Annotated in this window: 68 protein-coding genes (2 of these 68 cut by a window edge); 23 read left to right on the plus strand and 45 right to left on the minus strand. The window is 52.1% G+C overall.

The window, feature by feature from the left end; genetic code table 11:
• The 7 genes from LJN55_RS22510 to LJN55_RS22540 all read right to left on the minus strand — a co-directional run.
• A protein-coding gene (locus tag LJN55_RS22510; RefSeq protein ID WP_227535340.1) for a CDP-diacylglycerol diphosphatase crosses the window boundary here: on the minus strand, positions 1–160 show its beginning. 617 nt of this gene lie to the left of the window's left edge; only the first 160 of its 777 coding nucleotides appear in the window; the start codon lies at positions 158–160; its stop codon lies off the left edge, out of view.
• A 181-nt stretch (positions 161–341) separates the two neighbouring features.
• A complete protein-coding gene (locus LJN55_RS22515) occupies positions 342–1,331 on the minus strand; it encodes a sulfate ABC transporter substrate-binding protein (RefSeq protein ID WP_133846379.1) in 990 nt (329 codons plus the stop codon).
• A gap of 143 nt (positions 1,332–1,474) precedes the next feature.
• Positions 1,475–2,437 carry a 6-phosphofructokinase gene (gene pfkA / locus LJN55_RS22520; RefSeq protein WP_062746860.1) on the minus strand — a complete coding sequence of 321 codons (963 nt, stop codon included), beginning with the start codon at positions 2,435–2,437 and terminating at the stop codon, positions 1,475–1,477.
• 213 nt (positions 2,438–2,650) lie between these two features.
• Positions 2,651–3,553, minus strand: a complete 903-nt coding sequence (gene fieF / locus LJN55_RS22525) for a CDF family cation-efflux transporter FieF (protein ID WP_133846381.1) — start codon at positions 3,551–3,553, stop codon at positions 2,651–2,653.
• A gap of 214 nt (positions 3,554–3,767) precedes the next feature.
• Positions 3,768–4,073, minus strand: coding sequence for a TM2 domain-containing protein (locus LJN55_RS22530; protein ID WP_227535341.1), 306 nt, complete (start codon positions 4,071–4,073; stop codon positions 3,768–3,770).
• A 111-nt stretch (positions 4,074–4,184) separates the two neighbouring features.
• Positions 4,185–4,424, minus strand: coding sequence for an ogr/Delta-like zinc finger family protein (locus tag LJN55_RS22535; RefSeq protein ID WP_133624021.1), 240 nt, complete (start codon positions 4,422–4,424; stop codon positions 4,185–4,187).
• 60 nt (positions 4,425–4,484) lie between these two features.
• Positions 4,485–5,597, minus strand: coding sequence for a phage late control D family protein (locus tag LJN55_RS22540; protein WP_227536428.1), 1,113 nt, complete (start codon positions 5,595–5,597; stop codon positions 4,485–4,487).
• 146 nt (positions 5,598–5,743) lie between these two features.
• Here LJN55_RS22540 and LJN55_RS22545 point away from each other — a divergent pair, with 146 nt between their 5' ends.
• From LJN55_RS22545 to LJN55_RS22570, 6 genes are all read left to right on the plus strand, one after another.
• Complete coding sequence (locus tag LJN55_RS22545) at positions 5,744–6,931, plus strand: phage tail sheath subtilisin-like domain-containing protein (RefSeq protein WP_227535342.1); 1,188 nt, start codon at positions 5,744–5,746, stop codon at positions 6,929–6,931.
• Between the two features lie 11 nt (positions 6,932–6,942).
• Positions 6,943–7,455, plus strand: a complete 513-nt coding sequence (locus LJN55_RS22550; RefSeq protein WP_167864827.1) for a phage major tail tube protein — start codon at positions 6,943–6,945, stop codon at positions 7,453–7,455.
• 61 nt (positions 7,456–7,516) lie between these two features.
• Entirely contained in the window at positions 7,517–7,816 is a 300-nt protein-coding gene (locus LJN55_RS22555; RefSeq protein ID WP_227535343.1) for a phage tail assembly protein, read from the plus strand.
• Between the two features lie 83 nt (positions 7,817–7,899).
• Positions 7,900–7,965, plus strand: coding sequence for a hypothetical protein (locus LJN55_RS24000; RefSeq protein ID WP_320443530.1), 66 nt, complete (start codon positions 7,900–7,902; stop codon positions 7,963–7,965).
• Complete coding sequence (locus tag LJN55_RS22565) at positions 7,962–11,168, plus strand: phage tail tape measure protein (protein WP_227535345.1); 3,207 nt, start codon at positions 7,962–7,964, stop codon at positions 11,166–11,168. Before LJN55_RS24000 ends, LJN55_RS22565 begins: the two co-directional genes overlap by 4 nt.
• Positions 11,169–11,174: 6 nt before the next feature.
• Positions 11,175–11,606, plus strand: coding sequence for a phage tail protein (locus tag LJN55_RS22570; RefSeq protein ID WP_133846387.1), 432 nt, complete (start codon positions 11,175–11,177; stop codon positions 11,604–11,606).
• Positions 11,607–11,850: 244 nt separating this feature from the next.
• Here the strand turns inward: LJN55_RS22570 and LJN55_RS22575 are convergent, their stop codons facing one another.
• The 16 genes from LJN55_RS22575 to LJN55_RS22650 all read right to left on the minus strand — a co-directional run bounded on the left by LJN55_RS22575 (position 11,851) and on the right by LJN55_RS22650 (position 21,737).
• The gene (locus LJN55_RS22575) at positions 11,851–13,149 is read right to left on the minus strand and encodes a phage tail protein (RefSeq protein WP_227535347.1); all 1,299 of its coding nucleotides are present in this window, start codon (positions 13,147–13,149) and stop codon (positions 11,851–11,853) included.
• Entirely contained in the window at positions 13,146–13,751 is a 606-nt protein-coding gene (locus tag LJN55_RS22580; RefSeq protein ID WP_227535349.1) for a phage tail protein I, read from the minus strand. The genes LJN55_RS22575 and LJN55_RS22580 overlap by 4 nt, the downstream gene beginning before the upstream one ends.
• Positions 13,744–14,655: a baseplate assembly protein gene (locus LJN55_RS22585; RefSeq protein WP_227535351.1), complete on the minus strand. Its 912-nt coding sequence runs from the start codon at positions 14,653–14,655 to the stop codon at positions 13,744–13,746. The genes LJN55_RS22580 and LJN55_RS22585 overlap by 8 nt, the downstream gene beginning before the upstream one ends.
• Positions 14,652–14,993, minus strand: coding sequence for a GPW/gp25 family protein (locus LJN55_RS22590; RefSeq protein WP_227535353.1), 342 nt, complete (start codon positions 14,991–14,993; stop codon positions 14,652–14,654). Before LJN55_RS22590 ends, LJN55_RS22585 begins: the two co-directional genes overlap by 4 nt.
• Positions 14,990–15,541, minus strand: coding sequence for a phage baseplate assembly protein V (locus LJN55_RS22595; RefSeq protein ID WP_133846391.1), 552 nt, complete (start codon positions 15,539–15,541; stop codon positions 14,990–14,992). The genes LJN55_RS22590 and LJN55_RS22595 overlap by 4 nt, the downstream gene beginning before the upstream one ends.
• Complete coding sequence (locus LJN55_RS22600) at positions 15,538–16,182, minus strand: phage virion morphogenesis protein (RefSeq protein WP_227535355.1); 645 nt, start codon at positions 16,180–16,182, stop codon at positions 15,538–15,540. Before LJN55_RS22600 ends, LJN55_RS22595 begins: the two co-directional genes overlap by 4 nt.
• Entirely contained in the window at positions 16,182–16,667 is a 486-nt protein-coding gene (locus LJN55_RS22605; RefSeq protein ID WP_227535357.1) for a phage tail protein, read from the minus strand. The genes LJN55_RS22600 and LJN55_RS22605 overlap by 1 nt, the downstream gene beginning before the upstream one ends.
• Positions 16,654–16,878, minus strand: a complete 225-nt coding sequence (locus LJN55_RS22610) for a hypothetical protein (RefSeq protein WP_421505323.1) — start codon at positions 16,876–16,878, stop codon at positions 16,654–16,656. The genes LJN55_RS22605 and LJN55_RS22610 overlap by 14 nt, the downstream gene beginning before the upstream one ends.
• The gene (locus LJN55_RS22615; RefSeq protein ID WP_171149594.1) at positions 16,793–17,206 is read right to left on the minus strand and encodes a hypothetical protein; all 414 of its coding nucleotides are present in this window, start codon (positions 17,204–17,206) and stop codon (positions 16,793–16,795) included. Before LJN55_RS22615 ends, LJN55_RS22610 begins: the two co-directional genes overlap by 86 nt.
• The gene (locus LJN55_RS22620; RefSeq protein ID WP_171149630.1) at positions 17,206–17,751 is read right to left on the minus strand and encodes a lysozyme; all 546 of its coding nucleotides are present in this window, start codon (positions 17,749–17,751) and stop codon (positions 17,206–17,208) included. Before LJN55_RS22620 ends, LJN55_RS22615 begins: the two co-directional genes overlap by 1 nt.
• Positions 17,751–18,041 carry an HP1 family phage holin gene (locus LJN55_RS22625; RefSeq protein WP_133846394.1) on the minus strand — a complete coding sequence of 97 codons (291 nt, stop codon included), beginning with the start codon at positions 18,039–18,041 and terminating at the stop codon, positions 17,751–17,753. Before LJN55_RS22625 ends, LJN55_RS22620 begins: the two co-directional genes overlap by 1 nt.
• Complete coding sequence (locus tag LJN55_RS22630; protein ID WP_133846395.1) at positions 18,032–18,235, minus strand: tail protein X; 204 nt, start codon at positions 18,233–18,235, stop codon at positions 18,032–18,034. The genes LJN55_RS22625 and LJN55_RS22630 overlap by 10 nt, the downstream gene beginning before the upstream one ends.
• Positions 18,235–18,729 carry a head completion/stabilization protein gene (locus tag LJN55_RS22635; RefSeq protein WP_171149595.1) on the minus strand — a complete coding sequence of 165 codons (495 nt, stop codon included), beginning with the start codon at positions 18,727–18,729 and terminating at the stop codon, positions 18,235–18,237. Before LJN55_RS22635 ends, LJN55_RS22630 begins: the two co-directional genes overlap by 1 nt.
• A gap of 97 nt (positions 18,730–18,826) precedes the next feature.
• Positions 18,827–19,711, minus strand: a complete 885-nt coding sequence (gpM, locus tag LJN55_RS22640; protein ID WP_227535358.1) for a phage terminase small subunit — start codon at positions 19,709–19,711, stop codon at positions 18,827–18,829.
• Positions 19,712–19,817: 106 nt separating this feature from the next.
• Positions 19,818–20,861, minus strand: coding sequence for a phage major capsid protein, P2 family (locus tag LJN55_RS22645; RefSeq protein ID WP_227535359.1), 1,044 nt, complete (start codon positions 20,859–20,861; stop codon positions 19,818–19,820).
• Between the two features lie 36 nt (positions 20,862–20,897).
• Positions 20,898–21,737, minus strand: a complete 840-nt coding sequence (locus LJN55_RS22650) for a GPO family capsid scaffolding protein (protein WP_227535361.1) — start codon at positions 21,735–21,737, stop codon at positions 20,898–20,900.
• A gap of 143 nt (positions 21,738–21,880) precedes the next feature.
• Between LJN55_RS22650 and LJN55_RS22655 the strand changes: the two genes are divergently transcribed.
• On the plus strand, positions 21,881–23,596 hold the full coding sequence (locus tag LJN55_RS22655; protein ID WP_227535363.1) for a terminase large subunit domain-containing protein: 1,716 nt from the start codon (positions 21,881–21,883) through the stop codon (positions 23,594–23,596).
• A gap of 2 nt (positions 23,597–23,598) precedes the next feature.
• Positions 23,599–24,663, plus strand: a complete 1,065-nt coding sequence (locus LJN55_RS22660) for a phage portal protein (protein WP_227535365.1) — start codon at positions 23,599–23,601, stop codon at positions 24,661–24,663.
• A gap of 342 nt (positions 24,664–25,005) precedes the next feature.
• Here LJN55_RS22660 and LJN55_RS22665 read toward each other — a convergent pair whose 3' ends face one another.
• Complete coding sequence (locus LJN55_RS22665) at positions 25,006–25,743, minus strand: hypothetical protein (protein WP_227535366.1); 738 nt, start codon at positions 25,741–25,743, stop codon at positions 25,006–25,008.
• A 187-nt stretch (positions 25,744–25,930) separates the two neighbouring features.
• On the opposite strand from LJN55_RS22665, the gene LJN55_RS22670 reads away from it, so the two are divergent.
• Positions 25,931–26,170 carry a DNA polymerase V gene (locus LJN55_RS22670; protein WP_227535367.1) on the plus strand — a complete coding sequence of 80 codons (240 nt, stop codon included), beginning with the start codon at positions 25,931–25,933 and terminating at the stop codon, positions 26,168–26,170.
• A 33-nt stretch (positions 26,171–26,203) separates the two neighbouring features.
• Here LJN55_RS22670 and LJN55_RS22675 read toward each other — a convergent pair whose 3' ends face one another.
• The 8 genes from LJN55_RS22675 to LJN55_RS22710 form a co-directional block, all read right to left on the minus strand.
• Entirely contained in the window at positions 26,204–26,515 is a 312-nt protein-coding gene (locus LJN55_RS22675) for a hypothetical protein (protein WP_227535368.1), read from the minus strand.
• 104 nt (positions 26,516–26,619) lie between these two features.
• Positions 26,620–27,321: a DNA adenine methylase gene (locus tag LJN55_RS22680; protein ID WP_227535369.1), complete on the minus strand. Its 702-nt coding sequence runs from the start codon at positions 27,319–27,321 to the stop codon at positions 26,620–26,622.
• Positions 27,322–27,388: 67 nt separating this feature from the next.
• The gene (locus LJN55_RS22685; RefSeq protein ID WP_227535370.1) at positions 27,389–29,776 is read right to left on the minus strand and encodes a replication endonuclease; all 2,388 of its coding nucleotides are present in this window, start codon (positions 29,774–29,776) and stop codon (positions 27,389–27,391) included.
• Complete coding sequence (locus LJN55_RS22690; protein ID WP_227535371.1) at positions 29,769–30,728, minus strand: DNA cytosine methyltransferase; 960 nt, start codon at positions 30,726–30,728, stop codon at positions 29,769–29,771. The genes LJN55_RS22685 and LJN55_RS22690 overlap by 8 nt, the downstream gene beginning before the upstream one ends.
• Positions 30,725–31,534, minus strand: coding sequence for a Dam family site-specific DNA-(adenine-N6)-methyltransferase (locus LJN55_RS22695; RefSeq protein WP_227535372.1), 810 nt, complete (start codon positions 31,532–31,534; stop codon positions 30,725–30,727). Before LJN55_RS22695 ends, LJN55_RS22690 begins: the two co-directional genes overlap by 4 nt.
• Entirely contained in the window at positions 31,531–31,758 is a 228-nt protein-coding gene (locus LJN55_RS22700; protein ID WP_227535374.1) for a TraR/DksA family transcriptional regulator, read from the minus strand. Before LJN55_RS22700 ends, LJN55_RS22695 begins: the two co-directional genes overlap by 4 nt.
• The gene (locus LJN55_RS22705) at positions 31,758–31,988 is read right to left on the minus strand and encodes a DUF2732 family protein (RefSeq protein WP_227535375.1); all 231 of its coding nucleotides are present in this window, start codon (positions 31,986–31,988) and stop codon (positions 31,758–31,760) included. The genes LJN55_RS22700 and LJN55_RS22705 overlap by 1 nt, the downstream gene beginning before the upstream one ends.
• A 74-nt stretch (positions 31,989–32,062) precedes the next feature.
• Positions 32,063–32,509 carry a hypothetical protein gene (locus tag LJN55_RS22710; protein WP_227535376.1) on the minus strand — a complete coding sequence of 149 codons (447 nt, stop codon included), beginning with the start codon at positions 32,507–32,509 and terminating at the stop codon, positions 32,063–32,065.
• Between the two features lie 164 nt (positions 32,510–32,673).
• Here LJN55_RS22710 and LJN55_RS22715 point away from each other — a divergent pair, with 164 nt between their 5' ends.
• Entirely contained in the window at positions 32,674–33,129 is a 456-nt protein-coding gene (locus LJN55_RS22715) for an ECs1072 family phage-associated protein (RefSeq protein ID WP_227535377.1), read from the plus strand.
• On the opposite strand, the gene LJN55_RS22720 is transcribed toward LJN55_RS22715, so the two are convergent.
• The 4 genes from LJN55_RS22720 to LJN55_RS22735 form a co-directional block, all read right to left on the minus strand.
• Positions 33,077–33,346, minus strand: a complete 270-nt coding sequence (locus tag LJN55_RS22720; protein WP_227535378.1) for a hypothetical protein — start codon at positions 33,344–33,346, stop codon at positions 33,077–33,079. The genes LJN55_RS22715 and LJN55_RS22720 overlap by 53 nt on opposite strands.
• Positions 33,347–33,425: 79 nt before the next feature.
• On the minus strand, positions 33,426–33,686 hold the full coding sequence (locus LJN55_RS22725; protein WP_133846413.1) for a hypothetical protein: 261 nt from the start codon (positions 33,684–33,686) through the stop codon (positions 33,426–33,428).
• A 136-nt stretch (positions 33,687–33,822) separates the two neighbouring features.
• Entirely contained in the window at positions 33,823–34,089 is a 267-nt protein-coding gene (locus LJN55_RS22730; RefSeq protein WP_133846414.1) for a hypothetical protein, read from the minus strand.
• Positions 34,090–34,096: 7 nt separating this feature from the next.
• Positions 34,097–34,378 (minus strand): Cox family DNA-binding protein, encoded by a 282-nt coding sequence (locus LJN55_RS22735; RefSeq protein WP_227535379.1) that lies wholly within the window; start codon positions 34,376–34,378, stop codon positions 34,097–34,099.
• 134 nt (positions 34,379–34,512) lie between these two features.
• Between LJN55_RS22735 and LJN55_RS22740 the strand changes: the two genes are divergently transcribed.
• The 3 genes from LJN55_RS22740 (at position 34,513) to LJN55_RS22750 (ending at position 36,212) form a co-directional block, all read left to right on the plus strand.
• Positions 34,513–34,815 (plus strand): helix-turn-helix domain-containing protein, encoded by a 303-nt coding sequence (locus LJN55_RS22740; protein ID WP_227535380.1) that lies wholly within the window; start codon positions 34,513–34,515, stop codon positions 34,813–34,815.
• A 25-nt stretch (positions 34,816–34,840) separates the two neighbouring features.
• Positions 34,841–35,140, plus strand: coding sequence for a helix-turn-helix domain-containing protein (locus LJN55_RS22745; RefSeq protein WP_227535381.1), 300 nt, complete (start codon positions 34,841–34,843; stop codon positions 35,138–35,140).
• Positions 35,141–35,222: 82 nt separating this feature from the next.
• On the plus strand, positions 35,223–36,212 hold the full coding sequence (locus LJN55_RS22750; protein ID WP_200643434.1) for a phage integrase: 990 nt from the start codon (positions 35,223–35,225) through the stop codon (positions 36,210–36,212).
• Positions 36,213–36,445: 233 nt separating this feature from the next.
• On the opposite strand, the gene cpxP is transcribed toward LJN55_RS22750, so the two are convergent.
• A complete protein-coding gene (gene cpxP / locus LJN55_RS22755) occupies positions 36,446–36,955 on the minus strand; it encodes a cell-envelope stress modulator CpxP (protein ID WP_133846419.1) in 510 nt (169 codons plus the stop codon).
• A 152-nt stretch (positions 36,956–37,107) separates the two neighbouring features.
• On the opposite strand from cpxP, the gene cpxR reads away from it, so the two are divergent.
• Genes cpxR through trmL form a run of 3 tightly spaced genes read left to right on the plus strand, consistent with a single transcriptional unit; the run spans position 37,108 to position 39,694 of the window.
• Entirely contained in the window at positions 37,108–37,806 is a 699-nt protein-coding gene (gene cpxR / locus LJN55_RS22760) for an envelope stress response regulator transcription factor CpxR (protein WP_133846420.1), read from the plus strand.
• On the plus strand, positions 37,803–39,182 hold the full coding sequence (gene cpxA, locus LJN55_RS22765) for an envelope stress sensor histidine kinase CpxA (RefSeq protein ID WP_133846421.1): 1,380 nt from the start codon (positions 37,803–37,805) through the stop codon (positions 39,180–39,182). Before cpxR ends, cpxA begins: the two co-directional genes overlap by 4 nt.
• Before the next feature lie 38 nt (positions 39,183–39,220).
• The gene (trmL, locus tag LJN55_RS22770) at positions 39,221–39,694 is read left to right on the plus strand and encodes a tRNA (uridine(34)/cytosine(34)/5-carboxymethylaminomethyluridine(34)-2'-O)-methyltransferase TrmL (RefSeq protein WP_133846422.1); all 474 of its coding nucleotides are present in this window, start codon (positions 39,221–39,223) and stop codon (positions 39,692–39,694) included.
• Between the two features lie 62 nt (positions 39,695–39,756).
• On the opposite strand, the gene cysE is transcribed toward trmL, so the two are convergent.
• The 5 genes from cysE to LJN55_RS22795 form a co-directional block, all read right to left on the minus strand.
• Positions 39,757–40,578, minus strand: a complete 822-nt coding sequence (gene cysE / locus LJN55_RS22775) for a serine O-acetyltransferase (protein ID WP_133846423.1) — start codon at positions 40,576–40,578, stop codon at positions 39,757–39,759.
• A gap of 60 nt (positions 40,579–40,638) precedes the next feature.
• Positions 40,639–41,658 carry an NAD(P)H-dependent glycerol-3-phosphate dehydrogenase gene (gpsA, locus tag LJN55_RS22780; RefSeq protein ID WP_133846424.1) on the minus strand — a complete coding sequence of 340 codons (1,020 nt, stop codon included), beginning with the start codon at positions 41,656–41,658 and terminating at the stop codon, positions 40,639–40,641.
• The gene (gene secB / locus LJN55_RS22785; RefSeq protein WP_133846425.1) at positions 41,658–42,119 is read right to left on the minus strand and encodes a protein-export chaperone SecB; all 462 of its coding nucleotides are present in this window, start codon (positions 42,117–42,119) and stop codon (positions 41,658–41,660) included. The genes gpsA and secB overlap by 1 nt, the downstream gene beginning before the upstream one ends.
• An 83-nt stretch (positions 42,120–42,202) precedes the next feature.
• Positions 42,203–42,454 (minus strand): glutaredoxin 3, encoded by a 252-nt coding sequence (gene grxC, locus LJN55_RS22790; protein WP_133846426.1) that lies wholly within the window; start codon positions 42,452–42,454, stop codon positions 42,203–42,205.
• Positions 42,455–42,471: 17 nt separating this feature from the next.
• Positions 42,472–42,903 (minus strand): rhodanese-like domain-containing protein, encoded by a 432-nt coding sequence (locus LJN55_RS22795; protein WP_133846427.1) that lies wholly within the window; start codon positions 42,901–42,903, stop codon positions 42,472–42,474.
• A 352-nt stretch (positions 42,904–43,255) separates the two neighbouring features.
• Between LJN55_RS22795 and envC the strand changes: the two genes are divergently transcribed.
• Positions 43,256–44,563 (plus strand): murein hydrolase activator EnvC, encoded by a 1,308-nt coding sequence (gene envC / locus LJN55_RS22800; protein WP_227535382.1) that lies wholly within the window; start codon positions 43,256–43,258, stop codon positions 44,561–44,563.
• A 2-nt stretch (positions 44,564–44,565) separates the two neighbouring features.
• The gene (locus LJN55_RS22805; RefSeq protein ID WP_227535383.1) at positions 44,566–45,492 is read left to right on the plus strand and encodes a divergent polysaccharide deacetylase family protein; all 927 of its coding nucleotides are present in this window, start codon (positions 44,566–44,568) and stop codon (positions 45,490–45,492) included.
• Between the two features lie 59 nt (positions 45,493–45,551).
• Here LJN55_RS22805 and tdh read toward each other — a convergent pair whose 3' ends face one another.
• Positions 45,552–46,580: an L-threonine 3-dehydrogenase gene (tdh, locus tag LJN55_RS22810; protein ID WP_133846430.1), complete on the minus strand. Its 1,029-nt coding sequence runs from the start codon at positions 46,578–46,580 to the stop codon at positions 45,552–45,554.
• Positions 46,577–47,788 carry a glycine C-acetyltransferase gene (locus LJN55_RS22815; protein ID WP_159338318.1) on the minus strand — a complete coding sequence of 404 codons (1,212 nt, stop codon included), beginning with the start codon at positions 47,786–47,788 and terminating at the stop codon, positions 46,577–46,579. The genes tdh and LJN55_RS22815 overlap by 4 nt, the downstream gene beginning before the upstream one ends.
• Positions 47,789–48,017: 229 nt before the next feature.
• Between LJN55_RS22815 and rfaD the strand changes: the two genes are divergently transcribed.
• The 5 genes from rfaD to LJN55_RS22840 all read left to right on the plus strand — a co-directional run bounded on the left by rfaD (position 48,018) and on the right by LJN55_RS22840 (position 53,071).
• The gene (gene rfaD, locus LJN55_RS22820; RefSeq protein ID WP_133846432.1) at positions 48,018–48,950 is read left to right on the plus strand and encodes an ADP-glyceromanno-heptose 6-epimerase; all 933 of its coding nucleotides are present in this window, start codon (positions 48,018–48,020) and stop codon (positions 48,948–48,950) included.
• Positions 48,951–48,966: 16 nt separating this feature from the next.
• Entirely contained in the window at positions 48,967–50,013 is a 1,047-nt protein-coding gene (gene rfaF, locus LJN55_RS22825) for an ADP-heptose--LPS heptosyltransferase RfaF (RefSeq protein ID WP_227535384.1), read from the plus strand.
• Positions 50,014–50,979, plus strand: a complete 966-nt coding sequence (rfaC, locus tag LJN55_RS22830; protein ID WP_227535385.1) for a lipopolysaccharide heptosyltransferase RfaC — start codon at positions 50,014–50,016, stop codon at positions 50,977–50,979.
• Between the two features lie 381 nt (positions 50,980–51,360).
• Positions 51,361–52,122, plus strand: a complete 762-nt coding sequence (locus LJN55_RS22835; protein WP_227535386.1) for a glycosyltransferase family 25 protein — start codon at positions 51,361–51,363, stop codon at positions 52,120–52,122.
• 37 nt (positions 52,123–52,159) lie between these two features.
• Positions 52,160–53,071 carry a GNAT family N-acetyltransferase gene (locus tag LJN55_RS22840; RefSeq protein WP_227535387.1) on the plus strand — a complete coding sequence of 304 codons (912 nt, stop codon included), beginning with the start codon at positions 52,160–52,162 and terminating at the stop codon, positions 53,069–53,071.
• Between the two features lie 52 nt (positions 53,072–53,123).
• On the opposite strand, the gene LJN55_RS22845 is transcribed toward LJN55_RS22840, so the two are convergent.
• Positions 53,124–54,416, minus strand: partial view of an O-antigen ligase family protein gene (locus LJN55_RS22845; RefSeq protein ID WP_227535388.1) — the 3' portion only. 114 nt of this gene lie beyond the right edge of the window; only the last 1,293 of its 1,407 coding nucleotides appear in the window; the start codon falls outside the window, past its right edge — the gene reads right to left on this strand; its stop codon occupies positions 53,124–53,126.

A 54,416-nucleotide genomic window follows, 5' to 3' on the forward strand; every position in this document is an offset into this window, starting at 1 on the left:
AATTGTTTTTTTGCTCCTGGCCTGGTACACATTGCTGGCTGACTATTTTCCATAACTGGTCAGACTTTTTTAAGTAATTCAATGCAATATAAGCACAACCGACGGTTACCAATACCACTATAGTGACCAGCGTGATAACAACCCGCCTTCGTTCCAGCATCTTTTCCAAACCTCTACCCAATTGTTGTTCACAATGTAATCTAAGCTGCGTGAAATATCATGCGAAATCATCACTTCACGGTACTTTTTTGGAAACCAGGCTGCCTGATAAATACTTAAATCAAATAACGAAAAAGGGCCGACAAATGTCGGCCCTTCGGAACAATTCAGGGTTACGCGAATTAGCGCTTCATCACCTGGTCGTAAGTCCCCCCTTCCGCGAAGTGGGTTTTCTGCGCCTGCGTCCAGCCACCGAACTTATTATCGATAGTAAACAGTTTCACCGGCTGGAAGGTGCTGGCATATTTCTTCGCGACTGCAGCATCACGCGGACGATAGAAGTTCTGAGCGGCAATATCCTGCCCTTCGGTGGAATACAGATACTTCAAATACTCGTCAGCGACTTTACGGGTATCACGCTCGTCCACCACTTTGTCGACCACGGAAACAGTCGGTTCTGCGAGGATCGATTCGCTTGGCGTGATGATTTCAAACTGATCTTTGCCCAATTTGTTCACCGCCAGATAGGCTTCGTTTTCCCATGCAATCAGCACATCGCCAATGCCACGTTCAACGAAGGTATTGGTGGCGCCACGTGCGCCAGAATCCTGCACTTCAACGTTTTTAAACAGGGCCTTCACGTATTCCTGAGCTTTAGCCTGGTCACCTTTGTTCTGGTCCAGTGCCCAGCCCCAGGCCGCCAGATAATTCCAGCGTGCCCCACCAGAGGTTTTCGGGTTCGGGGTGATAACAGACACGCCAGGTTTGGTTAAATCCTGCCAGTCATGAATTTGTTTCGGGTTACCTTTGCGTACGAGGAATACGATGGTGGAGGTATAAGGAGCGGAGTTATCTGGCAGGCGCTTGATCCAGTTCTTATCAATACGGCCGCGCTCGGCAATCGCATCCACGTCGGAGGCCAGCGCCAGCGTCACCACATCGGCTTTGATGCCATTGATGACCGAAGTTGCCTGTTTACCTGAACCACCGTGAGACTGGCGGATGACGACATTATCGCCCGTTTCCTGTTTGTAATGCGCGCTAAACGCTTTGTTGTACTGCTCGTACAGCTCACGCGTTGGGTCATAAGACACGTTCAACAGCTGGATATCCTTGGCCAGCACGCTGGTTGAGGCCAGTAACAGGGTAATTCCTACACTCCACTTCTTCATTGCACGTACTCCCAAAGGTTTATCTGATAAGGAGCGTGACACAAAGTGTAGAGTGAATTAAAGAATTAAAAATTAGCTGTAATAACTATATGGAATAACGATTTGCATAATAAAGGCGCTGACCAGCAGCGCCTTGTTTTTCATCAGTAAAGTTTTTTAGCGGTATCCAGCCAGTCGCCTTTAAACGGACGCTTCATGTTTTCAATCGCGTCAATGATGTCATGGTGCACCATCTTCTCGTTTTGAATACCCACGCAGCGACCGCCGTAGCCCTGTAACAGAAGCTCAATAGAGTAAGCCCCCATACGTGAAGCCAGAATGCGGTCATAGGCTACCGGCGCCCCACCGCGCTGAATGTGGCCCAGCACCGTTGCACGCGTCTCACGTTTGGTTTCTTCTTCGATGTATTTTGCCAGATCGTCGATATCGCAGATGTGCTCAGTGATGGCCACGATGGCGTGTTTTTTGCCTTTGGCAATGCCCGCTTTGATTTCGCTCACCAGCTCTTCACGGGTGTAAGGGATTTCCGGCAGAACGATAAACTCACAACCACCGGCAATCGCCGCAGCCAGCGTCAGGTCACCACAGTAACGGCCCATCACTTCCACGATAGAAATACGCTGATGTGATGATGAGGTGTCACGCAGGCGGTCAATCGCTTCGACAACGGTTTCCAGCGCGGTGAAATAGCCAATCGTGTAATCCGTTCCCGCTACATCGTTATCAATGGTGCCTGGCAGGCCAATACACGGGAAGCCCATCTCGGTCAGACGCTTGGCGCCCATATAGGACCCGTCACCGCCGATCACCACCAGCGCATCAATACCGCGCTTTTTCATATTTTCGATGGCAACAGTGCGCACATCGTCATTACGGAATTCAGGGAAACGCGCAGACCCGAGGAAGGTGCCGCCGCGATTAATCATATCTGACACGCTGTAGCGGTCGAGATTGACCATGCGATCTTCATACAGGCCGAGGTAGCCGTCATAAATGCCACAAACTTCCAATCCTTCACTGAGCGCGGCGCGAACAACACCCCGGATCGCAGCATTCATACCTGGGGCGTCGCCGCCGCTTGTCAGTACACCGATTTTTTTGATCATGACAACCTCTGAACTTGATGATGCAAATGATGAATTCTGGACGCCGGAGCGGGATTAAAAACATACATACGAGATAACCGGCTCAATTATTGGCAATAGTATATCAAACACTTCAAGCTGAATTGATTCAGGTCAGGCAACTTTCGGCTATTTTTTTTGCGGTGTATCACGTTTTAAGTAGTGTAAACGCTAACCATTTCATTTAAAAACGCTTTACAGCTCAAATTTGCCCTGCGGCCTGTCGGGTATCACAGAACACGGGTCCTGATGAATAATCACATCGGAACCCGGAAACTGATGCAGCAGCGCCTGTTCAACCTGCTCCGCAATCTGATGAGCCTGGTACAGCGGAAGGTGGTCGTCCATTTCCAGATGCAGTTGAATAAAACGCGTCGGCCCGGACTGGCGCGTGCGAATGTCATGCGCCCCCTGAACACCGGGCCAGGCCGCAATGATGTCTATAATCGCCTGATGCTCCTCAACGGGCAGGGCGCGGTCGAGCAGGGCCTGAACGGCCTCATAACCCATACGCAAAGCACTGTACAGAATCCACACGCCAATCCCTAACGCAAACAGCGCATCGGCACGATGAAAGCCGTACCAGCTGAGGGCCAGGGCCAGCAAGATGGCACCGTTCATCACCACGTCAGATTGATAGTGCAGCATATCAGCGCGAATAGCCTGACTGCGGGTACGCCGAACCACCCAACGCTGGAATGTGACCAGCACGAGCGTTGCCACCAGTGCAATCACCGTGACGACCATCCCCACCAGCGGGGCTTTCATCGGTGCAGGAGACGCAAGGTGTTGTAAGCCAGTGAGGAATAAAAACAGTGCAGAACCGGAGATAAACATACTCTGCGCCAGTGCTGCAAGGGACTCCGCCTTGCCATGACCGAAGGTATGTTCAGCATCAGCCGGTTGCAGTGAGTAGCGCACCACAAACAGGTTGGTCAGCGAAGCGGCAATATCCACCAGAGAATCCACCAGCGCCGCCAGTACGCTCACTGAGCCCGTATACCACCATGCAAAAATCTTGATAATTAACAGCATCGAGGCCAGCACCGTCGCTGCAAGGGCAGCGGCATTCACCAGCCGGGCGTAATTTGCATTCATGGAATACCCCGTGACGTCGGAGTGCTAAGTATACTGAGTTTTGGGCAAAAAAAACCCCGCCATCATGGCGGGGGAAGACAGGGATATGTCATTTAATTGACCGCAAACCAATGAAACAAAAGGATTTGTCTCACTCAATGTCCACACATTGACCACATCTATAAAAAAGCCCGCGTAAAAGGCGGGCACGTTTTTCATTAAGCTTGCTCAGAAATCAACCATATTTGCGCGCAAAGTCTTCATCCGTTGAACACAGATAAATGATGAACTCCACAAAGGCGATGATGGATGGAATGAACGTCCAGCAAAAAATCAGATACAAAAAGCCCTGCCCGATTTTTCCCAAGTAAAACTTATGAACCCCAAATCCACCCAAAAAGAATGCAAGTAACGCAGCGGAAATCCTGCTTTTGTCCCCAGCTCCGGTGCCGGTGTTTTGAGTAGCACCGCACCCAGGACACGCTTTAGCAGAACTGTGAATCTCTTTGCCACAACCACGACAGAAAACCATCCCAGACATAAATCCTCCTAACTAGTTATTTACAAATCCGCACTTGTTATCGGCAGCTTAAGGCAAATCCCGCAGATTAAATTTAAAAAAGAACCCCGCATTGCGGGGTGTCTGTTTTCTTCAGAGTGATAAGGCTAACTGGTCATCCCCATAGTGGGAGCCGGGAAAAATATCTTTCGGCACGCTGTGCGCGGCTACCGGGCTGACCTGGTTCAGAAAATGCTCTACGGAATCCAGGGTAGTAAACGCGGCACCGCAGGCAAGGTTATTGCACTGGTGGTAACTGCGGCGAGTCATCTCGCTGATTCTTACGCTGGTACGGGTTTTGGCGCTGGCGTTGCATTTCGGGCAGGTGAACATAAAACCTCACCACTATCTGATTAAACTCGCCAGCATTTTAGGATAACTCCGAAAAATAATCTATTCCGTTTCGCTTGTTTCTTCAGCACCTTCCCAGCCAGTGATCCGCACCTCCAGCTCCAGCCCGGTCATAAATCCGTTATCGTCAATGGTATGAGTCACCCGGTTAATCACCCAGTCGGCCGCATCGATCATCGGTTTAAAGCCACTGACATTCGCGTGCAGTTCGGGGTACAAATCTTCACGACCACGCGCCAGGGTGATACTGAACTCAGCCGCTCCGCGCTGAAGTTCAGCCCACTTCGCCGCCGCCGCACGTCGGGCAGCCCGCTCTGTCTTAAACGTTTTGCGCATGACAAATACGTTACCTTCTGCGCCTTCAACGTAATCCCCTTCTTTCTTGCTTGAAGCTGGCGTGGTGGTGACTGGTTTTGTTTTTTTCCGGCGCTTTACGGCCGTAGGCTTTTTCTTACCGAAGTTCAGATCAAGCCAGTAAGCCTGAACGCCTGTGTATGCATCGCGATCAGCAACCCGGAATGAATGCCCGTCCCCGCTTGCGCGGGTAATCATTACCGACGGCAGCACGCGGCCACTTTGTGAAACTCCCATACCCGGCACGATAAACAGTAACCGGCCATTTTTAATCGTGGCAACAGCGCCGATCATTTCAGCCATGCGCGTCAGGAAGCTGATATCGGATTCACTGGTCTGGTCAGCGTGGTCTATCTCCACATCCTTCAGTGACGCACTGACCGCCGGGATCAGATCATAGCGACCGGCAATAGCGGAAACCACCGCCCCCACGCTGATGTTATGCCAGCTGTATTCTCGCTTAACGTTGAAGTCCTCACGAAAATCCGCACTTCGGGCGGTGATCACCAGACGGTCAGGCGGCCCCTGGTGGGTAATTTCATCCACCGTATACACACCTTTATCAACCAGAGGCTTATTAGCCCAGCCGATAGCAACAGCGATTTCCGCCCCTCTCGGCGGCATGACAACCATCCCGTCAGTATCATCAATCGTCAGCTCCAGCCTGTCCGCTTCAAAGCCGCGGTTATCCGTCAGCGTCAGCGACATCAACCGATCATCCAGACTTGTCAGCACCTCGCCTTTTACCATCAGCTCAAATGCTGGCTGTGGTGATAAATCGTCATCAAATATGTTCAGCATAAATCCCCCTGCCTGCATCCTCGCCCGCGTGAGGACTTCAGTCAGCTGGCGCAGGTTGTCAGCCGCCAGCGACAATCGCCACAGCGTGAAAAGGTTGCCCCGCTTCACGATGATGTATTGCACGCATCAACCAGAGGCAACAAAGCATGAGTGAAAATTACCACCACGGCGTCCAGGTCAAAGAAACTACCGACCTCAGCACAATGATCCGCGATATTGATACCGCCGTTATCGGCGTGGTCTGTACCGCTGACGATGCTGACGCCGTTACCTTCCCGCTAAACACGCCAGTATTACTGACGCGTGTCCGGGATTATCTCGGTAAAGCCGGGAAAAGCGGCACGCTCTACACCACCCTGAAAGCCATCTCTGACCAGGCCAGCCCGAAAACGGTTGTGATCCGCGTTGCGGATGCATCAAAGGTTATTCCGTCTGAAGGTGAAACTGCCCCTACGCAGGATCAGCTGGTTATTGGCGGCGTCGGTGCAGATGGTCGTTATACCGGCATGTTTGCACTACTGACCGCAGAACCGCGCACCGGTGAGCACCCCCGCGTGCTTGCAGTACCGGGACTCGATACAAAAGTCGTGGCGCTCCAGCTGGCTGTTATCGCTGAAAAGCTGCGGGCTTTCGCTTATGTCGGCGCGAACGGTTGTAAAACCATCGCAGAGGCAAAAACGTACCGCGAAGACTTCAGCGAACGTGAAATCATGGTGATTTACCCTGACTTCATCGCCTATAACAGCCTGACAGCTGCGAATGAAACCATTCCAGCTGCGGCCTACGCTATCGGCCTACGCGCAAAAATCGATGCAGAACAGGGCTGGCATAAGGTCCTGTCGAACGTGCCAGTATCAAACGTCCTGGGTATCTCCGCAGACGTTTACTGGACGCTCCAGGGTGACGATACCGACGCTGACGATCTCAACAGCAAAGGCATCACCACGCTGATTAAGCGTGACGGTTTCCGCTTCTGGGGTTCACGTACCTGTGACGCCGAAACCTACTTCTTCGAAAGCTATACCCGCACCGCGCAAATTCTTGCGGATACCATCGCAGAGGCGCATTTCCCTTACGTGGATAAGCCGCTCACGCCGTCGCTGATTAAGGACATCGTAGATGGCATCAATCGCAAAGGTGCATCGCTGGTCACGGCCAATAGCCTGCTGGGCTTCCAGTGCTGGTTTGACTACGCCGGAGATAACACCCCCGAAGCCCTGCGCGATGGTAAAGCCACCATTCGCTATAAATACACGCCCGTGCCGCCGCTGGAACACCTGGAGTTAATTCAGGAATTCACGGATGAGTACATCGCAACGTTTGCCCAGGCCTGAGGAAAAAAATCATGGGATTACCAAGCAAACTTTTTTCCTGGAATACCTTCGTTAACGGCGACAGCTTCCTCGGCATTGCTGAAGAGATCACCACGCCAAAGCTGTCCCGCAAGACCGAAGATTACCAGGGTGCCGGAATGCCAATGGGCGTGTCCATTCATCTCGGATTTGAAGCCGGGGCCGCTGATATGGAAATCACACTCGGGGGTCTGGATGCACGTCTGCTAAAAACTTACGGCGCAACGATTGACGGCGTGCAGCTGCGCTTTGCCGGTTCATACCTTGACGATACAACCGGCCTGTCCATTCCCTGCGAAATTCAGACGCGGGGACGTGTGCAGGAAATGGACTGGGGCAGCGCGAAACAGGGTGATAACACCTCGCATAAATACACGCTGAAAAACACCTACGTCAAAATCACCATCAATAACGAAGAAGCCTTTGAGCTGGATGCGCTCAACATGGTCTGGAAAGTCGATGGCGTAGACAAGCTGGAAGAACATCGCAAAAACATCGGCCTGTAATCAGCCAGCAAACAACCCCGCCGGGGGCAATACCGCGCCCGGCACTTAAGAGATTTTTATCATGGCAAAATCTATTCCACTGTTCGCTCCTATTACTCGCGGCACAGGCACTATCAAAGAGGTCACGATCACTGACGCTATGAAGCAGACCGGCTCACTGCGAGGCCTGAAGTTGTATGACGTCATGACCAGCGATGTTGACTCACTGATCAAACTACTGCCACGTGTCACCAGCCCGGCACTGACTGAAGTGGAAATCTCCGCGCTTCACCCGTCTGATTTTGCGCAGTTCGCTGCGGGTATCGCTGATTTTTTGGCACCGCAATCGGAACTGAACGAGACAGCAACGCCAGAAGCGTAATCCGCTGTCCGACGGTTGATACTGACGAACTAATCGCAGATATCGCCGTAATTTTCCACTGGCAGCCGTCAACCTACGACACGATGCCAGTGGGAGAATTTCTTACCTGGCATAAGCGTGCGTTGGCCCGTAATGGACAGGAAGAATGACAGATCGCAATCTCAGCATCAGGGTAGCCTTCAGCGCTATCAACAACCTCTCCCGTCCAGTGAGCGCGGCGCAAAAAAGCGCCGCCTCTCTGGCGTCACAGATTAAAGCCACTCAGACCAGCCTGAAGGGGATGGAGCGCAACGCAGCCAGTTTTGACCGGCTGTCGAAAGCATCGGAAACCACTGCACGTCAGTTGGCTGAAGCCCGCAAGAAATCAGAAGAACTCCGCGCCTCATTCGGCCCGGCCAAACAGCGTACCGACGCACAGACAGCGGCACTCAAAAGCCAGTCTGACGCCGTGCGCCAGCTATCCCGCGCCCACAATGAAGAAAAAGCCAAACTTAGCAGCCTCCGTTCATCACTGATGCAACACGGTATTTTGCTAAAGGGAGGCAGCACAGCAACAGACCAGATCACGCGCCGAACGCAGGCTTACAACCGACAGTTATCCGAACAGCAGCGCAGGCTAGCTGCTGTTACGCGGGCGCAGCAGCAGTATCAGCACGCGAAGGAAACGCGAGAAAAACTCGAGGGTGGCGGGGTGCGCATGGTGGCAACCGGTGCAGCCATCGCCGCCCCGGCAGTTGCGCTTGTGACCAGTTATGCTGCCTTTGAAAATTCAATGAAGGGGGTCGCAAAGCAGGTTAACAGCCTTCGCGATGATAACGGCAATCGCACCGCCCAATTCTATGAGATGCAGAAGGCTATCAAGGACGCCAGCGAACGTCTCCCAATGGAGAATGGCGCAAATGATTATGCCGCCCTGGTGGAAGGCGGTGCACGTATGGGCGCGGCCAATGGTGACGATCCGTGGGAAAAGCAGAAAGCCGATTTACTGGCGTTTGCCAATACCGCCGCGATGGCATCCACCGCTTTTGAACTCCCGGCCAGCGAACTATCGGAAAGCCTGGGGAAAATTGCGGGCCTGTACAGCATACCCACCCAGGAAATTGAGAAGCTTGGTGACGTCCTGAACTACCTGGACGACAACGCAAAATCGAAAGGCTCGGACATTATCGATGTACTGCAACGCATCGGGGGCGATGCCGACAAGCTCGACTACCGCAAAGCCGCCGCGCTGGCATCCACCTTTCTGACGCTGGGCGCAGCGCCGGAAATTGCCGCCAGCTCAACACATGCGATGGTTCGCGAACTGTCTATCGCTACGCAGCAGAGCGATAACTTTATGCAGGGGCTGGACGCTATTGGCCTGAGCGCTGAGAAGATTCAAAAGCGTATGCCCGTTGATGCGATGGGCACGATCCTGACCGTGCTGGAACAGGTCAAGAAATTACCCGCGTCAGATCAGTCCTCCGTTCTAACGCAGATTTTCGGCAAGGAGTTTGGCGGCTCCGCGCAGAAACTAATGAACAACCTGCCAGAACTCTATCGTCAGCTGAAACTGGTTAACGGGGAAGCCGCCAAAGGCTCAATGAAACGTGAGTCAGATATCAACCTCGACTCAGTAGATGCGAAGTGGATGATCACTAAAGCCGCGATGCAAAACTCATTCAGCAGCCTGGGCGAAACCCTTCGTGGCCCGGCGATGGAAGTCATGGGCTATGCAACGAAGATGATCCAGCGCTTCCGTGCATGGGCTGAAGCAAATCCGGCCCTGGTTGCCACGCTGCTGAAAGTCGCCGTAGCCGTGGGCGTTGCCCTTGCCGTACTTGGTTCACTGGCGCTGGCCGTTGCCAGTATCCTGCTACCGATGGCCGCCGTGCGTCTCAGCCTGTCGATGCTGACCGGTGGCCGGGGCTTCGGCGGCCTGCTCCCTTCTGTGAGCGGCATGGCGTCAAAACTGAAGAACCTCGGCCCGCTACTCAGTAGCACCGGGCGAAGCGTCAAAGACTGGTTACCTATCTTTCGCTCCGCTGGCTCAGCGGCCAGTAACCTCGGCAACAGCATCCTTACCACTGGCCGTAATGGCATCGGGATGGTTTCCCGCATGGGAAGCGCAACCGGCTCAGCACTTACCACCCTGTTTACGTCACCGCGTACCGCCCTGGCAGCGCTCGGCAACGGCCTGCGATCATTAGCAACGGGTGGTTTTGGCACGCTACTCAGCGTAGGGCGCACCGTATTAACCGTGCTGGGCGGCGGCCTGTCCGTGTTGCTCAGCCCGATTGGCCTACTTGTTGCAGCGCTGGCCGGTGCGGCACTGATGATCTGGCGTTACTGGGAACCCATTAAATCTTTCTTCAGCGGATTCTGGTCAGGCCTTATCAGCGCTATCGCCCCCGTTAAACAGGCGTTTGCTCCGCTGGCGCCTATTTTCGACGGCATCGGCAACGCGATCAGTCGGGTGTGGAACTGGTTTAAGCAATTGTTTGAGCCTGTAAACGCCTCCGCTGAGACGCTACGTGAATGTACTGAAGCTGGCCGGGCATTCGGTGAAATCGTTGGAAAAGCAATCTCCGGCGTTTTCAGCGTTATTCTGAAAGTGGCTGAGGGCATCGGCTGGCTGCTGAAAAAACTGGGTGCGATTCCTGAAGCGGCTAACGCGGCGAAAGAAGTGGCCGGTACGATGGATGCCGTAGCACCTCAGGCGAAAAAACCCGTCGTTTACGTGTGGGACAGCAAACAGAAAAAAATGATCGCGCAGGAGTGGAAACCTTCAGCTCCGGCAATCAAGGCCGCTGGCGACAATGCACCTAAACCCGCAGCTCCAAAATCAACGGCTCCGCCGCCTGCGGTTGCCCCTATACCCGCTGCCGAATTAAGCGGCCGGAATTTGTCCAAAAAAGACAGAAAAGGCAAAAAAGAAAATGCCGGGTCGGCCCCGGGTGAAATGTTGCAGCCCGCTTCTGTTGAGAAGCTGGGTGAAATTGTCTTTAAAAAACACCCGCCGGTGATGCCGGTGATCGGCTCGTATGCAGAACCCCGGATAGCAGCTGCACACAGTCAGGCGCAGTCACTCACCAGCCGACTCGGCAACGCTGTTTCTGGTTTTGCCAGCAATGTGACGGGATGGCCAGCACGGTCAAACCTGCCCGGCGTTCCTGTTCCGGTAACTGCTGCAGCACGGTCAAATCCGACCGCGCCCGTAGCCACACCCGACATGTTTAATTTGACGATTAATTTCTACGGCTCTGAACGGCAGGACGCTAAAGAGATTGTCGCTACTGTGAAGGATGAATTTAGAAAACTGCTGCGGGAACAAGAATCCCGCAAACGCTCACAACTCAGAGACAGGGAGTAACACCCGATGATGATGGCATACGGCATGTTTATTTTTATGCTGGACACTATTCCTTACCAGTCGTTCCAGCAGGAAACCGCCTGGCGACATGTGAAGAATGACCGGATTGGAAAGTCTGCAAAATGGCAGTACATCGGCACTGGCGAAGACAACATTACTCTGACCGGCACGCTGTACCCGGAAGTGACCGGCGGCGATATGTCGCTGGAGGCACTGCGAACGATGGCTTACGGTGGCAAGCCCTGGCCGCTTATTGAAGGCACCGGTTTTATCTACGGCATGTTTGTTATTGCCGGGATTACGACAAACAAAACGGAATTTATGAGTGACGGGAAAGCACAGAAGATTGAGTTTACGCTCAGCCTGAAAAAGGTCAGCGAGGATATCAGGGAGAAGCTGGCGGGAATTACGCTCGACGATATTTTGTCATTAGTTTAAAAAATAAATATTAAAGCCATCGTCAAAAGATGGCTTTTCCCTTAAAGCGTTTGAATATGCTAAATAGCTGCGCCAGATATCACCTGACCTACTCCCCCAGCGCTGTAGTTAAAGACAAATGAGCTGCGATCTCGTCGTCGGTCGCAGCTCTCGCCCCATCAATCTGATCACCGGTATAGATAAATCCGTATGGGTGAATCCAGTAATCTAGAGTCTGAGTGTCGTTATTTTCCATTTTTTAATCTCACTGATAAATAATGTGAAACTCGAAAGCCCATTGTGCGAATGTCGCCGTGGTATTAATTCCGACAGCCACACCAGAGCCTTTTGGCATCAGCGCAATCCCCGCATTACCCACGTTAAACTGACACGTTGTCGCTGTTAAAAGCGCTCCCATTGCACCCGCTGCCGCCGATGTATCTCCGCCCGTAATCCTTGGGTAAAACCCCACACAATAATCACCAGGTGAATAGCCATTATTTGCAGCTACGCATCGTAACTTTATGTTTAGAGAGCATAAATCCGGGTTGATTGTTAGTCCGTGATTGATAATCAACGGTGTGTTTGTGGTCAGTGTACTTCCCGCCGACGACCAGTGTTTCAATTTAAACTGTGCATTCGCATCATCTTCTCTAATCACATCTCCTAAACCAAGGTTTTTCCGAAACTGAGCAACGTCGTTAATATCAGCGCCGTTTTTTGTGATTTCCATTTTCCCGGCCAGCGCATTCAGCACCGTCGTTGAGAAATGCGCATCACCACCAAGTGCGTCAGCAAGCTCTTTCAGCGTGTCCAGCGCCCCCGGCGCACCTGCGACCATTGCCGCAATTGCCGCCTGCACAAACGCGGTGTTCGCCAGCTGCTGCGAGTTATTTCCAGCCGCTGCCGTTGGTGCCGTCGGAGTGCCACTCAGTGCCGGGCTTGCCGTCGTTGCATAGTCAGCTGTCACGCTTTTTACAAACGCCGTTGTCGCTACCTGCGTGCTGTTGTCAGTCTTCGCAGCTGTCGGTGCCGTTGGCTTTCCTGTAAACACCGGGCTTGCCTTCTGAGCATCCACATAGACTTTGATAGCAGCAGCGGAATCATCAACAAATTTACGCGTAGCCAGCACAACAGATGGGTCAATTTTCAGCGTCACAGCATCGGTGCTGTTTACGATCAGGATCATACGCACGGTCTGCGTGCGGCCGCTGCCTTCCTGAAGCAATGGTTTATACGTCTCAGCGCAGTTCGCTACGGCAATCAGCACACCCTCTGCATCAAACAGGCCAATCTCACGAATCCACCAACCGCCCTCGTCCTCAGGGATCACCTGCTCAGCAATAATCTGACTGCTATTCGCAGCGTCGATACTGAGTGAGTTGAGTGGGGCGCGGCGCTTTTCTGCAATCAGTGCCGTCTGACTGGCGTTCGGGGATGGCAACACACCACCACCGTCACCGAGTGCCATATGTGTGATCTGTAATTTCGTTCCCAGCGCGGCGGCGTTTGCCAGCTTTCCCGCCCCCAGGGTTGTCAGAATTGCATAGTATTTTGTTGTCATGCGTTTACTCTCACGCTGTCAATAATGTGAACCGCGCTGGCGCCATAGGTGCCGCCGGTGACGGTAATAACTTCGCTGATGTAGGGATAAACGGTCAGCTCATCCCCGGAATAACAGGCCGCCGCAACCGGCACACTGCCGCTGGACTGCAAATTAATCGACATACCCACCAGATGACGGCTTACAGGTTTTGCATCACTGATTAGCCGCTCAAGCTCCTGATAGGTTTCTTCGCTGATACCCTGGTCCTGTACGCCGATATCCAGTCGAAACGTGCCGGGGGTTTCATCGTTCTTCCACCATTCAGTGATGCGCAGCAGAAAACCGAACGGCTCAACAACACGGCGGATTGCGGTTGTGGTTCCCTTGTGCTGATGGATGTAAAAAGCACCCTTCACCACCTTGCGCTTAACGCTTTCCGTCCAGCTTTCATCCCAGCGATCAACAGACCAGGACCATGCAAGATAGGGCAGCAGACGCACAGGGCAGGTATCAGGGTTAAGCAGATCCCGCAGCGGTACGCTGAGGTTTGCCATATCACTACAGGCAGCTGCGAGTCTGCGCTCAAGGTCGGTTGCAGACGGCGGCAACAGGCTATTCATCGGTCCCACCATTGGTCACCACCGCGCCGGTGCAGTAAGCCGCCTGCGTGCTGTCGAGCACCACATTAGAACCCGGTGATACCAGCTCTACACGCTGCACCCCTTCAACATGCAGCGCGGCATAAATGGCGGACAGGTTGATATCACGCCCGATGCGTGACTGACGCAACGCGTAGGCATTGAGGTTAGCGCGGGCTGCTGCGAGAACCGGCTCAGCTTCCGGGCCGGGCAACAGAAAAATCTTTGCCTCAATTGCATAGCTGATGATTTCTGCCGATTTGACGCTTACCCGATCAGCAACCGGGCGCACGCTCTCATCATTTAGCGCTGACGAGACAACGCCGATCAGATCCGCAGCTGCTGTGCCATCGCCTTCACGGCTGAGGACAGTCACCACCACTTCAGCCGGTGACGGGCTGATAGCACGCGCATCAGCAACACGCCCGTCAGCACTTTTGGCGTGATACTCATATGCGGCTGTCGGCCCGGCCACAGATAAGCCTTCGAATGCCGCTGGAATGCGGCTACGTAAATCCTCATCGCTCTCCATCACTGCGGCGACCGACGGAATTGCCGCGGTATCCGCAGCGTTCACCGTCAGTCGTTTAACGTTGTTATTTGCGGCCAGCTGGTCAAGGTCAGCACCGCGTGAATAGGCGACCATGAGCGCCTGCGCTGCTTCATTAACGCGCTGGCGTAAAAGCAGCTCACGATAAGCACTTTCCTGTAGATGTTTCAGCATCGGCTCAGACTCCAGCTCCAGCGTCTGCGCTATTGCGGCCTGTTCATCAGCCGGGTAAAGCGCGATCAGCGCCGCCTTACGTGCGGCAAGGATTACTTCAAAATCCAGGCTCTCAACGATTTCCGGCGCTGGCAGCTGCGAAAGGTCAATAACTCCACTCATAGCGTGATATCCGTTGTGATGGCACCCAGCGAATCGCTGCGCTGCGCTGTGATTGTCATAGTCCGCCTGCCATGCCCGGCACTCTCAAAAGTGACGTTTGTCGGCGTGATACGCGGCTCCCACTTCCACAGCGCGATAACAGCAGCAGAGATCAGCCTCAGCCGGGTCACGTCGTTATCAGGCTGGTCAATCAGAGAGAAGATTGCAGAGCCATAATCACGACGCATCAGACGGCTGCCGGACGGCGTAAGCAAGATGTCTGCAATCGACTGCTTAAGATGGTCATCACCCTCAACCGCTGCGCCGTTCGCACTGTTCATACCTTTCCATTCACTCACTGCGGGCCTCCGGTTTTACTGGGTCCCGATTGAACACCGCTGTGAACATGGGTATGAACCACAACGCCGTTAGACGACATATTCCCGCCCCCCTGGGTGACCGTTCCGTTTATCACCACATCAGCATTAATAATCAGTTGTGACAGGTTCAGGGTCATCGCTCCGCTGGCATCGACCAGCGCATTTTTAATACCGGTGACACTCCTCATCCCGCTGGCCGGGTCATAACTTACTTTTGCCCCGTCCGGGTAGCGTGTGACATGTGAGGTCTGGCTTGTATCCGGCGGTAGCGCATCAGCACCGTAAAGACTGAAGGCGATGAAGGCATTTTCGAGATCCCCCCCAGGGGACAGGATTACAACCTGTTCCCCCACCGCTGGCGCCCACCACGTCTGTGCATCACCGGCACGCTGTGCACCCCACCTTATCCAGTCAGTTGTATTCCCTCCGACCTGCACCCGCGCCACGTATTCCAAATAGTCCACCTGGATCACAATTCCGACACGGATCAGGTTTTGCAGCAGTCGTGCCGATTCAGCCTGTGTCATTGCCCTGCTCCTTCAATCACGCCCATGATCGCATCAGTGATACTGTCGACTTCAGCAGGGGTCAGCCCCAGCAACGGACGCGCCGGGTATTTCGCGCTGGCGCGGTGCGCCACTTTATCCGTCAGCCCGTACTGATGGACGGCGGCAATCCTGCCCGCCCGGCCCTGGAATCCCACAACCGCCGCATCCGGGTATGCCGTCGCCTTCAGGAAGCGGGAACCCCGCAGCCGTCTAAACATCGGGTCTTTCTTCTCTTTCACGTCCGTTTTGCGTGACAGGTCAATGCTGAGATAACGCTCAATATCAGCCCGGATGAAAGAGCGAATACCGCCCTTATCATCATCAAAGCCGGTGATCATGCGATCACCGTATCGCCCTTTGCTGCTGCGCCAGTTCCGCAACCGGCGCACCTGCCCGTTATGCAGAAAACTGATACCGCCCTGGGTGCGTAGCTTCTTTTTCTTGCGGGCCGGGTAAGCTGTGCCGTCCGGGCTTTTCTGCTGGCCGATGCGCTTTTGCTGGCTGCGGCGGATATCTGTTGCCACCCTGCGGGCCATGCTGCGGCGCGTGGTGGGTTTCGTGACGCCCAACACCTGCCCGATAATGGCGTCCAGTTCGTGAAACATCAGCTCACGGGTCATTACTCACCATCCCGCAGGGTCTGCGGCGTGCCGTGCTGATCAACGGCAAGCAGGGTTTTCCAGTCACCGATCATGTCATCGGTTCGCTTAGGCTCTGTGCGATGCACCGTTGCTAATTTCCCGTTTTCATCTCGGGTGACGATCACGTTTTCAGCGGCGTTGATAACAAAAAGAATATCGGCGGTGCCGTTATTCAGGATTTCCGCATCAAAGCTGATGCCGTTCTCACGGCGGGCCGGGTTAAACAACAGCTCAGACTGATACTCCAGCGCCCACTGCAACAACGGGATGGCGAGGTCATCCAGATCGCCAGGGTAGTCCATTGCCAGCACGTTCAGCTCATATTTGTAAGCGAACGATGGTGACGGAGTACCAGACGCCAGAATATTGCCCTTCGTGACATACACTTCCAGGCGATCAGGCTCCTGCTTAAAAAAGGGGTTGTGCGCAACGATGGCAGCACGAAGCAATTCACTTTTCAGCATGTTCAGCCTCCTCCCGCTGCCGCTCAATTTTCAGCGCAGCGGCCTTGTCTTTATTAGCGCTGTCGAGCGCATCGAGTAACGCGTCTGTCCACTCCAGTGCCTCGCCGTACAACATCCGGGAACCACTAAGGTGCGGATATGGCACTGGCGTTGCCTGAAGCAGCTCCCCCGGAATGGGCAGACACTGCGCGGGGACGTATACCGTCCGCACGATCGAGCAACCTGCGTTCAACAGCAGAAGGCAAAGGCTCAAAAGCACAGCGATCACCCTGTAAATCCGCCCGTAATGCCGCCCGGCGCAACTCCCCTTTTTGCCGATCGCGTTCTTTTTCATTTGCCCGTTCCGCCGTTATCACGCTAAAAATTTTCATCGTTAACTGGACGTTGCCGATCACCGCATTCGCACTGTCCAGCTGACCAGCGACCTGCTTTACTTCCGCCCTGGCCAACTGCGCTGACTGCCTGAAATACACACCGAAGAAGATGGCCAGCACGGTCAGAACTGCCGCCACGGCACAGAAGATCCGGGAAATAATCATCACTCCTCCGGTGTCAGACACATCAGCCGCTCAGCTTCACGACGTTTAACCAGCCCCGGTAGCTTTCGGCCTGCGGCATTCACGAAGTCAGTCAGCCGGTTGCACATCTCCGGCCAGCGCTTTTCCTGCGCATAGCGCCACAGGGTTGTGCGCTGCTTTACGCCCAGTCGGTCGGTAAACCACATCAGATTGAGGCAGCCCATGTTGAACGCCGCCGACGTCATCGCGTCAAACTGCCCCTGAGTCAGCAGACGACCGTTAAAATTCCGGTCAATGCAGCGCTCTGCACGCTTGATATCCTCAACCCACATCGCGGCGATTTCGTTATCGCTGTACACATGGCCGGCGCGGATGCCAGTTGTTGAACCAATCCCGGCGGTCAGCTTGTCAGCCGGGCAAACATAGGGATCGCGGCGGCAAGATTCGGCATCGCCGATAAGCTCCAGCCCCTGCGGGCTGGTCCGAACGACCCCGGCATACTCCACACCGACAAGCCCGATAATCACCGTGACAGCGCACATCAGCGCTTTCTTTCGAATACCCATCACGCACGCCCTCTTTTTTCCGTCCGGGCCATTTCCTGAAACGCCCCAACGACTTCATTCATGTTGTGACTGCCCGCCTTATCGGCCAGCCGGTTCATGATTGCCGTCCGCTTTTCCTCTTCCAGTTCAACGCGCTGCTTATGTCGCTTGTTCAGCCGGTATGTCAGTATTCCCAGCACGATGCCGATCAGCGTTGCCCATTGCGTTAGAGAGAAAAGCCCCAAGGTAGTCAGAAAGGCTGACGGCAGGTAAGCGAGAAACGAAACCACCCTGTCCATATTCAGTCCCATAGCTGCACCATCTCTGCCTGTGCCGCCGGAGCAATATCCGGCAACGTAATTTCCTGCCCTGCCGTCATAAACGGGCTTTTCTCACACAGACCGGGATTAGCGGCTAACACAGCCTCCGTCACCGCCCGCGTGCTGCCGTAGTGCCGCTGACACACAAGGTCGAGGGTGTCGCCCTGCAACGCTTTCACAATCATCAGACCAGCTCCGCCAGCCCGCGGCTGATGCCAAGAATGTCCCGGACCGCAAAGTTAGAATCCCGCCACAGCGTGTCTATCTGCGAAGTGAGCGCCGCCGCGTGTTTTTCCCCCTGCCCGGTGGTGTCAACATCGCGATAACCCTCAGTCAGCAGCGCTTTCGCTGCGCAGTACACAGCCCGGCGATAACGGAATACCAGCTCTTTCGTGTCATTAATTTCATCAGATGGCACGGCATCAAGTGACGCATAGCCTTCAGCCTGCTGCCCTATCCGCCACTCAGCCAGCTGACGGTTAATATTCAGTACAGACTCAGTGGTCGAATGCTTCAGCCGGTCAGTGGTAACCAGCCCGTTAAGACGCATATCACGACGAACATCCACCAGACGGATTTCAGGCCAGAAAGGGCCACTTGTTACGCTGGCTCCACCGTCATTGATATCCGGTGCATCCCCCTCAAGGGGGTTTATTGCTTTGCTGGCTACCAGACTCATTCTTTCACTCTCAAAAGGTCAGGCGGTGGACGGCGTGAAGAGATACAGCAATGCTGAAAACTTCCGCCGTGCCGCCTGGTGCGCGGGGGCACATTCTTTACTTAGCAGCCGCTGCCTTCTTTCCTGCGGCTGCCGTCTTATTCTTCGCTGCGGCTGGCTTTTTAACCCCCGCCGGGCGACCACGTTTTACCGCTGGCTTTACCTCCGGTTCCGGTGCCGTTTCGGTGCTCACTTCAGGAACCGCGATCACATCAATGACCGGCACAAGAGTATTCGCAGTCTGATCACCATCGATTACGGTCACCGCAGTCACTGCTGACGTTGGAATTTCAGTTTTCTGGCCTGAATCGCCATCGCTTCCCGCGCCAGCGGCCTCAATCAGCGCGGTCTTTTTCAGAAGGCGCTCCAGTTGCTCAATGTCACGCTTCACGCCAATGTCACTGAATTCACCGATGGCTTTTTGCAGATATTCCAGCGCTTCTGGCTGGGTTTCTGGGACGGTGCGCAGCGTGTACCCGATGGCTTTCCACAGTTTGGCGCGCACCTGCTCAGGGACGTCCTGGCCGGTTGTCAGACCGTCCAGCGCCTTCAGCAAATCAACGCTGACAGTGGCGACATTTGCCTGTGCTTTGAAAGCAGCAAGCACCGGATCGCAGATTTCATCAATCAGCGTCACCGCTGCGGTACGCTGGAACAGGTCAGGCATCGCCAGCTGATGGCGGATCACGTACTCCCCGATGCGTAGCGCTTCCGCGATATTCCCGGCATCGATATGCCAGAGCATCACACGCGTCAGCACTTCATCAGCCTGGCCGCTGTCAGCCGCCAACGTGCCATCAATCCAGCCCTGATAATCGGGCAACAGCTTTTGCTTTTCTTCTGCCTTAGTTTCCTTACGCTGGATGCCTTTGAGGCGATTCATATCGATGCGCAGGCGATGCAAAATCTGCTCATACGCCGTCATATCAGCGAACGTTGTCACTCCGTTGCCACGGTTTTGCGCCATGACATTTTGAAAATGTCTTTTTGCCGGTGTCAGCATGATTCCCCCTGTCAGCCGGGGCGATTGCCCCGGCATGGTCTGTGATTTATGCGCCTGCTGCTTCTGCGAAAGTTATCCCTTCAATCAGGCAGCCGAAACCATAATCTTCAACGACATAGGCATCGTTTGAAGATTCATAGGTGCTCACACGATTGTATTCAGGCTCATCTTTCAACATGCGGCGATGCTTATCTTCCATGTAGTACAAAGACAGGTTTTTAAAGGACGTCACCAGCATTGCGCCACCAGGGAAATACGGTGCGATGTAGGAACTGAGGCCGCCAATTTTATTGCTGGATAACAGCAACTGCCCCGCCAGCGTTTCGCTGTTAGGATTGGTCTGGCTCAGGCTGTTAAGTACCGCGTGCTCTCGGCCGCCGATAATGTCACGACCACAGATCACAACCAGGTCAGTGGAATCCTTATACCATTCGTCCAGCAGGTTATTTACCGCATCCTTAACCAGTGAGTCGGCATTCCCGTAATCACCTTTCGCAATGATTTTGTTATCTTCATCGCGGCTGGTCAGGGTGATGTTCTTCATCACTCGCTGAGGTGCATTTGTGCGGAATTGCTGAAGCCAGCCGATATTTACATCCTGCAAAAGAGGATTAACGGCCAGGTCAGATTTTTCAGCGTGATAAGTACCGTTAAAACCAATCATGATGCGATCAAGTGCGCGGCGAAGAATGATCTGATTAGATACACGCTGCTGGAAGTCTGGGAATTTCGACCACTGATCAAGCTGCTTATAGCTGATGTAGGTATCAAAATTCGTCTGCTCGCAGCGGTACTTATTGCTGTCCAGAGAATGTGCCGGACGCGGCTCACGGCGTACGGTGGTGCCGCTATTCGTGCTCGCAACAGGCCCAGAAATACCCAGCCCGATTTTCTCGTCCTCCTGCTCATCAACACCGTAAACGTTGATTTTTTTCAGGAATTCGCTCGACTGCTGAGTTTTGTTTTCCAGCGTCTGCGCAACTGATGGCGCAATGCTGAAATGGGTGCCAACGTGCGCCACCGGGATACTGTTAAGCTTTGCCTGTTGAGTGGTGTATTTATCCCACTCAATGCGGGTAGTCGTTTTCATGTCTTACTTTCCTTAAAACGGTTGTGGGTTTACTTCTCAGCAGTCAGCCAGCAGCGATGAATCGGAACCGTTGCCGCCCTGCGATGGGGGACGCTGGTTGTAGCTGTTGTCCTGCGATGCCAGCGTTGCTTTCAGCTCAACCAGTTCTTTCCGAAGGTCTTCCACCTCTTTTGGGATGGCGGATAATGCGACCTGGCCCTGATTTAACGCCTGCACCTTGTCCAGGGTATCCGCCTGCGACTTCGCGACCAGCTCAACCGCGTCACGGATCTCAGAAGCTTCTGCGGAAAATTGGCGCTGACCTTTCGAAAGCAGGGCTTTGATTGTGCTGAAAAACTTATTGCCGGTTTCCGCAGCTGGCACGTCAGCTTCAAATTCCATTTGCGCTTCCTGACCTTCAGCAAAGAAACAGGCCGGGTCGGTCTTACGTGACAGCAGCGGGCGCACCCATTCACCGGCACTGAATTTCAGAATTTCAGTCCCCAAGCTTGCCGGGCTGTCAGTGAGCGCGATACCCATCAGGTAGGCTTCGCCGGTGTCGGAAAATGAAGGATGAAACTCCGCGCTGGTATAAACCTTCTGGCGGGACTGGTTCAGAGCAATCAGTTCGGGGGTAGGGTCAATTTCCGCATACAGCGCCAGCTTGCCTTTGAGCGGTCCATCAGCGATTTCTTCTGCGGATACTGCGGTCACATCGCCATAGCAACGAAATGCGGAGTCCGGCATTACGCTTTTGAAGTGCTCCAGATTGACGCGGGCGCCGTACTTTTCAGGACTGTAATTTTTAGCTGCCTGCTCAATGTGCAGACGCTCCACATTGCGGCCGTCAGTGGTTGCGCCTTCTACGGCAATGCGCACTTTTTTTGTCTTTGCCATTCTCAACTCCGGGAAAGGGTTTTAACTGCTGTGGCCCCTATCTTCTTTCCCGCAGCCAAACCGCGCCACACATGGGGATTGTCAGCGTTCAGCGACAATCTCGGCTGATATTCCAGCCTTCGCGGGCGCGATAGCCTGTACCCATGAAAACAGTCACCGATCCCCGCGACGAGGCCAAAAGCCTTTACTGGCAGGCCTACAGCATCCCCCAAATCGCTCAGCGACTGGGGTTGAGTGCTAATACCATTTATTCCTGGCGTCGCCGTGACGCGTGGGACGCAACCACGCCGATACAACGGGCGCTTGAGCGTACCGACGTGCGTTATCTGCGACTGATGGCAAAAGAAGATCTGAGCGCCCACGATTTCAAAATACTGGACGTGCTTGGCCGTCAACTTGCGCGGCTGGCGCGTGACGAACGCAAAGAGAAGGATCAGGAGAAGAAAGAGAAGACACCCAAAAACCATTTCAGCGCGGAACAGATCTCAGAGCTTCGCGCCCTGGTGCTGGAGTCGCTTTTTGAGCATCAGAAGCGTTGGTACAAGCAGCGCAACCGGCGTAACCGCTTTATCCTGAAATCACGTCAGATTGGAGCCAGCTGGTACTTTGCACGTGAGGCGTTGCTGAGGGCGCTGGAGACGGGAACTAACCAGATATTTCTTTCAGCTTCACGCGCTCAGGCGTTCCAGTTCAAGAAATTCATTATCTTCCTGGCACGCAGTATCGGGATTGAACTGAAAGGAGGTGACGAAATTATCCTGTCGAACGGGGCAACGCTGTACTTCCTCGGCACGTCAGCAGCAACCGCGCAGTCCTATACCGGCGACCTCTATTTTGATGAGGCATTTTGGGTTGCCAACTTCCTCAACCTGCGAAAAGTCGCCGCCGGGATGGCGACCCATGTTGGCCTTCGCCGTACCTATTTTTCCACCCCGTCGAGCGAGGAACATGAAGCCTATGAATTCTGGACGGGGAACCTGTTCAACAAGGGGCGGGGCAAAAAAGAACGGGCAGAGCTGGATCTCAGTCACAAGGCACTGAAAGACGGCCAGCTATGCGCCGACAATATCTGGCGGCAGATTGTCACAGTTCAGGACGTTATCGATCAGGGCTTCCCGCTAATCGACCTGGAGGAAATCCAGAACGAGAACAGCCCGGACGAATTCGACAACCTCTATCGCTGCATCTTTGTGAAGCAGGGAGAGCGGGCATTCAATTACAACGAGCTGATTAACTGCGGCGTGGACGGTTACAGCGGTATTTGGCCCGACTGGAATCCCTATGCGCCCCGACCCCTTGGTAACCGTAAGGTCTGGATTGGCTACGATCCCAACGGCGGCAGCGGCAAGGGTGATAGCGGTGGCCTTGTCGTGCTGGCCCCGCCACTGATTCCCGGAGGTAAATTCCGCGTTGTGGAACGTCACCAGCTGCGCGGTATGGAATTTGAAGAACAGGCAGAGTTTATCAAACGGCTGACAACAATTTATGACGTACAGCACATCGATATCGACGGCACTGGCATTGGTGCAGCAGTTTACGAACTGGTGCTTAAATTCTTCCCTGCGGCGCAACTGCATCTTTACACACCTGCCGTTAAGCGCCAGTTGGTGCTGAAAGCGCAGATGGTTATCCGTGCCGGCCGCTTTGAGTATGACGCCGGAATGATGGATATCGTCAGCAGCTTCATGACGGTCAGAAAACTTATTACTCCGAAGGGCGGCACCATCACCTATGCATCTGACCGCAAACGCGGCAGCAACCACGGTGACCTTGCCTGGGCGACTATGCACGCATTACAAAATGAACCGCTGGGCAATGATGCCGGCAGCGGCAATGACAGTTTCGTTGAGGAATTCTAAGAATGAGTCGCAGCCGTAAAAAAAACACAACGTTCAGCAGCGTAACCCCTACTGAAGCCCTGCCAGCTGGCGACTTAATTCAGCAGCCGATTGATGAAATCCAGTCATTCAGCTTCGGTGAACCGACGTCGATCATGGATCAGCGTGACCTACAGGACTGCATGGAATGCGCAAAAAATGGACGCTGGTACGAACCCCCGATCAGCACCTATGGACTGGCCCGGATGGTGGAAGGCGCGGTTCATCACCAGTCCCCGCTGATTTTCAAACGCAACGTGATTATGTCCTGCTTCAAACCGCACCCGCTGCTATCCCGGCAGGATGCCAGCGCCTTCATCATGGACTATCTCGTATTTGGCAATGCGTATCTGGAGCTGAGGAAAAACCGACTGGGCCAGCCGCTGAAGCTGAAGCACAGCCTCGCGAAATATACACGCCGTGGCGAAAACCTCGATCAGTACTGGTTTGTCACCTACTACGAAGAGGATTACGCCTTTCCGCCGGGTAGCGTTTACCACCTGCGCAGCCCCAGCATTCACCAAGAGATTTACGGAACCCCTGAATATATGTCGGCAATGCAATCCATCCTGTTGAACGGTGAAGCCACGTTATTCCGCCGCAACTATTACATCAACGGCAGTCACGCCGGGGTTATCGTGTACCTCACCGATCCCGTAGCCAACAGCGCTGACGTCGAGAAACTGAAGAAATCGCTGAAGGATGCCAGGGGCGGCGGCGCGTTTAAAAACCTATTCGTTTACGCGGCGGGCGGAAAGAAAGACGGCTTGCAAATCCTGCCATTCAGCCAGATCGCAGCGAAGGATGAATTCACCGGCATCAAAGACGCGACCCGCGATGACATGCTGGCAATCCACCGCGTCCCGCCACAGCTTATGGGTGTCATGCCTAACAATACGGGCGGCCTCGGTGATATTGAGAAAGCAGCGAAGGTGTTCGCTATTAACGAACTCTATCCAGTGATGGAAGTGCTGAAAGATCTGAATGATTGGCTGGGTGTGGATGTGTTCGACTTCAAACCCTACGCGCTGGCAGAGACCAGCAAATAAATCACGGCCAGCCATCTGGCACGGTCACATTCACCCGCTTCACTCCTCTCGAATCTAAGCCCCTCAGCGCCACGCTGCGGGGCTTTGCCGTTTCTCACACAATGACACGGCCTCACCCCTGAAAAACACGATACGGCCCGATTTTCGGGCAATTCTCGCATTCTGAATAATACCCCCTCCATACCCCCTTTGCGCGCGACTGCTCCCCCGCCTCGCCCGCACACAAAAAGGGTGCCTTTTTTTGCACTTTTTCAGCCTGGCTAATCCCGCGCCAGTGCTGGTGCTAGCTGGCAATTGGAACCATAAAAAAACTGTGCAAAACGGTGCGATTTTATGCACCATTTATTCTTCTGAAGAAACTGTAGTTTTTGGATGAAGGCCAGCAGGGTTGAGCCTCAAAAAATCCGGCGCATTGGATTCATTACCATAACTAAATTGCCAATCATCAATAAAGTCGCGTCGTTCTGCGATTGACTGGCTTAAAAGGGTGCTTATGGGGATTTTATCTTCGTAGTTTTCAGCGATTTCCTTAATGCCGTTCAGCATAGAAATAGACGCGATCATTTCATTCTTTAATATCTCGAATTTCGCAATATTTTCATCATGATGCTTATAAAGCTCAATTGCGTCTTCACGAATCCTTACTATGTTAGTTTCCACTTCAACCGCCAACTGTTGAATTCTCTTTTGCTCAAGTTCTTCAGCCGCCTCAGCAATTGAGGCAGCCCATTGGCTTTTTGCATCAGAAACTGCGATTGCCTTGTCGGCCTCCGCCTTATCGGCAGCCTTGTAAGTTTCCAGCAACAGACTCAGTTTGATAGCCCACCTATGAGCAAAAGCCAAAATGACATGAAAGAATGGCGTTAGTAATGCAGCGGCAATACCAGCACCAAGAGGGGCGGCAAGCCCAACAAGCCAATTAAAATATTGTTCTATAACGGTAATTCTCACTTCAACAGGATACTTACTCATAAAAAGAAGAGCTATCCACTTCCAGTTAAACAGAACTAAAGACACTGAAACATAACCGTAAAGCGGCCCACTCATACGATCAATAATCCCCTGCCAAGCACCCTTCATAAGTAACACTCCCTGCCTCAAATAATTTCTCAGAGATATAGCAGTAAAACCCATAGTTTTTAAGACAATTCTCACCACAAACAACCTAATGACAATAAATTTACTTTTTAAACATGCAGTTACTGATAATTGATTTATATGAAAAGATGAAATACTGTATATAAACACAGTTAAATATGGGCGAATTATGGCAAGAACTTACGAAATAAAATCAGCATTTTTGAACAGCATCAAAAGAGACGCCACCAAGGGCCAGGTAGTCAACACGTCAGATTTCGTGAAGGAACTGGAAAAAGTTAACCACCACTTCACGCGGCGCGAAGCCAACGAATGGATAGATTATTACCAGCCATCATGGAGGGAGTACGCAGAAGAAGGTTATGAATTAAAGAGGTTTTTCTTGATGAACATGGGATATACCCGATGAGAAGACGCCAGCACAGCCGCTGGCGCTAATTCGTCAACTTTGCAGACGCGGAAGGTGATCGCGATGGAACCAGCCATTATCGCAGCCCGTCAGCTTACCCATATCAGCCAAACGCCCCTCAACCCTGATTAGCACAGTTTCCGGTGCATCAGAGCTATCCGCAGCTGATACGATTTTCACTGTGATCACATCCCTTACAACACCCTGATATGTGCAGCTGATACGCAAGCTGTCACCACCGACAGGCTTTGAATATCCGCTATAGCTGAGGTACATCTCTTTGATCAGCCCCATCTTAATGCGGCCAAAAGTATCAGGGGGATAATTGGTATCGTAAACTTTCATCGGGTCCGCTCCAGGCGGGTTGAACTCGATTTCTGTATATCTGCGAAGCGTGAACAGGTCAAGAAAACAACAGACGAGGCGGCGAAGCGCCGTCACTTTCGGAATTATCTGTTTAAATCGACCTCCGACAATGCTGCCAACACCGCAAGCCTTTCCCCCGGAGCCAACAGCCTGAACTTCTCCCGCCACCGTGCGGCCTTGTGCTTGATGCGTCGCCGGTCTTCATAGTCATCACCCGCGAAAGCGGAAGAAAATAACGGCACCACTGCGGGATCATAGTTCATCCAAAGCTTTTCAGTTCGAACACCACCGCGTGTCATCACCTGAAATTCTGTTGTATGCCAATCAGGTAACATTTCATCGTAAAGCGCGGAAGGATATCCCGATAACATAACATTCGCTGGCACTCGGCGCAGGCATTGCAGCAGTTGCACATGGTCAGCCCGCGTATATTCGCTTCGATACTTTGCGTTACTGGTGCGCGTCTCCGCAAGATATGGCGGGTCTGCATAAATCAGCACCTTCCCCAACTCCCCATAAGCCAGTTGATTTAATTCCGTAACCGCATCTGACACGGAAATCATCAGATCATCAGCCAAGCCATCAAGAAAATCAGGATTACCCTGGCAAAAAGCCTCTATCGTAATGACGTCAATATCAAAACCAATGTTAAGCGCTGCGGGCGGCTTCCTCAGCATAATGGCACCACCACCTAAATGAGTCTCAACGTAGGTATCGTGCACCGGCATCAGTGATATTATTTTCTGATAAGCGCCGCTGGCCGCCTTGCTCCCTAAATACCCCATGATTCACCCCCATAAAAAATAACTGCAGTACGGTCATTTCTGACCACCGAATAATTGGCCAGCATGGTCATTTTTGGCCGCCCTGCTGCCTTGCTGAATTCGCCAGCTTATAAACACGACTCATTAAACTGCTCTTAATCTCTTCATCACTGCGGCCAGCACCCCTGATAGCGCCGTCGGCCTGGGCCCGCCAGCGCTTACCGTTCAACGTTAAAATCTCACCAGCCGCCAGCTTATTGGCCTCAAGCTCAGTGATGCTCAGACCGCAACTTTCAGCAAAATCCAACAACGCCGCCGCACGTCCCGGGGCTACTGAAGCAACTCCCTGAACAGCCGAACGCGGCTTTTTACTCAGTGACACAAGATTTTCATTAAACGCCCGGCGTTGCTTACGGGTCATTTTGTCAAAATCAACGCCATCCCAAATATTGGCGTCGGTAACCACTGCTGGCGGTACCACATGGTCACCTCTGACCGTGCTCGATACGGCCATTTTTTTCAGCTTTCGCGGCTCCCGCGTACAGTTATTGACAGAACTCCAAGGGGCGGCGGGGCCGCCTGATAAGGCCAGATCAAAACCCACGACAACACCTTTAACGGCCTCTTCTTTCGCTTTCGGGACTATCTGATAAGTGGTGGTACGGGTGAAGATAACCGACGAGGCCGGATCAAATGGCGAGTACACACCAGTCACATGACTGACGTCATCACCGTAGTCATTGCCGTTTTCAGTCACTTCATAATTGAGGCGCACACGAAGAAGATCGCGGGGAACCAGAGGACCACCCTGAGCGGTGACATAACCCGCCCAGTTATATTCACCTGCGGCAACCTGTGCGGCGACGATTTCAGGGAAAAGCCAAAGGTCACGATCACGCAACCGACCCAACTCACGATAAACGGTGACCGGCGCACCGCCGATCTGCTGGAACTGTCTGATGTTCCAGCGCGAGGCCCACGCGCTGACGCGTGCAGACATCTCCGTCAGAAGTTCCCCGGTTTCATCATCCATTTCATCTTCCATCCCATGCGCATCGATATTTTTAGAGATGTATTTCGCGATATAGCCGGTCGCCGATCCGAAAGCCTCGTCAATCGGGATGTGCTTGAAGCGGTTTTCTTCCGCCCCTTTCTCATTGCCGTCAACTTTCAGGGCATATTTACGGAAAATTGCGCGTGCCTTTTCTACCTGATCAGGCTTGAAGAAAAGTAGCGCGTGCCAGTGTGGAGTACCATCATGGTGTGGCTCAGTGACACGGAAACCGAAAGTACGGATGCCTTCCCGCTTCCATTTAGCGCGAACCTTCGCCCATACGTTGCAGAGGTAACGCTGAGTTTCGCGAGGGCTGGCCCCGTTATATTTATTATTCCGCCTGCCGCTCTGCTGCATGGAATGGAATTTCGATGGAGCGGTGAGGGTATAGAACTCACCAACCAGACCATCAGCTTTCGCCAGGTCCTCAAACCCACGCATACGCGCCATTAGTTCAGCACGGCGAATATTTTTGTTAGCGACACTCCCATTAACTTTGTCAGCCAGTGATATACGATCACCGGTTTCCTTGTCCTCAAGCTCCATTGCGTTGATATATTCGCGGTTCGCTTTCTTCTGCGCGGTCCATTCCTTGAGGCATGGCTCACTACAATAAGGTTTCGCTTTAACGTGAACGTACCCAGCGGCGATCATCAGATGTTCACGCCACTGGTCATGCAAACGACGCAGGCGGCGCAGCCACCATGCCGGGGATTCGATACGTGCAACGCAACGTAACGCATCGTCAGCCGTCAGCTCCTCTTTGCAGTACGCACGCCAGCCCGGAGCCGTCATGTTGAGATGCGTGATAAGCCAACCTGCCCGGCCATAGCCAGATATGATCGCAAACTCATAATCACCATGGCGTGCAACTTGATGATCAGACTCACGCATAAACTCAGCTGTCAGACAGTAGGCCAAGCGATATGCCAGCGTCTTCAACTCACGTTTACCTGCCCACGGAATGCGGCGCAGCTCGTCACGCAAGGGTATAAGCGCCATAGGCAACGTATCTAACGGCAGGTATTTTTCATTAACGCCATCAACGCGAGGAAGAACAAAACGCCCAAAGGTATTTTTCAACCAACTGGACGCTTTCTTATTCCCCTGATTTTTTTCAACATTGCTTAATTTTTGGTCATAGTAACGGCGGATATACTGCGGCAACGAATCCAGACGGCGGCGTAGTAAACGGACTTCCGAATCCCCAGCTTTTTTCTGTCCGTCATAATCAAAAAGGGAAATGCTGCGCTTTTCGCCGTCCAGGTTGCGGTAACGAATTACGGAAGGTGAGCGATCAAGCTCTTCAAAATTATATTGGCGCGGTGCGTTCCATGCGAAAGCCCCGGCAGGCTCAGGGAGCATACCGGGGAACGGTGGTGGAGGGGATGGAGCTACTCGCCCGCGAGTGTGATCAGACATTTGTCTGCACCTTCCCGGCCAGCATTGCAGCCCGGATGAAGTCAGTGGCCGCTACAGCGTTAAGGGCGTTTCCGTATCCTTCGATTCGGCCACGGCGATTGCGGCTTGCCATTCTGACCATAGGGGACTTGCTTCGTCCCATACCGCCGGCAAACCCTGGAGCCAGCGGGGTAGTGCCGGATTCAATTGGCCGCCACTTTCCGTCCCGGCAAAATAGCCAGTCAGCTCCAGACCAGAAGCCGATAAGCGGCTCAAATCCGCCATGAATGCCTGATAATCCAGAAGGTCGTTCCTTAATTTCCCATCCTTGCGAATCAGACTTTTGGTTAAGTCTGCACTCCCCGATTTCCAATCCCTGGCGGTGGGAGCCGCCCATCCCGCCAATAGCACAACGGTCTGAAGGTTTGCTGTACCGCTCCTCCCCTGATGCCCCGCCCCAGCTATATTCCTCGCCATTGGCGCAGGCCATCCAGTAAGCACGTTCTCTGACGATCGGAGCACCGACGCCCGCTGCCGCAAACGGCACAAGCCCGAAGGAGTAGTCCAGGGCTTCCAAGTCAGCTTGTACAAGATCGAACCACTCATTAGCTCCGCCAACCTGCTCACCAAAGCATCGGAAAGGGCTGCACTGTTTAAACAGGTGGTAGAAGGCCGGCCAAAGGTGCCGCTCGTCAGCAAACCCTTTTCCTTTGCCTGCCGCGCTGAAAGGTTGGCAAGGGCAAGATGCTGTCCAGACTGGCCTGTTATCTGGCCAACCGGCAGATCGGAGCGCGTGGCTCCAGACACCGATTCCGGCGAAAAAATGGCACTGAGTGAATCCACGGAGGTCGTTTGCTGTGACATCTTCAATACTCCTTTCGTCAACAATGCCCGGGGCGATTTCACCGGCGTCAATCAGGTTGCGCAGCCACTGTGCTGCAAATGGGTTGATTTCGTTGTAATAGGCGGTCATGCAGTGGCCTCTACACCACGGCTCACCGCTAAAATCTCAGCCGCTTTCTTCCCGGCACCGGCGGCAACGCCAACACTGCGAAACGTAGTTATGCTGTTCAGGCTGAAACCTGCATACGCCTCGCGGGTAAACTCTGTGTCACTATTCGAAACCACAACCGGATAGCCCTGGCTACGCAGCTGTTCAAGATGCGCAGCAAGCTCAATCTGTTCAGGGCGGCCAAAACGGGCTGTGTGGTACTGGGAGAAAGTGCCGTCATATGGTGAATCGCTGTAGATCACGTCACCGGCCTGAACCATTGCGAGGGTTTCGGCGAAACCGGCACAGACGAACGTCGCCCGGCCAGCCTTTTCAGCAAAGGCGCGGATCTCGTTTTCAGGAAAATATGGTTTCGCGATTTGTTCGAACGGAGTGTTGTAGCCACCGCTGAGGTTGTAGCGGCAAACACCACGATAACCGTGGCGGTTCAGATACAGGAAGTAGACAGCGCGATACAGCAGTGTGAGCGCTGGCTCGTTATTGAACTCGGCGCGGATAGCCTTGTAACACTCGGCTGTTTTATTCTGCGCGAACACCTTTGCGGCCAGCGCGATGAAGGCGTTTTCATGCTGCTTAATCTGGAGGTACATGTTAATCAGATCAGCGTTGATATCCGCAACGAGGTACGCCGGATAATCGGTGTTCATCATTACGGCACATGAACCAGCAAACGGCTCAACAAGGCGATCACCGGCTGGCAGATGTTTTTTTAGCTCGGTCATCACTTTGACCTTGCTACCTACCCATTTCAAAATGGTTTTATTCATTGGTTACTGCCTTTTAGGTGGGCTGCACGGCGCTCAATAAGCGACTGGCAGAAAACGCAGGTAGTGACGCCGAAAATAGCAGCGCGACGAACCTCAGGAATTGGCTCCCCGCACTCTTCGCAGAAAAAAGCGCTGGGCTGCGTTGGTAGCTGCCGGGCGCTGTTGATTTGACGCGCCAGCGTTTCCGCCTGGCGCTCCTGCTCTAAATCCATTTCGTCAGCCATCAGTGCAGCGCCTCCGCTTCACCCTCAAAACGCAGGGCTTCTTTCATCAGCAGCGCAACGACATCTGACGTAGGAAGTTCTTTTTTAGCGATATGGATAGCCAGGGCGTTCAGGCGGATTGAAACAGAGAGGGCTTTTGCCTTCTGACCTTCGGTATTGGCCTTCGTGAACAGCGCAGCCATAGCAGCTTCTGCATTGGCTTCGATCAAACGGCTTTCTAGATTTTTCATGTGTAGTCTCCTGAAAATGGACAATAAGAATCCCGGCGCAAATAAAGCGCCTGTTTTCACAGCTGTGGTTTAAATCAGAATCCGGCGGCGTTATTTACATTGCTGCGCGGTATTTCGGCATCATCGGCGCGATAATCTTCCAGCGATGCTGGCGTTACGTTCCGGGGATTTTTTAAGGCTTCCTCTTCACCCGGCGGGCTGTAAGGAATTTTATTAGCCAGTTTCTTTATTTCTTTCATACCGCGTATAACGGTTAATTTTTCTTTTGCCGTGAGCTGGTCATAATTTAAAGAAACGTGCTTTTCGGATAGTTTTTCCATCACCTGCGGTGAACGGGTTGCAAGGGAGTTACCCAGCACAAAAACAACTTTGCGTTCTGCCATATTCAGCTTATTAAATGCCAGTGCCATCTTGCTCCCGCCACGCATTTCATCAACTTTCTTGTGAAACGCCTCAAGGTGAGGCCGCGCTATTGCGGCGTGTGGGTTAACCGCCCCAAGACCTCCCGCAATAATCCGCATAACCATCACCTCTAATCGTTGCTTATCAGGCGCACCACTCGCAAATGATGCCTCGGATAAGTGCCGGATTTTTATCCATGCCCGGCGCATGGTGTGTTATCTTCGTTTTGTTCGCCAACACGACCAAGAGCAGCGAACAAAACAGACCAACATAAGGACTACACATGCAACTTAATCACACCGACTGCTTTAAAGTATTATTTGAACATGTAAAAAATGTCGCCTCTTCATTAGATATAAAATACTCGTCAATTGATGACTTGGACGGTTATGTTACATATCGCGCCCTTAACATCCTTAAACTTGACCTGTTACTGATAGAACATAGAAATCAATACGATCCAGATAGATTTTTTCTTTTCGGTAATAACGCATTACATCACTACTTGTTTGAGAAAAAAAACACCTCTTATCTTGACGCCAAAAAACTAAGCCTACATGAAGCTATGATTATTATGGCTGAAGACATTAACGCCCTAACTATCCCCCCAGAGTTGATTAATTTTCTTAAAAGAGAATTTAATTTTAATAAACCAGACAGTGAATCCATCCCTGAAGATAAGCGTGTTATCCAAGATTGTGAGTGGAACAGAGCGATAGCGGAAAAACTGCTTTCATAATCTCTTCGTTCTTACGCTGTAGTTGAGCTTCAATTTCATCAGCTCTTGCCCGCAGCTCTTGGGGTTTCCCGATTTTTTGGCTGCGGGTATCAAGTTCAATAATCAAACTGCCTAAATACTCTATAAGTTCTTTATCAGTTAAACCATTCGAAAAAACCACTGGGCGACCGCCTTCCAATGCTTTTTTAATCTGGTCAGTTAAGATTTCTACAGACATAATTCCCCCGTTATATTCCCATCAGGCGCACCACTCGCAAATGATGCCTCGGATAGGCCCGGCGCTGAGCGCCGGTGTATTACCAGCTACCCGGAATTGGGTAGTTACCGCAGCTGACTTTAGAGATCAGCCGTTCAACTTCTTCATAGGCCTCATTGTCTCCAGCGGCGTTCGCCACTGTCTGCAAACCCTCAAGACCTACGCTCAGACGAAATGCATGATCTGCGGTAGACGTTTCACGCACATGTGGCGCAATAGCCGTAGCCGCTTTTAAATTCATAATTTTATGGTGGAATGCATTTAGCAGGTTATCCGCCAGTGTCCGGTATTGTTCGCGCATGATTCTATTTCCGTAATTTGATTATTTTGCTGTGCGTTTCATTTTTGCCCTGCGGCAGTAATCACGGATCATTAACTGGATACTTTCAATTACGCCGTAAGCGACTGCGCACAATGAAACAATAAAAATAATATCGTCACTCGTCAGTGGTCGTGACATTTGTAATTTCCGAAGTAGGAATAAACCCGGTTAATTTAATGAGCCACTTTTCCTGGTCAGCACACAGCTGGTCGATGATATTTATCGCCTCAGCCTGCGCGAAGTCCTGACCAAAATAGTTGCCGTCCTTTGTCACGATGTAGCGGTGACGCGGGAACAATGGTGACCGTGGCGCACGTGAGATAGAGAATCCACGATACAAAGAAAGGTGCTTATGCACTTCAACCAACTGATGCGCCATCATCACCACCTTAATTAAGTCCCAACCAAAGCAACCAGGCATCGCGTTGTTCGGTCGGTCGGCTGTAATATGCATCCCGCATTGCACGATTAAATTCAGGGAGATAGACCATTTTCTCCCCGGCACGCGCTGTAGGGTTTTCCGGGTTCCGCCATTCGATCAACGGCAGTTTGTTACTTTCAGCCATCGCTTTGATAGCGCTGGTCGGCTTGCCGATCATTTCTCCGAAGCGCTGGTATGTAACAGCGTCGATCAGACTCTTGACCTCTGAAACATCACTAATTGCAGCCATCGTGTTAATCTCCTGTGTTGGGTTCCAACTGCTTCTAACTGCTTCCTACTGCTTATAGCTGCGGTTGGGTTAGCTAAAACTGATTGATACCGTGCAAGGTATCTTTAGGCTGATTAAATACTCTGGAAAGTATCATGTCAAGCGACTACCGAGAAAAATTAAGATTAATCCGTAAAGCTGAGGGTCTGACTCAGGCTGCTGTAGCAGAAGAAACGGGGATTGCGCTGAGTTCTATAAGAAATTATGAATCTGGTGGGGTCGCAGTCGGGCTTAAGGTAATTGAGAAATTTTTAGCCATGACTCGATTTCAAAAATACACACTCTGGCTAATGACAGGGCAGACGGCTCCAGAATCAGGCCAGATAGCACCGAAAGGTGCTGAAGAGATAACCTCCGAGGACGATATAGCGTCTGCTACTAAAGAGCAGACAAGCTAATCTTTTCAACCTTTGAGGAAGAAACATGAAACGGAACTATGGACAGAAACTTAGAGCAATCAGGATGGCAGAGGGACTGACCCAACCGCAGATGGCTCAAGCAACCGGAATAAGTCTGGGGGCAATAAAAAATTATGAGACTCAGGGGGTCGATATTGGCCTATCGATCATTAACCGTATTCTTGATGTCGAACGATTTCAGAAATACGCGCTGTGGCTGATGATCGGCAAAACTTCTGAGGCAGCCGGACAAATAGCTCCGGCTCTCTCACACAGTGGGTCAGAGAAAACAGAATCACCCCAATTAACAGACAGGGCTGGTTAGGGTTACATTCAGCCTGGCTTTTAAGCCACGGCACCACAGCGAACGAAGAAGCAGCAACACCATCCATCAGGAGGCTCACCAAATGAGCATTAAAACCCTTGATGATGGTCGATACGAAGTGGACATAAGACCGGTTGGCCGCGATGGAAAACGCATCCGCCGGAAGTTTGACAGAAAGTCAGAGGCGAGAGCCTTTGAAATGCACGTAATAGCGACTGCAAGCAAACGGGAAGAGTGGCACGCACCGAAGGCGGAGAGGCGCAAGCTGACCGATCTGGTAGCTGACTGGTTTGAAGTTTATGGCTCAACCATCCCAACCGGGATTATCGAAAGGAGGCATCTTCTTAAGACCGCTGCGCACCTGGGCAACCCGATGGCTAATGCTCTGACAACAAAGCAGCTTCAGCAAATGCGCATCACGCGGCTGAATGAAGGGATCACGGCTTCCACGATTAATCGTGACATGTACCGCCTGAGCGGCCTGTTTAAGACGTTAATTAAGATGGGGGAGTACAAAGAGCCGAACCCTATTGAGAAACTGCCAGTTCTCAAGCAGGTTGCTCCTGAGGTCACTTTCTTAATGCCCGATCAGATAAACCGCCTGCTGGCCGTTCTGAATGGTGACGAAAGAAAGGTGGCACTGCTGTGCCTTAGCACAGGTGCAAGATGGAGTGAGGCTTCGAACCTGGGGGCCATGCAAGTGCGCATGCAAAGGGTAAGTTATGTTGCGACCAAAAACGGAAAAAATCGGGTAGTGCCGATTTCTGAAGAACTGGAAAAACTCATTAAGACTAAAGCAACCGGTAAGCTGTTTAAAGTTGATTATGAAAACTTCCGGATCAAGCTGAGGACTGTAGTACCTGACCTGCCACGCGGCCAGGCAACACATGTACTCCGGCATACGTTCGCCAGCCATTTCATGATCAACGGTGGCAACATCGTGACATTGAGAGATATTCTGGGACACGCGGGTATTCAGCAAACCCTGATATACGCCCACTTTTCCCCTGATTTCCTTCAGCACGCGGTGACGTTGAACCCATTGCGCGGCGGCATTGAAAAGGCGTACTAAGCAGCAGTGCCATTTTATTAATAGAGTTTTGAAGGTGAGGTCATTTCGTGATGCCAGGAGTGACCACATCGCGACCACATTCCAGATGGTTGCAACTGGTTCTAACTGCTTTAAACTTTTATAAGTGGCTGAATCAGAAAGGATAGTGACGTAAGTCACTGAAAAAAAACCCCCTCTTCATGAGGGGGGAAGACAGGGATACGTCTATGGCAAGGAAAAACAGGGATACTATGTTACTGGGTACTGCCGGTACTGCTTGCTGCCTGCAGCGGTGAAGCCTGCTGCATGTTCGTTAGCCGGCGCATTTCATCAAAGCGCTGCTGATGTTTCTGTTCTAAAACGTCCTGCTGCTGAGGCGTTAACAGGTGATACATCTGGTTGCGAACCCGAGCCATCTCGATTTGGCGCGCTACCTCTGCCTGTGAAATTTTTTCCGCCTGAGCCTTGTAGGCCGCTTCATCAAATTTATCTGCAATAATCAGTTCGTGCAGTCGCTCTAAATCGTTAATACTTATAGGAGAACGATCGTGTCGTGCCTGCTGCATCAGATCTCGTAGCTGCTGACGCTGCTGTTCCGTGAGGTTGATGCCATCAAACATATGACTCTGCGGAACCTGCCTCAGTGTACGGTTTGCTCCGTCATCCTGATGCATCTCGTCAGTCGTCGCGACGTTGTCAGCCCATGCGGCGGAGAGAGTGAACATCAGCGCCGGAACAACAACGACGGCGGTAACTTTGCGCATCGTTTACTCCCAGGTTTGTTTCCGTATTTCGATTCAACGAGAATGAGTCTACGGTGCCTGCTGCAAACATGCGTCAGGGGGTGTAAAACTACGTAAAGTCATGGATTGAGCGCATTCGTTCACGGTATTTTGCCTGCGGAGGGCAATAAAAAATGAATAAGATCCTGTTGGTTGACGATGACCGCGAATTGACTTCGCTACTGAAAGAATTGCTTGAAATGGAAGGATTCAATGTCCTGGTGGCCGGTGACGGCGAACAGGCACTGGCGCTACTGGACAGCACTGTCGATCTATTATTACTTGATGTGATGATGCCGAAGAAAAACGGTATCGATACCCTGAAAGAACTGCGTCAGCAGCACCAGACGCCGGTCATTATGTTAACCGCACGTGGTAGTGAACTGGACCGTGTCCTTGGTCTCGAACTGGGCGCAGATGACTATCTGCCGAAACCGTTTAACGACCGCGAACTGGTTGCCCGTATTCGTGCCATTTTGCGTCGTTCTAACTGGAGTGAACAGCAGCAACAGCACGACAACAGCTCACCCACGCTGGAAGTGGATTTACTGCGCCTGAACCCGGGTCGTCAGGAAGCCAGTTTCGATGAGGTCACGCTGGATTTAACAGGAACGGAATTCACGTTGCTCTACCTGCTGGCACAGCATTTGGGCCAGGTCGTATCCCGTGAACATCTCAGCCAGGAAGTTCTCGGCAAGCGACTGACACCGTTTGACCGGGCAATTGATATGCATATCTCTAACCTGCGGCGTAAGCTGCCGGAGCGCAGAGACGGCCATCCGTGGTTTAAAACGCTGCGTGGCCGGGGATATCTGATGGTGTCTGCTACATGATATCCAGCCTGACCACCCGCATCTTTGCCATTTTTTGGCTGACTCTGGCACTGGTATTGATGCTGGTGTTAATGCTGCCCAAGCTCGATTCCCGTCAGATGACGCCGCTGCTGGATAATGAGCAACGGCAGGGGATTATGATTGAGCAGCACGTTGAAGCGGAGCTGAGTCAGGATCCGCCCAATGACTTAATGTGGTGGCGCAGACTATTCCGCGCCATCGATAAATGGGCTCCGCCCGGTCAACGCCTGCTGCTGGTCACCAGCGAAGGGCGTGTGATTGGCGCTCAGCATAACGAAATGCAAGTGATCCGTAACTTTATCGGCCAGTCCGATAATGCCGATCATCCGCAGAAGAAAAAATATGGCCGACTTGAGATGGTCGGGCCATTTTCCATACGCGACGGAGAAGATAACTATCAGCTGTATCTGATCCGTCCGGCAGGCAGTTCGCAGCTCGATTTTATTAATCTGCTGTTTGACCGCCCGCTGCTACTGCTGATTGTCACGATGCTGATCAGTTCACCGCTGCTGTTGTGGCTGGCATGGAGCCTGGCGAAACCCGCACGTAAGCTTAAACATGCTGCCGATGATGTTGCGGCGGGCAATCTGCGTCAGCGGCCTGAACTGGAATCCGGACCGCAGGAGTTTCTGGCCGCGGGTGCCAGTTTTAATCAGATGGTCAGTGCGCTGGAACGTATGATGAACTCTCAGCAGCGGCTGCTGTCCGATATCTCTCACGAATTACGCACCCCGTTGACACGCTTGCAGCTGGCGACCGCGTTGATGCGCCGTCGTCATGGTGAAGGCAAAGAGCTGGGACGGATTGAGATGGAGGCACAGCGTCTGGATGGCATGATCAACGATTTGCTGGTGCTATCCCGCACTCAGCATACCAATGCGCTGGTCAGTGAAGCCATTAAAGCTAACCACTTGTGGTCCGATGTTCTGGAAGATGCACGCTTTGAAGCGGAACAGATGGGGAAAACACTGGAGGTGCCTTATCCACCCGGTCCGTGGCCGCTGTACGGGAACCCCAGTGCGCTCGAAAGTGCGTTGGAAAATATCGTTCGCAACGCGCTTCGCTATTCACACAGCAAGATTTCCGTCAGTTTTGCCGTGGATAAACAGGGTATCACCGTGCATGTGGATGATGATGGGCCTGGTGTCAGCCAGGAAGATCGCGAACAGATTTTCCGTCCGTTCTATCGAACTGATGAAGCACGCGATCGTGAATCCGGCGGCACAGGTTTGGGCCTGGCCATTGTTGATAATGCTATTCAGCAGCATCGCGGCTGGGTCAAAGCTGACGACAGCCCGTTGGGTGGATTGCGTCTGACACTCTGGCTACCGCTGTATACCACTCAGCGTGAATAATTTGCTATCCTTCGGCCCTCGTTCCTGAGGGCCGTAACATGCTAAATATCGTTTTATTTGAACCCGAAATTCCGCCGAACACCGGCAATATCATTCGTTTGTGCGCCAATACGGGCTTTAAACTGCACTTAATCGGTCCGCTCGGTTTCGCCTGGGATGACAAACGGCTACGCCGTGCCGGGCTGGATTATCATGAGTTCACCGCCATTACCCATCATGAGAGCTATGCGGCATTTGCGGCCTCAGAAGCCCCACAGCGCATGTTTGCCCTAACGACCAAGGGAACACCTGCCCACAGCGCTGTCAGCTATCAGGCGGGGGATTACCTGCTGTTTGGACCTGAAACACGTGGCCTGCCCGCGACCATTCTCGATGCACTTCCTGCGCAGCAAAAAATCCGCATCCCAATGATGCCGGATAGCCGCAGCATGAATCTCTCGAACGCAGTGTCGGTGGTGGTTTATGAGGCGTGGCGGCAGCTGGATTACGCAGGGGCACTGCTGAGGAATTAAGCCGGGCGAGGCATGCGAAATGTGATGGCTGTACGTAGGGGTCGGGCATGCCCGACCCGCTGTCAGATCCCGTCGCCGAATTCGAAGCCTGGCACCATGCCATTGAAATGCTGATCCATATCCATCGACGGCTTATCGCTGCCCGGCTTGCCGACAATACGTGCCGGCACGCCAGCGGCAGTGGTATGCGGCGGTACGGGCTGTAACACCACAGAACCCGCCCCAATTTTTGCTCCACGCCCGACTTCAATATTGCCGAGGATCTTGGCACCCGCACCGATCATCACCCCTTCGCGGATCTTAGGATGACGATCACCACTGGTTTTGCCCGTACCGCCCAGGGTGACTGACTGCAGGATCGATACGTCATCTTCAATGACTGCCGTCTCACCGACAACGATCCCGGTGGCGTGGTCGAGCATGATGCCACGGCCAATTTTCGCTGCCGGATGAATATCGACAGCAAAAGAAACAGACACCTCGTTTTGCAGGTAAACCGCCAGTGCACGACGACCTTCGTTCCATAACCAGTGGCCAATACGATAAGCCTGCAACGCATGGAAGCCTTTCAGGTACAAAAGCGGCGTCGAGTACTTGTCGATCGCCGGGTCGCGCTGACGTACCGCCTGAATGTCACAGGCAGCAGAGATGATCATCGAGGGGTCCTGACGATAGGCATCCTGAATGACTTCACGGATGGCGATCGCTGGCATGATTGGGTTTGCCAGCTTATTGGCCAGCATATAGCTCAGAGCGCTACCCAGATCGTCATGTTTGAGTAGAGTGGCGTGGTAAAAACTGGCCAGCATTGGTTCACAGTCGGCCAGCGCACGCGCTTCCGTTTTAATGTTATCCCAGATCAGTTCAGGTTCTACACACGGCATGGCTCTCTCCCCATTAAAAATGGCGTCCGGTCAGACGCCACAGGCTACAACACGCTCAGTTCAGCTCCCGCTGTTTTCGTCCTTCCTTGTGCGGCCGAGCAGATTTAATGCTGCCTCGCGCGCATCTTTTCCGCAATAGAGCACCTGATAAATTTGCTCGGTGATCGGCATCTCCACGCCATAACGCGCGGCCAACGCCTTCACTTCTTTGGTATTGCGGAAACCTTCCACGACCTGGCCGATAGTTTGCTGTGCACCTTCAACATCAGCACCCTGCCCCAGCATCATGCCAAAACGACGGTTACGCGACTGGTTATCGGTACAAGTCAGCACCAGATCGCCCAGCCCGGCCATGCCCATAAAGGTGGTGGGATCGGCACCCAGTGCAGCACCCAGGCGGCTCATTTCAGCAAGGCCTCGGGTAATCAACGCGGTACGCGCATTGGCACCAAAACCAATACCGTCCGACATGCCAGCACCGATAGCGATGACGTTTTTCACGGCTCCGCCCAGCTGCACGCCGATAAAATCAGGATTATTATATACGCGGAAGCTTTTGCCACAGTGCAATAGCTGCTGCAAATCATCAGCAAACACGACGTCTGTTGCCGCCAGTGCAATCGCCGTAGGCAGACCTGCTGCCAGCTCTTTGGCGAAAGTCGGGCCTGAAATGACAGCCAGTGGAATGGTATCGCCCAGGATCTCACGCGCCACATCTTGCAGCAACCGCCCGGTTTCTTTCTCCAGACCTTTCGTCGCCCAGACCAGGCGAGAATCCGCACGCAGGTGTGGCTTGATCTGCTTGAGCACATCGCCAAACACATGGCTGGGAACCACTACCAACAGATCGCGGCTGGCGGATATTGCAGCGGCAAGGTCGGTTTCGAGGCGAAGGGTATCCGGGAAAGGAACATCGGGAAGGAAAGCGGTATTACAACGGTCAGCCTGCAACTGCGCCTGATGCTGGGGATTATGACCCCACAACACCACTTCGTGGCCGTTACGGGCCATCGTAATCGCCAAAGCGGTGCCGTACGAGCCGGCACCGATTACGCTCATGGATGCATGAGGGCTATCCATTAAGCATCCTGCTGAGGCGCTGCACCTTCTGACTGCTGCAGGTAGTTCATAAACAGCGCGTCAAAGTTAACCGGAGCAAGATTCAGCTGCGGGAAGGTGCCACGTGATACCAGGCTGGTGATGCACTCACGCGCATACGGGAACAGAATGTTCGGGCAGTATGCACCCAGGCAATGTGCCATCTGGTTTCCTTCGATACCACCGATAGAGAAGATACCTGCCTGCTGTACTTCGCACAGGAACGCGGAATCTTCGCCAACAGTTGCGGTAACCGTCACGCGCAGCACGACTTCATACACATCGTCAGCCAGTTGGCTGGAGGCAGTGTCGAGATCCAGTTTAACTTCCGGTTCCCATTCTTTCTGGAAAACCTGCGGTGCGTTTGGCGCTTCAAAAGAGATATCTTTAGTGTAGATACGTTGGATCTGGAAAGACATCTCGGTGTTGTTCTGTTCTGACATGGTACGTAATCCTATAGGTTAATAATCCGTTACTGTGCTGCAGCAATAGTCAGGCAATATGCGCCATAATGCGCAGCCTTTCCTTATTTTAACAACGGGCTAAGGCCGTCACGACTTTCAAGTGCAAAGAGATCGTCGCAGCCGCCGATGTGCTGTGCACCAATAAAAATCTGTGGAACAGTCGTCCGGCCGCTACGTTTTATCATTTCTTCACGCAGGGAAGCATCCCCATCAATTGGGATTTCCTTAAAAGTCACCCCTTTCTGACTCAGCAGTGCTTTAGCACGATGGCAGAAAGGACAGGTTGCTTTGGTGTAGATCTCAACGTTTGTCATGCCAGAACTCCTGTAGTTTATTTACCGCGAACCAGCGGCAGGTTATCGCCACTCCAGCCGGACACGCCATCTTTCAGCACGTAGACCCGCTCGAAGCCTGCTGCATTCAGCTTGGTGGCTGATTCAGATGCAGAAGTCCCGGTTGCACACACGACGATCACTGGCTGTGCTTTATATTTTTCAAGCTCGCCGAAGCTGCTTTTTTTAATATCTGCAGCCAGTACATTCATCGCGTTAGAAATATGGCCCTTGCGGTAATCATCGCGCCCACGCACGTCCACTACCACGGCTTCTTCTTTGTTAATTAAACGGGTTGCTTCACCACGACTAATCACTTTTACTTTGGAGAACATGCCCTTAACGGTGGTCACGATCACCAGAACCAGCAAAACAACCCACGCCAGACCTAAAATTGTGTGATTGCCTGCGAACTGCATAATATCTTGCATGAGGGGTAACAACTCCCGAAAGGGTTAATAAGCTAAAAATAAGGCTTCTGAGTATACCTGCCAGGAGTGTCATGTACAGTCGAGAAGGCCTTCAGAGTTATGATTTCTGCGCCAGTTTACAAAAAAAAGTTGCCTTAAGTGAAAACGGCTATCCTGTGATGACACTGCGGCGAAGTTAAGCGGTGAAATGTTGCGCAATGGGGATTTCTGTCGCGCTGCGTTATGCGCTCGTTTCAGCCGCTTCTGGGCAATTATTCCCACAGGCAGAAGGTCGGGCCTGTTACTGACAGAAATAGAAAACCACTCAGAGATGGCTGGTAAGCTGCTGTTCATCGTGGAATAATCCACGGATATGAGGGAAAAAGCGACAGTGTTACATCCAAGGACCCCGCGTCATTCATCGGCTGTTGTTCAGCCGTTACGCGCAAGCTTGTCCGCCCTGACCGTCAGTGCGCTTTGCACCGGCGCATTGTTGTTCTCTTTTTCCGCGCTGGCCGCCGAAGATAACAAATCACAACTGCAAACCATTCAACAAGATATTGCCGCTAAAGAGAAAAGCGTGCAGTTGCAGAAACAGCAACGAAATCAGTTGCTCGAGCAGCTACAAAGTCAGGAAAAAATTATTGCACAGGCCAGCCGTCAACTGCGTGAAACGCAGGGCAGCCTGACCACGCTCAATAAAGACATCACCAGCCTCACTGCCTCGATTAGCAAACTTCAGCAACAGCAAAAGCAGCAGGAAGCGATCCTTGCGCAACAGCTGGATGCGGCATTTCGTCAGGGGCAGCATAACGGATTACAGCTTGTTCTGAGTGGCGAAGAGAGCCAGCGCAGTGAACGTATGCTGGCCTACTTTGGTTATCTCAACGACGCCCGGCAAAAATCAATCGAAGCGCTGAAGCAGACCCGCAACGACCTGTCGGCGCAAAAAACCAGCCTGATCGATAAACAAGCTCAGCAAAAATCACTGTTAGACCAGCAACAAAGCCAGCAGCAAAAGCTTGAAGGCGCTCGCCAGGCGCGCAAGAAAACCCTGACAACGCTGGAATCTTCGCTGGAGAAAGATCAGGCACAGCTCGTTGAGTTACGGCAGAACGAAAGCCGCCTGCGCGACAAAATCGCCAAAGCCGAGCAGGAAGCCAAAGCCCGGGCAGAGCGTGAAGCCCGTGAGGCAGAAAAAGTTCGTCAGCGAGAAGCACAGGCGAAAAGCAAAGGCAGCACCTACAAACCGACCGACAGTGAACGCTCACTGATGTCGCGCACTGGCGGTCTGGGTCAGCCCGCAGGGCGGGCCGTTTGGCCGGTACGGGGCAATATTGAACACCGGTTTGGCGAACAGCTGCAGGGTGAGTTGCGCTGGAAAGGACTGGTGATTGATGCGCCTGAAGGCACCGAAGTCAAAGCGATTGCCGATGGCCGTGTATTAATGGCTGACTGGCTTCAGGGCTACGGCCTGGTGGTCGTGGTTGAGCACGGTAAAGGCGACATGAGTTTATATGGCTACAATCAGAGTGCGCTGGTCACCGTCGGAACCCAGGTGCGTGCAGGTCAGCCTATCGCGCTGGTCGGCACCAGCGGTGGCCGCGGTACGCCGTCGCTCTATTTTGAAATCCGCCGTCAGGGACGAGCAGTCAATCCACAACCGTGGTTAGGAAGATAGTTTTGTTTCAACCTCGAAAACTCAGCGGCCTGCTGGTCGCACTGCTGTTATCCAGTCCGGTCTACGCCGGTAAGCTTTCGATTGTCATTGATGACTTTGGCTATCGGCCGGCTCAGGAAAATCAGGTATTGCAGATGCCTGCGGCTATTTCAGTCGCCGTGCTGCCTAATGCACCCCATGCACGCGAAATGGCCACTAAAGCCCACCAGCGTGGCCACGAGGTACTGATCCACCTGCCGATGGCCCCTCTCAGTAAACAGCCGCTGGAAAAAGATACTCTGCGTCCGGATATGTCGGCTGAAGAGATCGCACGTATTATTCGTGAAGCCGCGGCGGATGTCCCGTTTGCCGTTGGTCTCAACAACCATATGGGCAGCGCGATGACCTCCAGCCTGCCAGGGATGCAGAAAGTGATGCAGGTGCTCGATCACTATAATTTCTACTTCCTCGACAGTATGACCATCGCTAACAGTCAGTCGACCCACGCCGCAGCGGGTACCAGCGTGAAAGTGATCAAGCGCAGGGTATTTTTGGACGATACCCAGAATGAAGCTGATATACGTAAACAGTTTACCCGCGCAGTGCGGCTGGCCCAGCGTGATGGCTCAGCGATTGCGATTGGCCATCCCCATCCGGCAACCGTCAGAGTATTACAGCAGATGCTGCCCACTTTGCCCGCTGATATCACCCTGGTACGTCCCAGCCAGTTGCTTAACGAACCGCAGCGCGTGAACAATACGCCGCTGCCACCAGACAGCAAATCTCAGCCAGCCAGACCACGTAACCCATTCCACCCTGAGGGTATTTGTCGTGTGAAAGTAGCGCCAGTGCCGGCAACACGGGCGCTGGAAGTCGTGAGCGACAGCATCAGCAACAGCCCGTTATGGCAGGGTTTGAAGAAAAAACTGTCAGTGAAATTTAGCGGATAAGCGTGGAAGCACATGCGCGGTCAGACCTTCTGCTGAGGTCTGCCCACGCATCAAAATAGTTACGACCAATTCAGGATCACCTTCCCGGAGTGCCCGCTACGCATCTCATCAAATCCCTGCTGAAAGTCATCAACAGGATAGTGATGGGTGATCACGGGTGTCAGGTCAAGGCCAGACTGTAGCAATGCCGCCATTTTGTACCAGGTTTCAAACATCTCCCGCCCATAGATCCCTTTAATAAACAGCCCCTTAAAAATCACCTGATTCCAGTCAATGGACATGGATGACGGCGGAATACCCAACATGGCAATACGCCCACCGTGATTCATCACCTCCAGCATGGAACTGAACGCCGCAGGAACACCGGACATTTCCAGGCCAACATCGAATCCTTCCGTCATCCCCAGATCATTCATCACCTGCGACAGGTTTTCCTCGCTGACATTCACCGCTCGCGTAACTCCCATCTGACGCGCCAGTGCCAGACGGTACTCATTCACATCAGTGATCACCACATAACGCGCCCCAACATGACGGCAGATAGCAGCAGCCATGATGCCAATCGGTCCAGCACCGGTAATCAGCACATCCTCACCAACCAGATCGAATGACAGTGCGGTGTGCACAGCATTGCCAAAGGGGTCAAAAATAGCGGCCATATCATCAGAGATATTATCGGGAATTTTGAACGCATTGACCGCCGGGATCACCAGATACTCGGCAAAACATCCCTGACGGTTAACACCCACGCCTACGGCATTCCGACACAGATGCGTACGTCCACCCCGGCAGTTACGGCAATGCCCGCAGGTGATGTGCCCCTCGCCGGAGACACGATCGCCGATGCTAAAACCTGCGACTTCCTGCCCAATGGCCACCACATCTCCCACGTACTCATGGCCGGTGATCATCGGTACCGGGATGGTTTTTTGCGACCACGCATCCCAGTTGTAAATATGGACATCGGTGCCACAGATCGCCGTTTTGCGGATTTTGATCAGCACATCGTTATGGCCGGGTTCCGGGATTGGCGCATCGTCGATCATCCAGATGCCGGGCCGGGGGTGCAGTTTTGCTAATGCTTTCATGGTGTTTCTCCCTGGGGGATCACACGCAGTTCCTGGCCCACCCGGCGGAAGGCTGCGACCGCACGTTCTAACTGAGCCGGGGTATGAGCCGCAGAGATTTGCGTGCGAATGCGTGCCTGACCTTTAGGCACAACGGGATAACAGAAACCCGTGACATAAATCCCCTCCTGCTGTAATCGGGCGGCAAACGTCTGTGCCAGCCGCGCATCGCCCAGCATCACCGGAATAATCGCGTGGTCGGCCCCGGCCAGCGTAAAACCTGCTGCGCTCAAAGCTGTACGAAAATAGCTGACGTTTTCCCACAACCGCTGACGCAGTCCCTGTCCGTCAGCCAGCATCGTCAGTACCTGCCGGGAAGCCGCCACAATGGACGGTGCCAGTGAGTTTGAAAACAGATAAGGCCGCGAGCGCTGCCGCAGCCATTCAACCACCTCTTTTTTCGCGGCGGTATACCCACCGGAAGCCCCACCCAGTGCTTTGCCTAACGTGCCGGTAATAATATCAACCCGCCCCATCACGCCACAGTGTTCATGACTTCCTCGTCCAAGGTGCCCGACAAATCCGACAGCATGAGAGTCATCAACCATCACCAGCGCCTGATAACGATCTGCCAAATCGCAAATACCTGCCAGGTTTGCGATCACCCCATCCATAGAAAACACACCATCGGTGGCGATCAGAATATGGCGGGCACCTTCAGAACGGGCCTGCTCCAAACAGGCTGCCAGTTCAGTCATATCATTATTGGCATAACGGTAACGCCGGGCTTTACACAGGCGAATACCGTCAATAATCGAGGCATGATTTAACGCATCAGAAATCACCGCATCTTCAGGCCCCAACAGCGTTTCAAACAGACCGCCGTTGGCATCAAAGCAGGAAGAGTAGAGAATGGCATCATCCATCCCGAGAAACTCTGCCAGCGCCCCTTCCAGCTGCCGGTGGCTGTCCTGGGTGCCACAAATAAAGCGCACGGAGGCCATACCGAACCCATGACTGTCCATACCTGCTTTTGCGGCAGCAATCAGAGCGGGATGATTCGCCAGCCCCAGGTAGTTATTGGCGCAAAAGTTCAGCACTTCACTGCCATCAGCCAGCATAATGGCCGCCTGCTGCGCGCTGACGATTTGCCGCTCCCGTTTAAACAGTCCCTCACTTTCAGCGCTGATAAGTTGCTCATTAATCTGCTGATAGAATTTCTGATTCACCTTTATCCTCCCAGTTAGATTTTTTGCGATACAGATAACTGAAAGTGAAGCACATGGCTGTTCATATACGCGGAATAATCTGCTTTTTGCCACATAAATCACGGAAAACACCCCCGACACGCCCTCTCCCCCCCCGCCTCTGGCTGTCGACTTCGCGATGAGATGTTATGATATGGGCCATTAGCGAGTGGAACCCCCTGTTCCACCCCACCATTTAGGGTTAAAGCTCATGATTATCGTCACTGGCGGCGCTGGAATGATTGGCAGCAACATCATCAAGGCACTGAATGATAAGGGTCACACCGATATTCTGGTGGTAGACAATCTGAAAGACGGCACCAAATTCGCCAACCTGGCCGATCTGAACATTGCCGACTATATGGACAAAGAAGACTTCTTGATCTCCATCCTGGCGGATGAAGATTTCGGTGATGTTGAAGCGGTATTCCATGAAGGCGCATGCTCTTCCACAACTGAGTGGGATGGCAAGTACATGATGGATAATAACTATCAATACTCCAAAGAGCTGCTGCACTGGTGTCTGGAACATCAGGTTCCCTTCCTGTACGCCTCTTCTGCTGCCACCTACGGCGGCCGTAATGCCGACTTTATTGAAGAACGCCAGTTCGAAGAGCCACTGAACGTTTACGGCTACTCCAAAATGCTGTTTGACCATTACGTGCGCGAGATCCTGCCTGAAGCACAGTCTCAGGTCTGTGGTTTCCGCTATTTCAACGTCTATGGCCCACGCGAAGGGCATAAAGGCAGCATGGCAAGCGTAGCTTTCCACCTCAACACCCAGTTGAACAACGGTGAAAACCCGAAACTGTTTGAGGGCAGCGACAACTTCAAGCGTGACTTCATTTATGTAGAAGACGTCGCCTCGGTTAACCTGTGGTTCTGGGAAAATGCCGTGTCCGGCATCTTTAACTGCGGTACTGGCCGTGCCGAATCATTCCAGGAAGTCGCTGATGCGGCGCTGAAATATCACAAAGACGGTGAAGTTGAGTACATCCCATTCCCGGAAAAACTAAAAGGTCGCTACCAGGCATTCACCCTGGCAGACCAGACCAAACTGCGTGCCGCCGGGTATGACAAGCCTTTCAAAACGGTGGCTGAAGGTGTGGCAGAGTATATGGCCTGGCTGAACCGTAAAGCGTAAGAGGCACTGTTCGGGAATGAAAATTCTGGTTATCGGCCCATCGTGGGTCGGCGATATGATGATGTCGCAAAGTCTCTATCGCAGCCTCAAAGCCGAGCACCCCGATGCCGTCATTGATGTGATGGCACCTGCATGGTGCCGTCCGTTATTGTCACGGATGCCGGAAGTGAATGAGGCGCTGGCGATGCCACTGGGCCACGGTGCTCTGGAGATAGCCGAACGCCGCCGCCTGGGAAAAATGCTGAAGGCAAGCGGCTATGACCGCGCCTTTGTGCTGCCTAACTCGTTTAAATCCGCTCTCGTTCCGTTTTTTGCCGCTATCCCACGCCGCACAGGCTGGCGCGGTGAGATGCGTTACGGGTTGCTGAACGATCTGCGTCGACTGGATAAAACCGCATTCCCACTGATGGTCCAGTGCTATGTGGCGCTGGCGTACGATAAAGCACGTATCCACCACGCCGACGATCTGCCACAGCCACTGTTATGGCCGCAGTTAGCGGTGCAGGAAGCGGAAAAACAGGCGACCGTCAGCGCCTTTGGTCTTGCTTCCGGGCGCCCAATGATTGGGTTCTGCCCTGGCGCGGAATTTGGCCCTGCTAAGCGCTGGCCACATTACCACTATGCTACCCTGGCACAACGCCTGATCGACAAGGGCTACCAGGTGGTCCTGTTTGGTTCCGCCAAAGACAATGAAACCGGGCAGCAGATTCTGGCGGCTCTGGCAGAAGATGCACGCCAGCACTGCCGTAACCTGGCCGGAGAAACCCAGCTGGAACAAGCCGTCATTTTGCTGGCGGCCTGTGATGCCGTGGTCAGTAACGATTCAGGCCTGATGCATATTGCTGCCGCTCTGGATCGCCCGCTGGTCGCCCTCTACGGGCCAAGCAGCCCGGACTTTACCCCGCCACTGTCCCGCAAAGCCCGCGTGATCCGTTTAATTACGGGTTACCATAAAGTTCGCAAAGGTGATGCCGATGAAGGTTACCACCAAAGCCTGATTGATATTACGCCAGAGCGGGTCATGACTGAGCTGGCAACGCTTTGCCCACGGCATGGAGTCTGAATGCGGGTTTTGATTATTAAAACATCCTCAATGGGGGATGTACTGCACGCATTACCTGCTCTGACTGATGCCATGCGCGCTATCCCTGAGATTCGCTTTGACTGGGTAGTGGAAGAGGGTTTTGCTCAGATCCCTTCCTGGCACCCGGCCGTGGATCGGGTATTACCGGTGGCCATCCGCCGCTGGCGCAAACACTGGTTTGGCAGCCAGGCGCGCGAAGAACGCGTGGTGTTTAAACGTGCACTTCAGTCGCGCGAATACGATGCGATCATTGATGCACAAGGGCTGATTAAGAGCGCAGCGCTGGTAACACGTCTGGCGAAAGGTGTTAAACATGGGCAGGACAGCCGCAGCGCGCGTGAGCCGTTTGCCAGTTGGTGGTATGACAAACGCCATGAAATCAGCAAACAGCAGCACGCCGTTCAGCGCACCCGCGAGCTGTTTGCGAAAAGCCTGGGGTATGCGCTCCCGACAACCATCGGCGATTACGCTATCGCCCAGCACTTTACTCAGGCACTCCCCGCCGATGCGAATCAGTATCTGGTGTTTTTGCACGCCACCACGCGCGACAATAAGCACTGGCCGGAAGCGCACTGGCGCGAACTGATCGAGTTAATGCAGCCTTCAGGTTTAACGATTAAATTACCCTGGGGTGCAGAGCATGAGCATCAGCGCGCGTTGCGGCTGGCAGAGGGCTTCGATTTTGTCGAGGTGCTGCCAAAGCTGACGCTGGAACAGGTCGCCCGCACGCTTGCCGGCGCTCGTGCCGTGGTGTCGGTGGATACCGGGTTAAGTCACTTAACTGCCGCGCTCGACCGTCCGAACATTACTCTTTACGGCCCGACCGATCCGGGGTTGATTGGCGGATATGGGAAGAATCAGCATCCTATCATTTCGGCTGAAAAAAATATGTCCACCGTTCAAGTAAATATTGTCTGGCATACCGTTCAACAGGTTATCTCATGAAGAAATTTCACATTATTAATCCGGGGAAAATGAGGGTATTGAACGCCTTATACAGTCCATTCAAACTTATTCTTTATGAGCCGTGCGCGCTCTTTACGCTTTTACGGTTATGATGAGTAATATTAAGGAAGCTATGGTGAAAAAGATTATCGTTTTTTGAAATGCCAAAAATATCAGGGATCGAAACAAGGCTATTTTCCGTCATCAGTATGGTGTTATAAACGTCAGTGAGATCGTGAGAAAATACTGGCGTCCCTTCTGGTAGTATCGATGGCTTAGTCCGACTGCATCACGATGATATGACGACATTCGCCTGCATGATTGAAAATCACTGTCGATAAATCACCCGCAGGTTAGGGCATGTTGATAGGAACTGATCATATGGAAAAAATGAAAACATTTATTATAAATCTCCCAAACTCAATTGACCGAAAAGCATTTATGCAGGAACAATGCCACAGTCTGGGACTGAATTTTGAGTTTTTCAATGCGGTAGCGGGTAAGGATTTTACCCGGGAAGAAGTGATTAAACACTCTCGTAAACTGACAGAAGTGAGAACACCAGGTGAGCTGGGGTGTGCACTGAGCCATATTGAACTTTATCGTAAAATTGTGACAGATAATATCCCTGTCGCCTTGATCCTTGAAGATGATGTTGTATTGAATGAAGATATTTCATCAGTACTTTCCAGCATTGAAAAAAATATCACTGGCCGTGAAATTATATTACTGAACCGGGCTAAACAATACCTGAATCGCGAGATTTACCGCTTCGAAAAAAACGCTGTTTATCCTGTAGCTGAGGCTGATTTGACGTGCAGTTATGTCATTACACAGGATGCAGCAGAAGCGCTATTAACGTTTCTATACCCCGTCTGGTTAGTCGCTGATCGATGGTCTTTGATTCGACAATACGGTGTGGCAAAAGTGAACTGTTTAATTCCTGAAGCCAGTTTTTTGAATGAACTTGCAGAAACAAGTACTATTTCACACAGAAACCAGGAAGATATTGTGCGTGATAATGAAATTGCGTGGCAGGAAATTAAGGCCCGACGCCCAATTAATGTAAAAATCAAAGATATATTATGGCGTTTTTTTTATCGTCACTATTACAAAGTCATTAAAAATGATAAAGTGAAGTAGACATTTTTATCTGCTATATAAGCAGTTAGGGGAGCCAGTGTTGAAGTTAAAGATGAAATTGTTTGGGTGGGTTGAAGCAGATTCCTCTGATTATCGGCTTGCTTATCAAACTTTAGGCGGTAATTTCTCAACGCATCCTGATGCGCTGGAATTTCAGCATAGACATGCTGATTTACAACCCCGATACTTTGTTTCCCGCCACCCGGATAATCATATTCAAGGTGCGATCTGTTTCTGGCGCGACAAAATAGTGGCTAATTCACTGCCCACGCGCAGCATGCTGAAAGAATCAGGTATTCCTGTTCCCAGTGATGAGTTACTTCTGCCCATTGAATGCCAGTTAATGCTGCCTGCTTATCTAAAAACGCTGTCAGCGTTGCATGCTCAGCAGGTGATTAACAGTTCAGTGAAAATGAATTCCGGACGTGAAATCTGTCTGGCTAAAGGGATGGGTGAAGGCGGATTTTCCCGCAAAGCTAAATATTCCAGAAAACGAGAATTAAATAAATTTCTGGAAGCCGGGGGAGAAGTCAGGCCTCACTGTGATTTTAATTCAAAAGAATTAATAGATATCTATTTTGAACTTTATCACATGCGAAGAGGGAAATATCCTCTTAACAGAGAATTGAATGTCTTATTTGTAGAAGGGCTTCGCAATAATATTTTTGGCAACATTCTTTTCTTTAAAGGAACACCCTGCGCATTTCAGCTTATTGTCATGGCAGAAAGTCCGAACTGGATAACATTTGACTATATAAATATTGGTGTCGACCAGCAATTTTCTGAGTACTCTCCCGGTTCCATCCTGAGTTGGATCAACATTAGTGAAGCATGGGATTTATGTCAGAAAAAAGGTAAGGTCATGCGCTATTCCTTTGGCAACCCGAGCTCATCTTATAAAGATCAGTGGTGCTACCGAGAATCGTTACGTCGTGTGTGGTCATTATAATTAATGATATCGGCTGCCTGATGGCAGCCGGTATCATTCAGCATATCAACATTCAATTATTTTTATAATATTTAATCACATTAATACTCAGAAGCACTCCGGTAACAAACATAAATTGTTCGAAGAAGTGATCGATTAGATTCCTGTCGACGACTGAACGGCTCAGGAAACCAATGGTAAATATTAATAAAAAGAGAGAGGATCCATCATTATTTTTTATATAAGACCGCCACGCCTGACGAATTATTATGATATTGAAAGCCAACCAGAGCAGAAGCCCAACAATACCATACTGCAGCGCCACTTCCAGCAAACCACTATGGCTTTGAGAGATAGTAATCTCATTGTTAGCATATTTAGTCCTGAGTAACTTGCCATAGATATCTTTACTGGCTCCGTTACCAAGCGGATGATCTTTTATTAACTCCAATGCCTGATGGATAAAAGCAGGGCGACAGGCGTTTGAATTATCAACGCTTGTCCCATTTTCTCTCTTTAGCGTGCTTGGGACAGCATGCGTGTCACTCAGCTCAAAACAGGATGAGTCTACCGGGGCATTCCAGCCAATTTTTACATCTTCGGCCATGGTGCGCCAGCGTGCATCATTTTTCCATGAGGCATATGAAATAGAACACACAACAGCCAATAATATCACAAGACCTAAAAGTAAATTATATTTATTCCTGTGGTTTATTTCTTTGGCTAATACCAGGAAAAACATAGAAACCATACCAGTGGCAAGACCCAGTGTGCCGAAACGCGTATTTGCCAGTATTGTCGATAATACCATTAAAGAAATCAACCCACCTAATACCCCGTTATTAAACGTGAGTACGGATTGAAATTTTAACACCCTTCTTAACGCTTCTGCGATAAGTATGACCGCGACCATATTGATCTGCATACTGAGTTCGGTACGGGTTCTGAAGAGTGCAGTTTGCCCAAATGCGATATTTCCGGTTTCATACCATATCCAAATAATATTTAACACATGTAACATTGGACTAACACAAAAACAGAGAACAATAATACTGATAAATTTTTCTGCTGTAAGGTTAGTAAATGCGTGTTTTAAGACAGGATAAATATAGAGGCCAAGGAAAAATAGCATTACAGGTCGTACCCACATGCCATTCCAGTTCTTAAACATAAGTTTTACATCAGGGGAAAACAATATTCCCGAAATTAAACCAATCAGCGTTATCGATAGTAATATTATCGAAATAGAGCGAATATAACTCTGCCATAAACGAGGATACACAGAGAGTTTAATAACCAGGAACAGAGTCATAACGCAAGAGGTGTAGAGTAAAAAATTACGATGAAAAGGGAGCAAGTTGTTAGG

The sequence above is a fragment of the Erwinia rhapontici genome (assembly GCF_020683125.1).
Classification (GTDB): domain Bacteria; phylum Pseudomonadota; class Gammaproteobacteria; order Enterobacterales; family Enterobacteriaceae; genus Erwinia; species Erwinia rhapontici.

Coding starts and splice junctions, on each gene's coding strand:
- LJN55_RS22515 (WP_133846379.1), bottom strand. CDS start 1,331: ATGAAGAAGTGGAGTGTAGGAATTACCCTGTTACTGGCCTCAACCAGC.
- pfkA (WP_062746860.1), bottom strand. CDS start 2,437: ATGATCAAAAAAATCGGTGTACTGACAAGCGGCGGCGACGCCCCAGGT.
- fieF (WP_133846381.1), bottom strand. CDS start 3,553: ATGAATGCAAATTACGCCCGGCTGGTGAATGCCGCTGCCCTTGCAGCG.
- LJN55_RS22530 (WP_227535341.1), bottom strand. CDS start 4,073: ATGTCTGGGATGGTTTTCTGTCGTGGTTGTGGCAAAGAGATTCACAGT.
- LJN55_RS22535 (WP_133624021.1), bottom strand. CDS start 4,424: ATGTTCACCTGCCCGAAATGCAACGCCAGCGCCAAAACCCGTACCAGC.
- LJN55_RS22540 (WP_227536428.1), bottom strand. CDS start 5,597: ATGCTGAACATATTTGATGACGATTTATCACCACAGCCAGCATTTGAG.
- LJN55_RS22545 (WP_227535342.1), top strand. CDS start 5,744: ATGAGTGAAAATTACCACCACGGCGTCCAGGTCAAAGAAACTACCGAC.
- LJN55_RS22550 (WP_167864827.1), top strand. CDS start 6,943: ATGGGATTACCAAGCAAACTTTTTTCCTGGAATACCTTCGTTAACGGC.
- LJN55_RS22555 (WP_227535343.1), top strand. CDS start 7,517: ATGGCAAAATCTATTCCACTGTTCGCTCCTATTACTCGCGGCACAGGC.
- LJN55_RS22565 (WP_227535345.1), top strand. CDS start 7,962: ATGACAGATCGCAATCTCAGCATCAGGGTAGCCTTCAGCGCTATCAAC.
- LJN55_RS22570 (WP_133846387.1), top strand. CDS start 11,175: ATGATGATGGCATACGGCATGTTTATTTTTATGCTGGACACTATTCCT.
- LJN55_RS22575 (WP_227535347.1), bottom strand. CDS start 13,149: ATGACAACAAAATACTATGCAATTCTGACAACCCTGGGGGCGGGAAAG.
- LJN55_RS22580 (WP_227535349.1), bottom strand. CDS start 13,751: ATGAATAGCCTGTTGCCGCCGTCTGCAACCGACCTTGAGCGCAGACTC.
- LJN55_RS22585 (WP_227535351.1), bottom strand. CDS start 14,655: ATGAGTGGAGTTATTGACCTTTCGCAGCTGCCAGCGCCGGAAATCGTT.
- LJN55_RS22595 (WP_133846391.1), bottom strand. CDS start 15,541: ATGACACAGGCTGAATCGGCACGACTGCTGCAAAACCTGATCCGTGTC.
- LJN55_RS22600 (WP_227535355.1), bottom strand. CDS start 16,182: ATGACCCGTGAGCTGATGTTTCACGAACTGGACGCCATTATCGGGCAG.
- LJN55_RS22605 (WP_227535357.1), bottom strand. CDS start 16,667: ATGCTGAAAAGTGAATTGCTTCGTGCTGCCATCGTTGCGCACAACCCC.
- LJN55_RS22615 (WP_171149594.1), bottom strand. CDS start 17,206: ATGATTATTTCCCGGATCTTCTGTGCCGTGGCGGCAGTTCTGACCGTG.
- LJN55_RS22620 (WP_171149630.1), bottom strand. CDS start 17,751: ATGGGTATTCGAAAGAAAGCGCTGATGTGCGCTGTCACGGTGATTATC.
- LJN55_RS22625 (WP_133846394.1), bottom strand. CDS start 18,041: ATGGGACTGAATATGGACAGGGTGGTTTCGTTTCTCGCTTACCTGCCG.
- LJN55_RS22630 (WP_133846395.1), bottom strand. CDS start 18,235: ATGATTGTGAAAGCGTTGCAGGGCGACACCCTCGACCTTGTGTGTCAG.
- LJN55_RS22635 (WP_171149595.1), bottom strand. CDS start 18,729: ATGAGTCTGGTAGCCAGCAAAGCAATAAACCCCCTTGAGGGGGATGCA.
- LJN55_RS22645 (WP_227535359.1), bottom strand. CDS start 20,861: ATGAAAACGACTACCCGCATTGAGTGGGATAAATACACCACTCAACAG.
- LJN55_RS22650 (WP_227535361.1), bottom strand. CDS start 21,737: ATGGCAAAGACAAAAAAAGTGCGCATTGCCGTAGAAGGCGCAACCACT.
- LJN55_RS22655 (WP_227535363.1), top strand. CDS start 21,881: ATGAAAACAGTCACCGATCCCCGCGACGAGGCCAAAAGCCTTTACTGG.
- LJN55_RS22660 (WP_227535365.1), top strand. CDS start 23,599: ATGAGTCGCAGCCGTAAAAAAAACACAACGTTCAGCAGCGTAACCCCT.
- LJN55_RS22665 (WP_227535366.1), bottom strand. CDS start 25,743: ATGAAGGGTGCTTGGCAGGGGATTATTGATCGTATGAGTGGGCCGCTT.
- LJN55_RS22670 (WP_227535367.1), top strand. CDS start 25,931: ATGGCAAGAACTTACGAAATAAAATCAGCATTTTTGAACAGCATCAAA.
- LJN55_RS22675 (WP_227535368.1), bottom strand. CDS start 26,515: ATGAAAGTTTACGATACCAATTATCCCCCTGATACTTTTGGCCGCATT.
- LJN55_RS22680 (WP_227535369.1), bottom strand. CDS start 27,321: ATGGGGTATTTAGGGAGCAAGGCGGCCAGCGGCGCTTATCAGAAAATA.
- LJN55_RS22685 (WP_227535370.1), bottom strand. CDS start 29,776: ATGTCTGATCACACTCGCGGGCGAGTAGCTCCATCCCCTCCACCACCG.
- LJN55_RS22690 (WP_227535371.1), bottom strand. CDS start 30,728: ATGACCGCCTATTACAACGAAATCAACCCATTTGCAGCACAGTGGCTG.
- LJN55_RS22695 (WP_227535372.1), bottom strand. CDS start 31,534: ATGAATAAAACCATTTTGAAATGGGTAGGTAGCAAGGTCAAAGTGATG.
- LJN55_RS22700 (WP_227535374.1), bottom strand. CDS start 31,758: ATGGCTGACGAAATGGATTTAGAGCAGGAGCGCCAGGCGGAAACGCTG.
- LJN55_RS22705 (WP_227535375.1), bottom strand. CDS start 31,988: ATGAAAAATCTAGAAAGCCGTTTGATCGAAGCCAATGCAGAAGCTGCT.
- LJN55_RS22710 (WP_227535376.1), bottom strand. CDS start 32,509: ATGCGGATTATTGCGGGAGGTCTTGGGGCGGTTAACCCACACGCCGCA.
- LJN55_RS22715 (WP_227535377.1), top strand. CDS start 32,674: ATGCAACTTAATCACACCGACTGCTTTAAAGTATTATTTGAACATGTA.
- LJN55_RS22720 (WP_227535378.1), bottom strand. CDS start 33,346: ATGTCTGTAGAAATCTTAACTGACCAGATTAAAAAAGCATTGGAAGGC.
- LJN55_RS22725 (WP_133846413.1), bottom strand. CDS start 33,686: ATGCGCGAACAATACCGGACACTGGCGGATAACCTGCTAAATGCATTC.
- LJN55_RS22730 (WP_133846414.1), bottom strand. CDS start 34,089: ATGATGGCGCATCAGTTGGTTGAAGTGCATAAGCACCTTTCTTTGTAT.
- LJN55_RS22735 (WP_227535379.1), bottom strand. CDS start 34,378: ATGGCTGCAATTAGTGATGTTTCAGAGGTCAAGAGTCTGATCGACGCT.
- LJN55_RS22740 (WP_227535380.1), top strand. CDS start 34,513: ATGTCAAGCGACTACCGAGAAAAATTAAGATTAATCCGTAAAGCTGAG.
- LJN55_RS22745 (WP_227535381.1), top strand. CDS start 34,841: ATGAAACGGAACTATGGACAGAAACTTAGAGCAATCAGGATGGCAGAG.
- LJN55_RS22750 (WP_200643434.1), top strand. CDS start 35,223: ATGAGCATTAAAACCCTTGATGATGGTCGATACGAAGTGGACATAAGA.
- cpxP (WP_133846419.1), bottom strand. CDS start 36,955: ATGCGCAAAGTTACCGCCGTCGTTGTTGTTCCGGCGCTGATGTTCACT.
- cpxR (WP_133846420.1), top strand. CDS start 37,108: ATGAATAAGATCCTGTTGGTTGACGATGACCGCGAATTGACTTCGCTA.
- cpxA (WP_133846421.1), top strand. CDS start 37,803: ATGATATCCAGCCTGACCACCCGCATCTTTGCCATTTTTTGGCTGACT.
- trmL (WP_133846422.1), top strand. CDS start 39,221: ATGCTAAATATCGTTTTATTTGAACCCGAAATTCCGCCGAACACCGGC.
- cysE (WP_133846423.1), bottom strand. CDS start 40,578: ATGCCGTGTGTAGAACCTGAACTGATCTGGGATAACATTAAAACGGAA.
- gpsA (WP_133846424.1), bottom strand. CDS start 41,658: ATGGATAGCCCTCATGCATCCATGAGCGTAATCGGTGCCGGCTCGTAC.
- secB (WP_133846425.1), bottom strand. CDS start 42,119: ATGTCAGAACAGAACAACACCGAGATGTCTTTCCAGATCCAACGTATC.
- grxC (WP_133846426.1), bottom strand. CDS start 42,454: ATGACAAACGTTGAGATCTACACCAAAGCAACCTGTCCTTTCTGCCAT.
- LJN55_RS22795 (WP_133846427.1), bottom strand. CDS start 42,903: ATGCAAGATATTATGCAGTTCGCAGGCAATCACACAATTTTAGGTCTG.
- envC (WP_227535382.1), top strand. CDS start 43,256: ATGAGGGAAAAAGCGACAGTGTTACATCCAAGGACCCCGCGTCATTCA.
- tdh (WP_133846430.1), bottom strand. CDS start 46,580: ATGAAAGCATTAGCAAAACTGCACCCCCGGCCCGGCATCTGGATGATC.
- rfaD (WP_133846432.1), top strand. CDS start 48,018: ATGATTATCGTCACTGGCGGCGCTGGAATGATTGGCAGCAACATCATC.
- rfaF (WP_227535384.1), top strand. CDS start 48,967: ATGAAAATTCTGGTTATCGGCCCATCGTGGGTCGGCGATATGATGATG.
- rfaC (WP_227535385.1), top strand. CDS start 50,014: ATGCGGGTTTTGATTATTAAAACATCCTCAATGGGGGATGTACTGCAC.
- LJN55_RS22835 (WP_227535386.1), top strand. CDS start 51,361: ATGGAAAAAATGAAAACATTTATTATAAATCTCCCAAACTCAATTGAC.